The organism is Oceanospirillum sp. (genome assembly GCF_982874595.1).
In genome coordinates this window covers 57,672-114,928 of sequence record NZ_CEYNZH010000010.1, presented here as the reverse complement: position 1 = coordinate 114,928, position 57,257 = coordinate 57,672, and the positions used below count along the sequence as shown (strand labels likewise).

At 50.4% G+C, this 57,257-nt stretch carries 53 protein-coding genes and 1 tRNA gene (2 of these 54 cut by a window edge); 21 read left to right on the top strand and 33 right to left on the bottom strand.

Annotation, left to right across the window (positions count from 1 at the left end; genetic code table 11):
* The 8 genes from pth to AC4GL5_RS06855 all read right to left on the bottom strand — a co-directional run.
* Window positions 1-456, bottom strand: the 5' portion of a protein-coding gene (pth, locus tag AC4GL5_RS06890) for an aminoacyl-tRNA hydrolase (RefSeq protein ID WP_490382056.1). Its footprint begins 135 nt before the window's first position; the window shows 456 of its 591 coding nt (coding positions 1-456); it begins with the start codon at window positions 454-456; its stop codon lies off the left edge, out of view.
* Window positions 457-487: 31 nt separating this feature from the next.
* Complete coding sequence (locus AC4GL5_RS06885; protein WP_490382055.1) at window positions 488-1,111, bottom strand: 50S ribosomal protein L25/general stress protein Ctc; 624 nt, start codon at window positions 1,109-1,111, stop codon at window positions 488-490.
* Window positions 1,112-1,223: 112 nt separating this feature from the next.
* Window positions 1,224-2,171, bottom strand: a complete 948-nt coding sequence (locus AC4GL5_RS06880; RefSeq protein WP_490382054.1) for a ribose-phosphate diphosphokinase — start codon at window positions 2,169-2,171, stop codon at window positions 1,224-1,226.
* Window positions 2,172-2,255: 84 nt separating this feature from the next.
* Window positions 2,256-2,330: transfer RNA gene (locus AC4GL5_RS06875), tRNA-Gln, on the bottom strand.
* Window positions 2,331-2,344: 14 nt separating this feature from the next.
* Entirely contained in the window at window positions 2,345-3,208 is an 864-nt protein-coding gene (gene ispE / locus AC4GL5_RS06870) for a 4-(cytidine 5'-diphospho)-2-C-methyl-D-erythritol kinase (protein WP_490382053.1), read from the bottom strand.
* A 140-nt stretch (window positions 3,209-3,348) separates the two neighbouring features.
* Complete coding sequence (lolB, locus tag AC4GL5_RS06865; protein WP_490382052.1) at window positions 3,349-4,029, bottom strand: lipoprotein insertase outer membrane protein LolB; 681 nt, start codon at window positions 4,027-4,029, stop codon at window positions 3,349-3,351.
* Window positions 4,030-4,043: 14 nt separating this feature from the next.
* Window positions 4,044-5,951: a tetratricopeptide repeat protein gene (locus AC4GL5_RS06860; RefSeq protein ID WP_490382051.1), complete on the bottom strand. Its 1,908-nt coding sequence runs from the start codon at window positions 5,949-5,951 to the stop codon at window positions 4,044-4,046.
* Between the two features lie 288 nt (window positions 5,952-6,239).
* On the bottom strand, window positions 6,240-9,230 hold the full coding sequence (locus AC4GL5_RS06855; RefSeq protein WP_490382050.1) for a transporter substrate-binding domain-containing protein: 2,991 nt from the start codon (window positions 9,228-9,230) through the stop codon (window positions 6,240-6,242).
* 333 nt (window positions 9,231-9,563) lie between these two features.
* Here AC4GL5_RS06855 and hemA point away from each other — a divergent pair, with 333 nt between their 5' ends.
* From hemA to AC4GL5_RS06830, 5 genes are all read left to right on the top strand, one after another.
* Complete coding sequence (gene hemA / locus AC4GL5_RS06850) at window positions 9,564-10,826, top strand: glutamyl-tRNA reductase (protein ID WP_490382049.1); 1,263 nt, start codon at window positions 9,564-9,566, stop codon at window positions 10,824-10,826.
* 126 nt (window positions 10,827-10,952) lie between these two features.
* A complete protein-coding gene (gene prfA, locus AC4GL5_RS06845; RefSeq protein WP_490382048.1) occupies window positions 10,953-12,038 on the top strand; it encodes a peptide chain release factor 1 in 1,086 nt (361 codons plus the stop codon).
* 4 nt (window positions 12,039-12,042) lie between these two features.
* The gene (prmC, locus tag AC4GL5_RS06840; RefSeq protein WP_490382047.1) at window positions 12,043-12,918 is read left to right on the top strand and encodes a peptide chain release factor N(5)-glutamine methyltransferase; all 876 of its coding nucleotides are present in this window, start codon (window positions 12,043-12,045) and stop codon (window positions 12,916-12,918) included.
* 562 nt (window positions 12,919-13,480) lie between these two features.
* Complete coding sequence (locus AC4GL5_RS06835; RefSeq protein WP_490382046.1) at window positions 13,481-13,993, top strand: Lrp/AsnC ligand binding domain-containing protein; 513 nt, start codon at window positions 13,481-13,483, stop codon at window positions 13,991-13,993.
* A 145-nt stretch (window positions 13,994-14,138) separates the two neighbouring features.
* The gene (locus AC4GL5_RS06830; protein ID WP_490382045.1) at window positions 14,139-14,882 is read left to right on the top strand and encodes a HesA/MoeB/ThiF family protein; all 744 of its coding nucleotides are present in this window, start codon (window positions 14,139-14,141) and stop codon (window positions 14,880-14,882) included.
* A 54-nt stretch (window positions 14,883-14,936) separates the two neighbouring features.
* On the opposite strand, the gene ehuR is transcribed toward AC4GL5_RS06830, so the two are convergent.
* Window positions 14,937-16,322: a MocR-like ectoine utilization transcription factor EhuR gene (gene ehuR, locus AC4GL5_RS06825; protein WP_490382044.1), complete on the bottom strand. Its 1,386-nt coding sequence runs from the start codon at window positions 16,320-16,322 to the stop codon at window positions 14,937-14,939.
* A 223-nt stretch (window positions 16,323-16,545) separates the two neighbouring features.
* On the opposite strand from ehuR, the gene AC4GL5_RS06820 reads away from it, so the two are divergent.
* Together AC4GL5_RS06820 and AC4GL5_RS06815 are read left to right on the top strand one after the other, a co-directional pair.
* Complete coding sequence (locus AC4GL5_RS06820) at window positions 16,546-17,169, top strand: LysE family translocator (RefSeq protein WP_490382043.1); 624 nt, start codon at window positions 16,546-16,548, stop codon at window positions 17,167-17,169.
* 38 nt (window positions 17,170-17,207) lie between these two features.
* Window positions 17,208-17,900, top strand: a complete 693-nt coding sequence (locus tag AC4GL5_RS06815; RefSeq protein ID WP_490382062.1) for an aspartate/glutamate racemase family protein — start codon at window positions 17,208-17,210, stop codon at window positions 17,898-17,900.
* A 90-nt stretch (window positions 17,901-17,990) separates the two neighbouring features.
* On the opposite strand, the gene AC4GL5_RS06810 is transcribed toward AC4GL5_RS06815, so the two are convergent.
* From AC4GL5_RS06810 to gatC, 11 genes are all read right to left on the bottom strand, one after another.
* Window positions 17,991-18,674, bottom strand: a complete 684-nt coding sequence (locus AC4GL5_RS06810; RefSeq protein ID WP_490382042.1) for a DNA-3-methyladenine glycosylase I — start codon at window positions 18,672-18,674, stop codon at window positions 17,991-17,993.
* A gap of 99 nt (window positions 18,675-18,773) precedes the next feature.
* Window positions 18,774-20,123 carry an RsmB/NOP family class I SAM-dependent RNA methyltransferase gene (locus AC4GL5_RS06805; protein WP_490382041.1) on the bottom strand — a complete coding sequence of 450 codons (1,350 nt, stop codon included), beginning with the start codon at window positions 20,121-20,123 and terminating at the stop codon, window positions 18,774-18,776.
* Between the two features lie 168 nt (window positions 20,124-20,291).
* Window positions 20,292-21,464: a MerR family transcriptional regulator gene (locus tag AC4GL5_RS06800; protein WP_490382040.1), complete on the bottom strand. Its 1,173-nt coding sequence runs from the start codon at window positions 21,462-21,464 to the stop codon at window positions 20,292-20,294.
* Window positions 21,465-21,596: 132 nt separating this feature from the next.
* On the bottom strand, window positions 21,597-22,289 hold the full coding sequence (locus AC4GL5_RS06795; RefSeq protein WP_490382039.1) for a DUF47 domain-containing protein: 693 nt from the start codon (window positions 22,287-22,289) through the stop codon (window positions 21,597-21,599).
* A gap of 18 nt (window positions 22,290-22,307) precedes the next feature.
* Window positions 22,308-23,348, bottom strand: coding sequence for an inorganic phosphate transporter (locus AC4GL5_RS06790; protein WP_490382038.1), 1,041 nt, complete (start codon window positions 23,346-23,348; stop codon window positions 22,308-22,310).
* Between the two features lie 262 nt (window positions 23,349-23,610).
* Window positions 23,611-24,612: a glycine betaine/L-proline ABC transporter substrate-binding protein ProX gene (gene proX / locus AC4GL5_RS06785; protein ID WP_490382037.1), complete on the bottom strand. Its 1,002-nt coding sequence runs from the start codon at window positions 24,610-24,612 to the stop codon at window positions 23,611-23,613.
* Between the two features lie 123 nt (window positions 24,613-24,735).
* Window positions 24,736-25,824 carry a glycine betaine/L-proline ABC transporter permease ProW gene (gene proW / locus AC4GL5_RS06780; RefSeq protein ID WP_490382036.1) on the bottom strand — a complete coding sequence of 363 codons (1,089 nt, stop codon included), beginning with the start codon at window positions 25,822-25,824 and terminating at the stop codon, window positions 24,736-24,738.
* A gap of 46 nt (window positions 25,825-25,870) precedes the next feature.
* Window positions 25,871-27,061 (bottom strand): glycine betaine/L-proline ABC transporter ATP-binding protein ProV, encoded by a 1,191-nt coding sequence (gene proV / locus AC4GL5_RS06775; protein ID WP_490382035.1) that lies wholly within the window; start codon window positions 27,059-27,061, stop codon window positions 25,871-25,873.
* A gap of 374 nt (window positions 27,062-27,435) precedes the next feature.
* Window positions 27,436-28,896: an Asp-tRNA(Asn)/Glu-tRNA(Gln) amidotransferase subunit GatB gene (gatB, locus tag AC4GL5_RS06770; RefSeq protein ID WP_490382034.1), complete on the bottom strand. Its 1,461-nt coding sequence runs from the start codon at window positions 28,894-28,896 to the stop codon at window positions 27,436-27,438.
* 79 nt (window positions 28,897-28,975) lie between these two features.
* Window positions 28,976-30,430 carry an Asp-tRNA(Asn)/Glu-tRNA(Gln) amidotransferase subunit GatA gene (gatA, locus tag AC4GL5_RS06765; protein WP_490382033.1) on the bottom strand — a complete coding sequence of 485 codons (1,455 nt, stop codon included), beginning with the start codon at window positions 30,428-30,430 and terminating at the stop codon, window positions 28,976-28,978.
* Window positions 30,431-30,601: 171 nt separating this feature from the next.
* Window positions 30,602-30,889: an Asp-tRNA(Asn)/Glu-tRNA(Gln) amidotransferase subunit GatC gene (gatC, locus tag AC4GL5_RS06760; RefSeq protein ID WP_490382032.1), complete on the bottom strand. Its 288-nt coding sequence runs from the start codon at window positions 30,887-30,889 to the stop codon at window positions 30,602-30,604.
* A gap of 259 nt (window positions 30,890-31,148) precedes the next feature.
* Between gatC and AC4GL5_RS06755 the strand changes: the two genes are divergently transcribed.
* The 7 genes from AC4GL5_RS06755 (at window position 31,149) to tldD (ending at window position 41,435) form a co-directional block, all read left to right on the top strand.
* Window positions 31,149-32,189: a rod shape-determining protein gene (locus AC4GL5_RS06755; RefSeq protein ID WP_490382031.1), complete on the top strand. Its 1,041-nt coding sequence runs from the start codon at window positions 31,149-31,151 to the stop codon at window positions 32,187-32,189.
* Between the two features lie 184 nt (window positions 32,190-32,373).
* Window positions 32,374-33,255, top strand: a complete 882-nt coding sequence (gene mreC / locus AC4GL5_RS06750; RefSeq protein WP_490382030.1) for a rod shape-determining protein MreC — start codon at window positions 32,374-32,376, stop codon at window positions 33,253-33,255.
* Window positions 33,256-33,257: 2 nt separating this feature from the next.
* Window positions 33,258-33,722 carry a rod shape-determining protein MreD gene (gene mreD / locus AC4GL5_RS06745; RefSeq protein ID WP_490382029.1) on the top strand — a complete coding sequence of 155 codons (465 nt, stop codon included), beginning with the start codon at window positions 33,258-33,260 and terminating at the stop codon, window positions 33,720-33,722.
* 51 nt (window positions 33,723-33,773) lie between these two features.
* Window positions 33,774-34,373: a Maf family protein gene (locus tag AC4GL5_RS06740; RefSeq protein ID WP_490382028.1), complete on the top strand. Its 600-nt coding sequence runs from the start codon at window positions 33,774-33,776 to the stop codon at window positions 34,371-34,373.
* Between the two features lie 49 nt (window positions 34,374-34,422).
* Complete coding sequence (gene rng, locus AC4GL5_RS06735) at window positions 34,423-35,898, top strand: ribonuclease G (protein ID WP_490382027.1); 1,476 nt, start codon at window positions 34,423-34,425, stop codon at window positions 35,896-35,898.
* Between the two features lie 135 nt (window positions 35,899-36,033).
* Window positions 36,034-39,981 (top strand): YhdP family protein, encoded by a 3,948-nt coding sequence (locus tag AC4GL5_RS06730; RefSeq protein WP_490382026.1) that lies wholly within the window; start codon window positions 36,034-36,036, stop codon window positions 39,979-39,981.
* 20 nt (window positions 39,982-40,001) lie between these two features.
* Window positions 40,002-41,435: a metalloprotease TldD gene (gene tldD, locus AC4GL5_RS06725; RefSeq protein WP_490382025.1), complete on the top strand. Its 1,434-nt coding sequence runs from the start codon at window positions 40,002-40,004 to the stop codon at window positions 41,433-41,435.
* 69 nt (window positions 41,436-41,504) lie between these two features.
* On the opposite strand, the gene yjgA is transcribed toward tldD, so the two are convergent.
* Window positions 41,505-42,020, bottom strand: a complete 516-nt coding sequence (yjgA, locus tag AC4GL5_RS06720; RefSeq protein ID WP_490382024.1) for a ribosome biogenesis factor YjgA — start codon at window positions 42,018-42,020, stop codon at window positions 41,505-41,507.
* Window positions 42,021-42,155: 135 nt separating this feature from the next.
* Here yjgA and pmbA point away from each other — a divergent pair, with 135 nt between their 5' ends.
* Window positions 42,156-43,526 (top strand): metalloprotease PmbA, encoded by a 1,371-nt coding sequence (gene pmbA, locus AC4GL5_RS06715; protein ID WP_490382023.1) that lies wholly within the window; start codon window positions 42,156-42,158, stop codon window positions 43,524-43,526.
* Window positions 43,527-43,638: 112 nt separating this feature from the next.
* On the opposite strand, the gene mgtE is transcribed toward pmbA, so the two are convergent.
* From mgtE to AC4GL5_RS06655, 12 genes are all read right to left on the bottom strand, one after another.
* On the bottom strand, window positions 43,639-44,994 hold the full coding sequence (mgtE, locus tag AC4GL5_RS06710) for a magnesium transporter (protein ID WP_490382022.1): 1,356 nt from the start codon (window positions 44,992-44,994) through the stop codon (window positions 43,639-43,641).
* Between the two features lie 149 nt (window positions 44,995-45,143).
* A complete protein-coding gene (locus tag AC4GL5_RS06705; protein WP_490382021.1) occupies window positions 45,144-45,428 on the bottom strand; it encodes an HPr family phosphocarrier protein in 285 nt (94 codons plus the stop codon).
* Between the two features lie 9 nt (window positions 45,429-45,437).
* Complete coding sequence (gene rapZ, locus AC4GL5_RS06700) at window positions 45,438-46,301, bottom strand: RNase adapter RapZ (protein WP_490382020.1); 864 nt, start codon at window positions 46,299-46,301, stop codon at window positions 45,438-45,440.
* Window positions 46,302-46,509: 208 nt separating this feature from the next.
* Window positions 46,510-46,959, bottom strand: coding sequence for a PTS IIA-like nitrogen regulatory protein PtsN (gene ptsN, locus AC4GL5_RS06695; RefSeq protein WP_490382019.1), 450 nt, complete (start codon window positions 46,957-46,959; stop codon window positions 46,510-46,512).
* A 22-nt stretch (window positions 46,960-46,981) separates the two neighbouring features.
* Window positions 46,982-47,290, bottom strand: a complete 309-nt coding sequence (gene hpf / locus AC4GL5_RS06690; protein ID WP_086481276.1) for a ribosome hibernation promoting factor — start codon at window positions 47,288-47,290, stop codon at window positions 46,982-46,984.
* A gap of 84 nt (window positions 47,291-47,374) precedes the next feature.
* Complete coding sequence (locus tag AC4GL5_RS06685; protein WP_490382018.1) at window positions 47,375-48,919, bottom strand: RNA polymerase factor sigma-54; 1,545 nt, start codon at window positions 48,917-48,919, stop codon at window positions 47,375-47,377.
* A gap of 25 nt (window positions 48,920-48,944) precedes the next feature.
* The gene (gene lptB / locus AC4GL5_RS06680) at window positions 48,945-49,670 is read right to left on the bottom strand and encodes an LPS export ABC transporter ATP-binding protein (protein WP_490382017.1); all 726 of its coding nucleotides are present in this window, start codon (window positions 49,668-49,670) and stop codon (window positions 48,945-48,947) included.
* Window positions 49,667-50,239, bottom strand: coding sequence for a lipopolysaccharide transport periplasmic protein LptA (lptA, locus tag AC4GL5_RS06675; protein WP_490382016.1), 573 nt, complete (start codon window positions 50,237-50,239; stop codon window positions 49,667-49,669). The genes lptB and lptA overlap by 4 nt, the downstream gene beginning before the upstream one ends.
* 4 nt (window positions 50,240-50,243) lie before the next feature.
* On the bottom strand, window positions 50,244-50,936 hold the full coding sequence (gene lptC, locus AC4GL5_RS06670) for an LPS export ABC transporter periplasmic protein LptC (protein ID WP_490382015.1): 693 nt from the start codon (window positions 50,934-50,936) through the stop codon (window positions 50,244-50,246).
* A gap of 3 nt (window positions 50,937-50,939) precedes the next feature.
* Window positions 50,940-51,479, bottom strand: coding sequence for a KdsC family phosphatase (locus tag AC4GL5_RS06665; RefSeq protein ID WP_490382014.1), 540 nt, complete (start codon window positions 51,477-51,479; stop codon window positions 50,940-50,942).
* Between the two features lie 79 nt (window positions 51,480-51,558).
* Window positions 51,559-52,524 carry a KpsF/GutQ family sugar-phosphate isomerase gene (locus AC4GL5_RS06660; RefSeq protein WP_490382013.1) on the bottom strand — a complete coding sequence of 322 codons (966 nt, stop codon included), beginning with the start codon at window positions 52,522-52,524 and terminating at the stop codon, window positions 51,559-51,561.
* Between the two features lie 11 nt (window positions 52,525-52,535).
* Window positions 52,536-53,495 (bottom strand): calcium/sodium antiporter, encoded by a 960-nt coding sequence (locus AC4GL5_RS06655; RefSeq protein WP_490382012.1) that lies wholly within the window; start codon window positions 53,493-53,495, stop codon window positions 52,536-52,538.
* A gap of 238 nt (window positions 53,496-53,733) precedes the next feature.
* Here AC4GL5_RS06655 and AC4GL5_RS06650 point away from each other — a divergent pair, with 238 nt between their 5' ends.
* The 6 genes from AC4GL5_RS06650 to AC4GL5_RS06625 form a co-directional block, all read left to right on the top strand.
* The gene (locus tag AC4GL5_RS06650; RefSeq protein ID WP_490382011.1) at window positions 53,734-54,558 is read left to right on the top strand and encodes an ATP-binding cassette domain-containing protein; all 825 of its coding nucleotides are present in this window, start codon (window positions 53,734-53,736) and stop codon (window positions 54,556-54,558) included.
* Entirely contained in the window at window positions 54,558-55,340 is a 783-nt protein-coding gene (gene mlaE, locus AC4GL5_RS06645) for a lipid asymmetry maintenance ABC transporter permease subunit MlaE (RefSeq protein WP_490382010.1), read from the top strand. The genes AC4GL5_RS06650 and mlaE overlap by 1 nt, the downstream gene beginning before the upstream one ends.
* Window position 55,341: 1 nt before the next feature.
* Window positions 55,342-55,806 carry an outer membrane lipid asymmetry maintenance protein MlaD gene (gene mlaD, locus AC4GL5_RS06640; protein ID WP_490382009.1) on the top strand — a complete coding sequence of 155 codons (465 nt, stop codon included), beginning with the start codon at window positions 55,342-55,344 and terminating at the stop codon, window positions 55,804-55,806.
* Between the two features lie 76 nt (window positions 55,807-55,882).
* Entirely contained in the window at window positions 55,883-56,548 is a 666-nt protein-coding gene (locus AC4GL5_RS06635) for an MlaC/ttg2D family ABC transporter substrate-binding protein (protein ID WP_490382008.1), read from the top strand.
* Window positions 56,549-56,553: 5 nt separating this feature from the next.
* The gene (locus AC4GL5_RS06630) at window positions 56,554-56,874 is read left to right on the top strand and encodes an STAS domain-containing protein (RefSeq protein ID WP_490382007.1); all 321 of its coding nucleotides are present in this window, start codon (window positions 56,554-56,556) and stop codon (window positions 56,872-56,874) included.
* 143 nt (window positions 56,875-57,017) lie between these two features.
* A protein-coding gene (locus tag AC4GL5_RS06625) for a BolA family protein (protein ID WP_490382006.1) crosses the window boundary here: on the top strand, window positions 57,018-57,257 show its 5' portion. Its footprint extends 18 nt past the window's final position; only the first 240 of its 258 coding nucleotides appear in the window; the start codon lies at window positions 57,018-57,020; its stop codon lies beyond the right edge, outside the window.

The following is a 57,257-nucleotide window of genomic DNA, read 5'->3' as shown; positions in this document are numbered from 1 at the left end:
CACATATCCGGTAACCTTATCGCTACTGCCCGGATGGCCGATTCCAAGCCGTAAACGGTTGAAACCTTTTTCGTTGCCAAGTTTGCTGATGATATCCCTGAGGCCGTTATGGCCACCATGACCTCCACCCTGTTTAAAGCGTGCTGTTCCCGGGGGGATATCCAGCTCGTCATGTGCAACCAAAATCGCAGCAGGGGGGATTTTGAAGAAACCGGCGACTGCAATCGTGGACTGACCGCTACGGTTCATAAACGTGGAGGGAATCAACAGATGAAGGTCTTGACCCTCAAATCGGGCCTTGGCATAGAGCCCGTGATACTTCTTTTCGGGACGCAGGCTAACACCGCAGTGTTTCGCCAGCGCCTCGACAAACCAGGCTCCGGCATTGTGACGGGTCTGCTCATACTCTGCTCCGGGGTTGCCCAGACCAACGATTAGCTGAATACCTTCACTCATACCGAAACCTCGCTCAGAAAGTCAGCGGGGATTACTCCTCGCCAGCTTCCTCTGCTTCTTCTGCGGCAGCGCCTTTAGGAGCGTTAACCGTTACAACAGCTGCATCGTGATCTGCACCTTTAGTCAGTTCAACGATTTCAGCACCTGCCGGCAGTTTCAGGTCAGACAGGTGGATAGTCTGGCCTTTTTCTACTTTAGTCATGTCTACGTTGATAGCAGTAGGCAGCTGGCTAGGCAGTGCACGTACTTCAACCTCAGCTTTCTGGTGCTGGATCACGCCACCCTGAGTTTTAACACCTTTACACTCACCTTCGTTCAGGAAGTGGACAGGAACGTGAACAGTCACTTTGCAAGACTCATCAACGCGCTGGAAGTCAGCGTGCAGGATAATTTCTTTGAACGGGTGACGTTGCAGGTCTTTCAGGATAACTTGCTCGTTATCAGCACCTTCAATGTTCAGGTCCAGAATGTGCGTGAAGAAAGCTTCGTTTTCCAGCTTTTTGAACAGCTCGCGCTGCTCTACTGTAATTGCGACAGGCTCTTTACCCAGACCGTAAACGATCGCAGGAGTAGTGCCTTCCAGACGACGCAGGCGGCGGCTCGCACCTTTCCCCTTGTCGCTGCGAACTACAGCATTCAATACGAAATCAGACATGATTATTTCCTCAGTTTATATAAAGTAAGTGCAGGTTCCCGCGACCAGAAACCTGCAACATTTTTCAAACAGTTTGCCTGTTTTGAAAATCGTTCAGCGACGATGCCGGGTTTTAACCGCGAAACATTGCGCTGATGGATTCCTCATTGCTGACACGGCGAACCGCTTCAGCCAGCAGACCGGAAAGCGTCAGTTGGCGGATCTTGCCGCACTTCTTAGCTGCATCGGTCAGAGGAATGGTGTCTGTGATGATCAGTTCATCCAGAACAGAATTACGAACATTGTCGATGGCCGGGCCGGACAGAACCGGGTGAGTTGCGTAGGCAACAACACGTTTGGCACCATGGGCTTTCAGGGCATCAGCCGCTTTGCACAGCGTGCCAGCAGTATCTACCATGTCATCAACCAGTACGCAGGTACGATCCTGAACGTCGCCGATGATATGCATCACCTGAGCTTCGTTAGCCTGTGGGCGGCGTTTGTCGATGATCGCCAGGTCAGCATCGTTCAGCTGCTTGGCAATTGCACGGGCACGAACAACGCCACCAACATCAGGAGATACCACAACCAGATCTTCGTAGTTCTGGCGTTCGATATCGTCCAGCAGAATCGGTGAACCGTACACGTTATCAACAGGAACATCAAAGAAGCCCTGGATCTGGTCAGCATGCAGGTCAACAGTCAGTACGCGGTCAACACCAACGGCTACGATCATGTCAGCAACAACTTTAGCGCTGATGGGTACGCGGGATGAGCGAACACGACGATCCTGACGCGCATAACCATAATAAGGGATCACAGCGGTGATACGCTGTGCCGATGCACGACGCAGTGCATCAACCATCAGGATCAGTTCCATCAGGTTATCGTTAGTAGGTACACAAGTGGACTGGATAACAAAAACGTCTTTACCACGAACGTTTTCATTAATTTCAACAGCCATCTCGCCGTCACTGAATTGACCAACCGTGGCATCGCCCAGACGAATGTCTAAACAATCAACAACTTTGCTGGCTAACTGGGGGTTTGCATTCCCCGTGAACACCATTAATTTTGACACGTGTAACTACCTTTGGATTCAGTCTGACGGGAGTAAATGCGGGCCGGGTGTGCAGTCCTATGACTGTCATACCAGAAACAGAAATGGCTGGGGTACCAGGATTCGAACCTGGGGATGCTGGAATCAGAATCCAGTGCCTTACCGCTTGGCGATACCCCAACTATATACCGATATTAATTGGCCAGTGCTCTGTATAATGGGGACTTGTTTATACCCCTAGTAACAAAACCCTGCCAATGGTCCGGTAATGACTGAATAACCGCTTGAGCAGTTGCTTCATTATCAAAACCTGCAAAAACGCAGGCACCGGTTCCGGTCATCTGTGATTTGCCAAACTGACCGAGCCAATCCAGTGCCTCAGCAACTTCGTTGTAAGCTGCTTTGACGATCGGTTCGCAGTCGTTATGGCCGCCCTGATCAAGTGCGCGCGTAATTGTCATGATTTCGGTATCTCTTGTCAATTCGGGATGACAAAAAATTTCCTGAGTGGAGATATGGCAATTTGGGCAGATAACCACGTAATAGAGTTCTTTCGGCTCAATAGGTGTCAGTTTTTCGCCAACTCCTTCCGCCCATGCGGCATTTCCTCTGATAAATACGGGGACATCAGCGCCTAACGATAGCCCGATATCGGCCAGTTCATCTGTTGTGCAGCCAAGCTGCCAGACTTCATTCAGGCCAACCAAAGCTGTTGCTGCATCGGAGCTGCCGCCGCCTAGGCCGCCTCCCATAGGAATCTTCTTATCCAGGCGGATCTGAATATCAGCCAGGGGTTTGGTTATTCCTTTCTTACGGCAAAATGAGATCAGTTGGCGAGCGGCTTTGACGATCAGGTTGTTCTCATTGGAAACACCTGGGATCTGTGGGGTCAGCTCGATAGCAGGGCTCTGAGAACTTTTATCAGCGGCTGTAAATGTCAGCTGATCGCAGAAATTTAGAAACTGAAACTGAGTCTGCAACAGGTGATAGCCATCCTCGCGACGACCAACGATATGAAGCATAAGGTTCAGTTTTGCAGGTGCAGGCAGAGTCAGCATTGTTCAGATAACCGCTTTTGAGTGGTGTTATTAAGACTGGAAATTCAGAGGCAGGAGTATACCGAATATTGATCAGCCTTAAAGCGGGTGTTGTTTAACTAAAACAGGTGTTAAGTGAAACCCGCTTTAAAGATGTAAGTCTATTGCAATAATGAAAGCTGATGCTTCGGCAGTGACCATTGGTTAATGATAAAGGTGAGAGCAAGATCGCCTTTGCTAACTTTGATTCTCCCGGGCAGTTTGGGAGCATCAGTGGTGGCGTTGCTGACCGAACGATAGCGGTCATAAGAGATATCCCAGCCATCCTGTTGCAGCCGGGCAACCTGTTGTTCATTGTTCAGCTCAGACAAATAATCTGAACCCGGGGCCGGTAGGGTTCGAACCCAATAGAAAAGGCTGCTCAAAGGAAGATCCCAGCCAAAGTGGTTGTACAGCAGGCTTTCCGGTGAACGATCTGAAAAACGTCCTTCATCCGGAATAGTCAGTACCACCTGATAAGGGGTGCCCTCAAGAATAGCGCCGGTCTGGCCAAAGGGACCGCTTAAGGTGAGATTGTAGCTATCACCGGACTGCTGCCATTGGATATTGGCACTGTCTGAACTGTCTGACGTTTTCAGGCGAATTTTGCCGGCAATCTGCCAGTGGGTCAGTTGAGAGAGGTTTCGGGTATGTTCATCCATAAAAGGGGATGAGGCCTGTTCCAGCTTCTCTGTGGTAGTGCAGCCGTTAAGAGCAAGTAGCAGCACCATCGCAAGCGAGACTAAAAGTCCCGGCTTTGACGGTGAACTGGGATTAACAGGGTTTATTATAACGCGCTTCATATGGCTAACTCGGATTAGTCGGTACCGGTATTGGCAGGGTCAGACTGTTGAGGTGTGTTTGCGGTGTCGCTGTCCAGGTTATCTTCTTCAGGGGTTCTGTTTTCTGTGTTCTTGTCTTTGGCCTCCTGAGCAGCTGCTTCAGCTGCCAGCCTTGGAAAGCGTTGTTCAATATCCTGCAACTGCTGATTGTCCGGAAACAGTTGTTGCGCTTCCAGCAGCAGTGCGACCGCTTCTTCCTGGTGCTGAGATTGCCAGTAAACCTCAATCAGATGGCTGGCAACTTCCGGATCCTGTAATTGGTTATAAGCCTGCTGAAGGAAGAGAATCGCTTCATTGAGTTGGCCCAGTTTAAAGTAAACCCATCCTAAGCTATCTGTAATGGCCGGGTCACCGGGCTTGAGGGCTGCGGCTTTACGGATCAGCAGTAGCGCTTCAGAATAGCGATCAGTGTATTCGGTCAGGGTGTAACCCAGAGTGTTTAGTACCATCGCATTGTTGGGTTCGCTGTCCAGAATGTCTCTCAGGTCGCGCTCCATTGCTTCAATATCCTGCTGCTCCAGCGAGATCATGGCTCGACTGTAGAGTAGCTCGTAGTCCGGTCCTTCCGAGGTGATCGCTTCTGTCATCAGGAGATGGGCTTCTTCCGTGCGATCCAGAGACTGCAGCAGTTCACTTTCCAGTAAATAGAGCCGGACACGGTACTCCGGCAATGTCAGGCGAAGCGTTGCCAGATGCGCACGGGCTTCATCAATATCACCATTAGCGATCAGCAGTCGTGCAGCCCGGGCCTGAGCCTGCAAAAAATCTTTGCCTCCTTTGACCATACGATAATGATCGATGGCGTTAAGGGTGTTCTCTTCCTGCTCTTCAAGGTGGCCGAGATAGTAGTGAGCGGCATCCTGCTCTAACCCTTTTTCAAGGAGTTTGTTCAGTTCCTGTCGGGCCTGATCCGGCAGGCCGTTTTCCATCAGAATAAGAGCCAGGGATAGCGTCAGCTGACCATTTTCAGGATGGTTGTCCGCCATATTGGCAAAGACTTTCTGTGCCTGATCTATATCACCGTCTTTTACCAGTGTTCGGGCCAGAGCAAGCTGCAGGCGCAGATTATCCGGTTGTTTGCGGATCGCCTGCTTAAGTACCTTAATGCCCGCCTGTGGGCCATCGACTGTGATCCGAAGATCGGCCTTCAGGAGAAGGCTGCGGACATTCAGCGGTGATATCGCCAGAGACGTTTCGATCGCTTCCGTGGCTTCCTGATACAGGCCAGAGAAATAAAGCAGTTGGGCTGTTGCTGTCAGTAAGTCCGGATTGTCCGGGTGTTCGCTGCGCAAGCCATTCAGGGCGATCAGAAGTTCATTGCGGGTGTATTCATCGGCCTGGGCGCTTTGGACCGCCAGATAGCTGAAGTGAGTTTCTTCGCCCATCGCTAAAAGATCGCTCTGAAAATCAAAGGCTTCCAGATAGTCACCCTGTTGGATTAAGAGAGTGCTGCTGATACGGCGGGATTCAACATTGTTCGGATCAGTTTCGCTCCAGATAGCGGCTGCTTCCAGAGTTGTTTGATTATCGCCTGCATATTGGGCGATATAAGTTGTCCGGCGAGCCAGCTCCGGATTTTGCAGGCGTGAGGCCTGTTCTATGTAGAGCTGCAGGGCGAAACCCACCTGATTGCGTTGCCCGGCAATTTCAGCGGCTAACAGCTCGCGAACGGCTTCGCCATCCAGACCTTTAACCTGTGGCTGCCCGAATTGGCTTTCACGGGTGCTTAAGGTGCTTTGCATCTGCGGACGCTGATAATCGCTGTTGAAGGCGGTTTCGTCACCTTGCTTCGCCGGTTGGCAGCCGGATAGCCCGATCAGGGACAGCAAGATGCTGATCCGAATCAGGCGGGAAGAGGAAAGAAATACTGGCTTGCCTAGCATGGTGTCACCCTGAAACCGGTCAATAGGAGTGTGGCCGGGCCCATATAAAAGCCGGACTTTGCCGATATGCTAACGACAATCAAAAAGCTGACCACAATAAAAATCACCATAGAAAATTATGGCACAGGTAAAGGCTGACCCTGGCAACGGCATGAATCTAAACACTTTCCCTGATTGTTTTACATCATCGGACAGAGCTTAACCTGTTGCTATCACAGAAAAAACCGTCTTTTTTAATCAGTTTGTTTTTAACTGTTGCCGGGCCTCTTAAGGGTCTTAAGTTGTCTGTTAACGTTCCCTGAGGCTATTGTCGTAGACCACAAGCTGATTACGCCCCTTCTCTTTGGCCTGATAGAGGCTCCGGTCTGCGCATTTTAACCAGGTGTCCAGCGGTTCGTTCGAGGATGCCTGCTGTATGACGGCACCGATACTCACCGACAGTTTTACCAACAGCGTCTGGTGCCTGATAGGCGTCTCGGCAACTTTGGACCGAAGAGCTTCCAGGCGAGCTGCCAAAAACTCAGTACTTTCTCCTGAGGTCAGAATAATAAACTCTTCGCCACCAAAGCGAATCAGGTGATCTTCCGGTCGATTAAAGTGGGTTTTCATTTGATCAGACAGAGCCCGCAGGCAGATATCTCCCATGTCGTGACCGTAGCTGTCGTTGATCTGCTTAAAGTGATCGGCATCCAGCAGTGCAAGTGCAAGAATCTGATTATTGTTACGGCACGCTTCGACATAGGGGGCAAAGGTCTGGTTGAGGTAATTTCTGTTGCCCAACTCTGTCAGCTGATCGGTGACACTCAGGTGGGCCAGTTGTTCATTCGCTTTTGTGAGCTGCTGGTTCAGACTGTCCAGCTTTCGGTTCCAGAAAAACAGAGCCAGAAATAACAGACTGAAACCGGCGGCCAGCTGCCATAGGGTGGTGTAATCGGTTTTCTGTTCCAGTCGGATTGCCAGCCAGTTGTTCTCGATGCGATCCAACTCTTTTGGCGTCAGGCTATCCAGTAGCTTATTCATCAGCTCAAGTAGCTGGGGAAACTGACTGTTAACAGCAATGGAGAAGTTGCTGTCCATTGGCAGACGGCCCAGCACCCGGATATCGCCAAAGCTCTCCTGTTGTAAAAGGTGACTGGTCTCTGCCAGACCGCCGATAAAGCCGTAGAGCCTGTGTTCTCTGACCTGCTGAATACCGCTCAGAGAATTGTTGACCAGCTTTAACTGTAGTTGTGGATAACGCTGCTCCAGCATGCCTCTCAGATTATTATCCCGGCTGATACCAATCGGTTTGTCGCTTAGGTCATTGATGCTGTTGATAAAAGGGCTGTCCAGGTTGCCTAAAATGACATTGGCGGCGTTGTACCAACTGTCTGAAAATAGCAGATTAGGCTGCAGATCCTGACTGGGGACTATCATAGGAATCAGAGCGCAGTGTCCGTTCTCAAGTGCTTTCAGGCTCTCTTCCCAGCTATCTGTCGGATAATGTTTGAAACTCAGCCGATCTAACTTCTGCTGAAGCACGGTCAGCAGACTGGCGGACATCCCTTCGTGATGCCCCTCCCAGCTCTGACTTTCCAGAGGATAGTGATCCGGGTGGATGCAATAGGTGATTGTGGAATCCCAGTTGTTAAGCAGCTCCTGTTCTTTCTTTGTCAGAGGGATGCGCGAGCTGTTATCGGAGGTTGTTTTTGCACCCAGCCAGCGATTCTCGATGGCTCTTTTTTCAGTCTGTGACAGATTGTTCATTGCCAGGTCGAGAATTTCCCGCAGGGGTTGAAGCTCTGGCTGTAGTCCAAGCCTGAGGTCTTCGCCCGCGAGTCCCGGAAGCTGTAGTTCTCCGGCGATCCAGATGTCAGTCATTCCCAGTTCTCTGATCCAATGGTTGCCATTGGGCAGGGCTGTCAGGACGATATCAACCTGATTCTCTGCCAGCGCTTTAAACATGGTGGACTGCTCGGTGTAGCCGATGACCTGATCAGGGAAAAGTCTGCGAACAATACCTTCATAGAAGACACCACGGGTTAAAGCGATGCGCTTGCCGGAAAGGTCTGATGCCTTATTCAGGCGAAAGTTAGCGTCGCGGGTAAACGCAACATTGGGAATTCGGTGATAGGGTTGGGTAAAGCGAGTGAAAGACCGACGTTCCGGCAGGTCAGATATATTGGCGATCAGATCCAGCTCACCCTTTTCAAACAGATCTAACAGATTGCTCCACTGATCGACCACGGGAACAAACTCAACCCCGGCCATCTCCTGAAGGCGATAGAGAATATCAACACTCAGCCCCTGAACCTTGCCATTTTCTGAAAAGCTGAAGGGCGCGTAATCCCGCATGAAACCGACTCTGAGAGGTGGCAGGCGGCTCAGGTATGCGCTCTGTTTTTGGCTGAGTTGCAGGCTTTCCTGATGAAGTGGAAGCTGTCCGTCGTACAGCATCCAGCGCTGGTTCAGTTCCTGAAGCCAGTCGGCTGGCAATGACTGCAGCCCGGCTTGCAGCTTTTGAAAAAGCTCGGGTCTGTCTTTGAGCGTCCCCAACCTGAAATCTTCTATCTCCATGCCCTTCAGTGGCGCCAGTGCATTCGTTTCCAGCTGAAAAAAGCCGTCTCTGCGGGCCATATACTTGAGGGTGATTTCCGGGCCGATAATCGTATCGACCCAGCCGAAGGCAAGGGCCTGAACCAGATTGGGCAGCAGATCATATTCGATGACATCGATGCCTTGTTCTTTCAGGTAATCGCGATAATAAATATCGCGCATAACGCCTACCCGGTAGGGCCTGAGCTGCGCAAGTTTTTTAATTTCCGGCAGAGGTTGAGCGTTGTTCTGCATAACGACCGTCTGACGGAGATGGTAGGGGGGCGTGAACAGAATTTTTTCTGCCCGGTCTTCCCGCCAGGATATTTCATCGATGATATCCAGTTCACCTCTCAGGAAGGCAGCGTAGATATCAGGCCAGCTGCCAACACGGTAATCAAAGCGAATATTGAGGGTTTCACTGAGTTTATTCAGTACATCAATAGAGAAGCCCCGGGCGACGCGGCCTTCGCTGCTGGAATAGGGTTCGTTATCTGCGACAACACCTACGGTAAAGCTTTGAGGAGGAAGGCTCTGACCTGAAGTTGCTGGCGTATTGGCAGAGGCCGGAAAGAGGGTTGTCAGGAATAAAAAACAGGTGGCCAGCACGATGTAAAAACTGGCTTTTGAGTGTTTTGCCCTAGGCAATTTTTTTGAACAAATGACGGTTCCCGGACTGGTCATCGTTTTAGTGCTGGCGAGCATAGTATCCCCGTTGAAACGGCAGATCAGACTCCTGATTTGCTGCCCTGCATGGTGGTTTCGGATTAAAGGTGTTTCTGCGTGCTGGCGCAGGCTGCCATTATGATGGTCTTAACCATCCAGAATATACTCCTTAAGATGGCTTTTGTGGGGAAGATTTATAGTGTAATAAGAGGTGTCTAATAGACAAGTAAAGTTTGATAAAAAACAACCTTTACATGATCTGAATGATGCAAAAAGACTTTACCTTCCATAGGGTTGGAGTGCCACCTTCAACTCTGTTGTGCTATTATCCCCAGCCTCAAAAATGCCGGAACCGTGACAGAATCGTTATCTATGAACCTGCTTGCCTTTGGAATCAATCATAAAACTGCCCCCGTGGAGATCCGCGAACGGGTAGCTTTTACCCCTGAACAACTGAATGGGGCGTTCCAGCAATTAAAGCAGCATCCGCAGATCAGTGAAGTTACTGTGGTATCTACCTGCAATCGTACTGAGCTGTATTGCGTGGTTGATGCCGGGCAGGAAGGGCAGCAAACCAAGCCTGTGCTGGAATGGATGAGTCAGTTCCATGATCTGGATCTGTCTGATTTGGCCCGTTACAGCTACGAATATGTGGATGAAGATGCTGCACGTCACCTGATGCGGGTCTCCTGCGGTCTGGATTCTATGGTTCTGGGTGAACCACAGATTCTGGGGCAGATTAAAGATGCCTACCTGAGCGCTCAGGATAACGGACTGGTGGGACGTGAGCTGAATCAGTTATTTCAGCAATCGTTTGCCGTAGCTAAGCAGGTGCGTACTCAAACGGCTATTGGTGAAAACCCGGTTTCTGTCGCATACGCAGCGGTCAGCATGGCGCAGCATATTTTCTCGGACCTGAGTAAGAGCCGTGCGCTTCTGATTGGAGCCGGTGAAACTATCGAGTTGGTCGCCCGACATTTGCGAAATGCAGGGGTCAGCAACATGGTTGTTGCTAACCGTACCCTGAGCCGTGCCCAGGCGTTGGCAGAAGAATTCAACGGTGAAGCCGTTGTGCTGAGTGAGATCCCTCATCAGCTTGAAAAATCCGATATTGTTATCGCATCTACCGCCAGCCAGTTGCCTATTCTGGGCAAAGGCGCTGTCGAACGCGCCCTTAAAGTCCGTAAGCACAAACCGATTTTTATGGTGGATATCGCCGTTCCCCGTGATATCGAACCTCAGGTTGGCGAGTTGGATGACGTTTATCTGTACAGTGTTGATGACCTGAAAGAGGTTATCGAAGAGAACATGCGCAGTCGTCAGGAAGCGGCTGAGCAGGCTGAGCAACTGGTGCTGAGCGGTGTTGGCAGCTTTATGCAGGCGCGTCGTGAGCGGGGTGCCGGTCAGCTGATCGGAACGTTGCGCCAACAGGTTGAAAGCGTGCGTACCAGCGAGCTGGAAAAAGCCCTTCAACAGTTGCAGAAAGGTCATGACCCGGAAGAAGTGCTCAGACGTTTCTCACAGTCTCTGACCAATAAAGTATTACATGAGCCTATGGTGCAGCTGCGTCAGGCTTCAGCCGATAACCGTCATGACCTGCTGAACAGCGCCCGTACCCTTTTCGCCCTGGATTAGCGACGCTTAATCCCTCTTTTCTGTTACAGGCCGCTGCGCCATTTCTGGGGCAGTCTGCCTTATAATTCCGACGAATAATAATCCGAGTTCCACGCCTTCATTTAAGGCTCAGCCGGGAAGATAAAAATGAAACCATCCATTCACGCCAAACTGGATCTGCTGAAAGATCGTTTTGAAGAGCTTCAGGCTCTGTTAAGCGATGCTGAAGTGATCTCCGATCAGAAGAAATTCCGCAGCTATTCCCAGGAATACTCCGAGCTTGAAAGTGTTGTTGAAACCTTTAATCAGTATGAGCAGGTAAAAAGTGACATGGCGGAAGCCGAGCTGATGCTGGAGGACGGCGATGCTGATCTTCGGGAGATGGCCCGTGAAGAGATCGAAGCAGGAAAAGACGAGTTAGAACGTCTGGAACTTGAACTGCAGAAGCTCCTGTTACCAAAAGATCCGAATGACGAGCGTAACGTTTTTCTGGAAATTCGTGCCGGAACCGGTGGTGATGAAGCGGCTATTTTTGCCGGAGACCTGTTCCGTATGTATTCCCGCTTTGCCGAGAAGAAACGCTGGAAGGTAGAAGTGATCAGCGCTAACGAAGGCGAACACGGCGGTTATAAAGAGATCATCACCCGTATTTCGGGGGATCGTGTTTATTCCCAGCTCAAGTTCGAATCCGGTGCCCACCGTGTACAGCGTGTCCCTGCGACTGAATCTCAGGGCCGTATCCACACCTCTGCCTGTACGGTTGCCGTGATGGCGGAAGCGGATGAAGTCGGCACCATCGATATCAATCCGGGTGATCTGAAGATCGACACCTTCCGTGCCTCCGGTGCCGGTGGTCAGCACGTTAATACCACTGATTCTGCAATCCGTATTACCCACCTGCCGACCGGTACTGTGGTTGAGTGTCAGGATGAGCGCTCTCAGCACAAAAACAAGGCCAAAGCGATGTCGCTACTGGCATCCCGAATTCAGCAATCGGCGGATGATAAAGCGGCCAAAGAACAGTCTGATGCCCGTCGTAGTCTGGTGGGTAGCGGTGACCGTTCTGAGCGTATCCGTACCTATAACTATCCACAGGGGCGGGTTACCGATCACCGTATCAATCTCACTCTGTACAAGCTGGATGAGATTATGGAAGGTGGTGCCCTGTCTGAAGTGGTTGATCCTCTGGTGTCTGAACATCAGGCCGATCAGTTAGCTGCGCTGAGCGACTGATCTGATGAGCCAAGCGTTCGACCCCTCCGTTTTGCCTGATGTGCAGACCGCCCTGAATTGGGCGGTCAGTCAACTGACGGCCAGCGATACTGCACGACTCGATAGTGAGTGTCTGCTGGCGGAGTGTGTCGGACAGAACCGAACCTGGTTGTTTACTTGGTCGGACAAGCTGCTGACAGAAGAGCAGTGGCAGCGTTTTCAGGCTTTGACAGCCGAGCGGGCTGCCGGTCAGCCGGTAGCTTATCTGCTGGGGTATCGTGAGTTCTGGGGGCTGAGCTTAAAAGTCAGCCCGGATACGCTGATTCCCCGTCCGGATACCGAAGATCTGGTGGCTAAGGTGCTGGAACTGATGCCCCAGTCAGAAGCCAAAATAGCCGATCTGGGGACGGGCACTGGGGCTATCGCGCTGGCGCTGGCGTCAGAAAAGCCGGGTTGGCAGATCACCGCCTGTGATTTTAACCCCGGTGCTGTGGCGCTGGCGGAAGAGAACCGTAAAACACTGGGCTTTAATCAGGTCACCGTGCTGCAGTCGGATTGGTGTCAGGCGCTTGAGGCGGATGCTATCGCTAACGGTGGCTTTGACCTGATCGCCAGTAACCCGCCCTATATCGAAGATGATGATCCGCATCTGTCTCAGGGTGACGTGAGTTTTGAACCGTTAAGCGCGCTGACGTCGGGTGCTGACGGCTTGGATGATATCCGTGTGATTACGCAGCAGGCGAAAACCTGCCTCAAATCCGGCGGTTGGCTGATTTTTGAGCACGGCTACAATCAGGGTGAGGCTGTGCGGGATATTCTGACGACTGCGGGCTATCTGAATGCCCAAACCGGTCAGGATATGGCAGGTGTTGACCGGATCAGTTTTGCGCGTTTGCCTTAGTTTTTTATTCTTTTTTTATCCTCTATTTTTCCTTACTTGGTTCCGGCAAGCCCTTCTTCTCCTCTTTGTGAATCCCTCTTTACGGCGGGTTGCTTTCTGGCTTTTGTGTTCAGGTCGTCATGCTTGGTTAGTCGCGTGAGTTGGTCATAAAACGTGCTTTCAGTTCCCATGTATCTTTTTATTTGCCTTGGAAAATACAGTTTATTTTGCTGAAGGGCGTCAAAGACTGTTTTTAACGGAGGCGGTTAACCTGTGTCCTTAGAGTGAAAATGATCGCAGGGGTGGCTCTTGCTCTATAGCAACAGAAAAAACGACTTTCAGAAAGATTTACTGCTCGTTGGCTTTTTGGCTGCTTTAATCTGGCCTAAATCGCTAAAACGTACAGTTTTTTTAAGAAAAAAATCAAACTGAGCCTTTGCACTAGGGATAAAGTCTAATTCAATAAATCAGTCCAGCCCTTGAACTTTGCTACCGCTTGGCGATAAGCTCTTGTCAGCAATAATTGCTGGAAGACAGATAATAACTAGCAAAACCTTCTGATTATTGAGACGTTATTTCCCCTATGAAAGCTTCTAAACCTCGCGCACTTGACCGCATCGACCTGAAAATTCTTGCCTGCCTGCAGGATAATGCCCGTATCTCCTATGTGGATTTGGCTAATCAGGTTGGCCTTTCAACCACACCTTGTCTGGAGCGTGTGAAACGCTTGGAGCGAAACGGGGTTATCAAGGGATACAAAGCCCACCTGAATCCTAAGTATCTGCGGGCTAATCTGCTGGTTTTTGTCGAGATCAGTCTGGAAACTCAATCCTCTGCGGTATTCGATGAGTTCCGTCGTGCGGTTTCCAAACAGCCACAGATTCAGGAATGCCATCTGGTTTCCGGCCAGTTTGATTACATCCTGAAATGCCGTATTCCTGAAATGTCTGCTTATCGTCAGCTGCTGGAAGATGTGGTGCTGACGCTGCCGGGCGTGAAAGAGTCCAAGAGCTACGTGGTGATGGAAGAGGTGAAAGAAGACACCTCGATCTACGTGCCGGACCTGAATGAATTTGATGAGCATCAGCTGACCTAGTTAGAAAATACCAGCTGACCTGATAGTCAGTTTTTTCATAGACAGGTTAAAATACCTGATAGGGCTTTTGGCATCTGCCGAAGCCCTATTTTTTTATCCTTTATCCTTTATCTTTTACCTTGCCATCTGAAGAGAACATCACACCATGCAGGATCAGCAGTTATTACGCTACAGCCGTCAGATTATGTTGCCGGAGGTTGAGATCACCGGACAGCAGGCCTTACTGGATGCCCGCGTATTGATCATCGGCATGGGCGGGCTGGGATCACCTGCCGCGCTTTATTGTGCCGCCGCCGGTATCGGTACGTTGGCGATCAGCGATTTTGATGAGGTGGACCTGTCCAACCTGCAGCGTCAGATCGTGCATCGTCAAAGCACTATCGGGCAGCCGAAAGTGGACTCCGCCCGGCAAACACTGAATGAGCTGAATCCGGAATGCGAGATTGTCACCCTGCCCGAAAAGCTGGAAGGGGATGCCCTGCGGGAGCAGATACGTCTGGCAGATGTGGTGCTGGATTGCAGTGATCGCTTCTCCACCCGTTTTGCGATTAATGCTGCCTGCGTTGCCGAGAAAACACCTTTGGTATCCGGTGCTGCGATTCAGTTTGGTGGCCAGCTGGCGGTGTTTGATCCCCGCCAGCCGGAGAACCCCTGCTACCGCTGTCTTTATGACGACAGTGATGATGAAGCGATGCGTTGCGCCGAAAATGGCGTGATCTCACCGCTGGTCGGCGTGATCGGCACCATGCAGGCATTGGAGGCCGTTAAGCTGATCTCCGGTGCCGGTAAGACCGCAACCGGTCGTCTCCTGATCTTTGATGCCCTGAATACTCAGTGGCGCAGCATGAATCTGAGTAAAGATCCGGCCTGCCCGGTGTGTCATGGCTGACACACCTTTCTGACCCCCCTTTCTGGCACACAAGAAGGGGCGCTCTCTTAGGCCTTAAAAAACCGATAGCGAAGGTTCCGGGTCCTGACGTAACAGTTCGGACAGGATTTTTAGTCCCCGTTCCAGATGGTTTTGTGACCAGGCACTGCTGGAGGAGAGACGGATCGCCTGCGGTGCCCGGTATTGAGCCACGATAAAGTTATTCTCACCAATCACCTTTACCCCCAACTGCTCCGCTTGCTGGATAAACTCATTGCTGCGCCAGGGAGCTGGTAACTCCAGCCAGGCGTGCAGGCTGTGGGGGTTAATTCGGCAGGCATATTCCCCGAGATACTGATGGATCAGCTGGTTACGCTGACCCAGTTCCTGTTTCTGCTCTTTCAGCAGCTGCTCTGCAAGCCCGCTATTGATCCAGCGGGTACAGATCTCAGCCAGAAGCGGACTGGTCATCCAGTTCGAGGCGCGCAGCGCATTAGAGATCTGTGTGCGAATCTCGTCAGGTGCCACAATCCAACCCACACGGATACCGGCGGCTAGGGTTTTAGAGGCGCTGTTGATATACACCACTCTATCCGGTGCGATTTCGGCTAGTGGTGGCGGTGCATTTTCCAGCAGGTTGGCATTAACGGAATCTTCAATAATCCAAACATGGTAGCGGCGGGCAATCTCTGCCAAGGCTTCCCGGCGTGCTTCCGACATAATGGCATTGGTGGGGTTCTGCAGTGATGGTGTGCAATAAAGCACCCGAGGAGAAAACTGCTTGCAGGCGTCTTCAAAGGCTGAGGGGATCACGCCTTCTTCATCCATTGCCACCGGCTGCGGCCTCAGTCCCAACTGATGAGTGACTGCCATAAAGCCCGGATAGGTGATCGCTTCTGACAGAATCATATCGCCTGAACGGGTCAGTGCCATCAGGGTCAGTAAAATGGCGTTCTGCCCGCCACCTGTAATCACCAGTTGATCGGCATGGGTGTGCAGTCCGGTCAAACTCAGCCATTTTGCCGCGGCTTCACGGTGTTCCTGCATACCAACATCTGGCTGGTATCCCAGAATCCGATTCATCTGTGCAGGATCTGCGGCCAGCTCCGTCAATGATTGGCTCAGGACATCAGCCCTGTCTTTTGCAATCGGCAGGTTTAGCTGCAGGTCGACACAATCTGGCTCTGACTCCCCCCGAATCATAAAACGATCGCCCTGTGCCTGGGGGGTCGAGATAAAGGAGCCTCGTCCTACCCGTGCAGTGACCAGTCCCCGGCGTTCTGCCTCGGCATAAGCTCTTGTGATGGTGCCGACGGTTACGCCCAGCTGATCAGCAAGCGCTCTGTGGGTCGGCAGGCGATCACCATCGCTCAGAGAGCCAAGTTCAATAGATTCAGCCATCGCATCAGCAATGGCGATATAACGGGGGCCGGAAAAGCGGTCCAGTTCAGGAGTCCACATGATGTTGGTTGTCTCTGGCTAAGCGGTTATTGTAATGGTGACAATAAAGGGTTTGATTCGATTGTGCTGCTCAATTTATAGTGACAATCGAGTCGGTACAAGGGGTTTTAACAGGAGTTTATGCCATGAATTGTATCGCGACAATAACCACTTTGGGGTGTATCGAGAGGGGTGGCCTCTTGGGCATTCGGATTTCTACACTGGCATATATTGAGGATCGACTATGGAGTCGCAGGAACTCTTATTCACGCTGGAAGGTTTTTATCTTCCGGTTGCTCTGTTTGTACTGAGTACAGCAGGAACGCCCGGACCTAATAATATTATTCTGACCGCGACAGGAGCACAGTTTGGTTACTGGAAGGCTTTGCCTGTGGTCTATGGCATTATTTTTGGAACCGCCAGTCAGATTATTATGATTGCCGCGGGGCTGGGGGTTCTCTTCCAGCAGTGGCCGTTGCTGCATACGGCATTGAAATTAGTTGGTGGTGCTTATCTGATCTGGCTGGCGTGGAAGATACTACGAAGTCCTGCCCAGGAGATATCCGGAGAAGATAAGCAGGAGCCCGTTGGTTTTATTCAGATGGCGTTATTTCAGTATCTGAATCCAAAGGCTTGGGTAATGAACCTATCGATGGTGTCGGCTTTCTCTGTCGTAGGTGATGCTTACTGGCAGTCGATTGCGCTCATTATTATGGTGGCCTTCACAGTAATGAACCTGACGCAGAATGCCTGGGCAGGTTTTGGCAGTGCCATTGGTCGCTTGCTGACCTCTGACCAGATTCGGGTTCGCTTTAATATGGTTATGGCGACCTTAACCGCGCTGTCGGTCTATTTCGTTCTGCGATAGTGATCTGAATTGGCAGCATTTAAAGAGAGGGGGTGATGATGAAGACAATAGGTTTACTGGGTGGTATGAGTTGGGAATCGACAGCCAGTTATTATCAGGCGTTAAATCAGAGAGTTAAGTCTGAGCTGGGTGGTTTGCACTCAGCCAGGATCTGTCTGTACAGCGTGGACTTTGCTGAAATTGAATCACTGCAGCATCAGGGGCAATGGCAGAAAACCGCTGAGATATTGACGGATGCGGCACAAAAGGTGGAAGCAGGTGGAGCAGATTTCCTGCTGATTTGTACCAACACCATGCATAAAGTGGCGAACGAGATTGAGGCAGGGATCGCTATTCCGATTCTGCATATTGCGGATGCAACGGCTGAAGCCCTGCTGGCTGACGGGTGTAACAAGGTCGGCCTGTTGGGAACCGGTTTTACGATGCGGGAAGATTTTTATAAACAGCGGTTGCAGGATAAGTTCGGTATTGAGGTATTGGTGCCGGAGGAAGCGGAGCAGCAACAGATCCATAATATTATTTATGAAGAGCTGTGTCGGGGAGAGATCAGGGAAGATTCCCGTCAGGTTTATCTGGATGTGATTGACCGATTGGAGCAACAGGGAGCGCAGGCGGTGATTCTGGGTTGTACGGAAATTGCTTTGCTGGTGCAGCAGGAGCATACCCAAGTGTCTCTGTATGATACGACTGCTCTGCATGCCGCCAAAGCGATTGAATGGGCATTAGCCTGATCTGTCTCTGAGTGGCCGTTTAAGCGGATGAGGTAAAAAAGGTGACAATCTTTAATTGTCACCCTTTTTTGATACTGTCTGTACCGCTAATCAGAGGTAGTTCTCACCCACACCCATCGCAATAGTACGGCTGATGACGGCAAAGGAGCGGCCCGATTCCTGTCGCCACTGGTTGAATGCATCCTGAGCTTCCTGCATCGCTTTCTTACTGGTCGGGCTGGTGGCGCTGACAATCTTGTGAGCTTTCAGATAAGCCCAGACATCGTTCGAGAAGATAAAGGTATCCACACCCAGCTGGCGCAATGCGTAAGGCCCGGTGTTGCCCCCCAGTCGCTTGCCGTGTTTTTTCAGGTATTGCCAAAGGCCGACGATATCCTCTTCCGGCCAGTTGGCGATAAAGTTCGCAAAGCTTTTATGCTCAAACTGCAGGTCATAGATCATCTGAGCGTTGTGCTTGATGGTCATCACCTTGGTCAGATTGCGGATTATCTTCGGGTCTTTGGCTTTCTGTTCCCACTGTTCATCGCTGAGCAGCAGCAGGGTATCCGGTTCAAAATTGAAAAAGTGTTCTTCAAAGTCCGGCCACTTCTGTTCCACCACACGCCAGACGAACCCGGACTGAAAGATGGATTTGGAAAACTGTGCCAGATAACGGCTGTCATCCAGAGTCGCAAGTTGTTCGCGGCTCAGGGTGTCCGGCAGTAATGCTTCCAGTGCGGCTTCACCGCCTTTGCGTTCAGCAGCTCTCTGGTAGATCTGGTCAAAGCGTTCCATATCCGTTCCTTTACATCTGACTCAGGTGTCGGGCTTTTCAGCGTTTTGTTTCGGTGGCTTTACGGTTTCAGGGCATCACCGGATCAAACCTGCGGACACTTAAGCGGTGCGTTTCAGACGCGCCATATAAAAGCCATCGCTGTTCATCATGGAAGGGTGAATCGTTTTCTCTTCCAGCAGCTCAAATGCCCCACTGCAGTTTTGCACGAAATGGGCGATCTGATCCTGATTTTCCTGAGGCAGGATACTGCAGGTGGCATAAACCACTTCGCCACCGACCTTCGCCATTTTGCTGTAACGCTGGAGAATATCCTGCTGGGTCGCACAAAGTTGCTCCAGATCGTCAAACAGCGGATTCCACTTGGCTTCCGGGTTGCGGCGCAGAACACCAAGGCCTGAGCAGGGAACATCCAGCAGAACACGGTCTGCACTGGCGCGCAGACGTTTGATCTGGGTGGAGGATTCAATCAGGCGGGTCTCCAGATTGTTCACACCGGTGCGCTTGGCGCGCTTACGCAGCTGATCCAGCTTGCGTTGCTCCACATCCATGGCGATGATGCGGCCTTTATTCTGCATCAGTGCGGCAATATGCAGGGTTTTGCCACCTGTGCCGGCACAGGCGTCTACCGTCAGCATGCCGGGTTTGGGATTCAGCATATGGGCAATCATCTGTGAGCCCAGATCCTGCTGTTCAAACCAGCCATCATGGAAGGCTTTGCTGCGGAAGAGAGGAACATCTCCGCGAATAATCAGGGCATCCGGTTGTTTATCCACAGGCTCGCTGGGAATCTGCTCTGTTCTCAATTGCTGTTGGAGTTGTTCCCGGCTTCCTTTGAGCTGGTTAACCCGGATATAGCGCAGTGGTGCCTGAGCCAGAAACTCGCGTTCTTGGGGCCAGCGCTGACCCAGTTGTTGCTGAGCAATCTTATCCAGCCATTCCGGGCAGCCATCTTTCAGCAGAGGCCATTGATTCGCTTCAGTGATACGTCGCTTATCGATACTAAAGCCTGTTTTACTGCCTTTACCTTGCTGGCGCGGAGCCCGTCCCTGTTCAGTTAACCAGGCCAATAGCAGTCGTTCCGGTGCTTTAGTATCAGAGGCATCTTCCAGTTCAGCAATAAACAGGTAGAAGTTCAGACGGCGCAGAATATCACCAGTGGCATTGACGATACGCCCCTGCTCAATCGGAGTCATCTCATTTCGGGAGAAATGGAAAGCATAACTACGATCCAGTGCTTTTTGGTTATGCAGCACATCGGTCAGCAGGGCCGTGACAACGTTATTGAAAGAAGATGGGGCGATGCTGTTTGCACGACCGCGGGAGCCTCCACCCTGTTGCGGACGGCCCGTGCTGCTACGGCCTTTATGAATACGACCCGAGGCAGAGGGGCGGCCTGCATTTTTTTGGGAGTTTCGTTTTGGAGATCGTGACGGCTTTTTAGCAGGCATGTGGATAACTCATTCAGGCGAAGGCTTCAGAACAGACAAAAGCACAAAGAAAACAGGGCAGGCATCATAAGTATTTGATCGCCTGCCCGCAATGGTTTTACTGGAGCCCCTTTTTGAATTTAATCCAGACTAGGCTTGGAATAGCTTACCGGAAAGAGGCTTCAGCGGTCAGTTCTTCTGCAGCACAAACATCTGATAACCAAACTCACCCAGATGCTCTTCGTAAATACGGATCTCCCTTTGGATATCAGCAATTGCTGATGAGTCGGCCATATCGGGCAGTAGTTCCTGAACACGCTGTTTGAGGGGCTGGTAGTAATTATGCCAGGCCTCAGGACTCAGGCTGAAGTGATCCTGCAAGACAAAACCCGATTGTTCAATTTGCTGCAGGCGTCGGTTCAGTGGCTGCATATCCGGATATTCCTGCTGCCAGAAGGTAACGGCTTCCGGGCTGGGGTTTTCCGTAAACCAGACCAGATCGCTGATAACGAGATAGCCTCCGATCTGTAAAAGGGGTTGCCACTGCTGCAGGGCTTTTTCCACTCCCATGATGTAGGCAGAGCCTTCGGCCCAGAGAAGGTCAAATCTTTCTGGCGCAAAGGGCAGATCCGTCATGCTGGCGCAGAGCGTGCTGACCTGAGCGGAAAGACCTTCCTGCATGATGCGTTGTTCCAGTTGCTTAAGGGCATCTGGCTCATTGTCTGTAGCGATCACCTGAGCATCCGTCTGGGCGGCGATCTGGCTACTGGCATAGCCTTTTCCACATCCGATATCCAGTACGTGTTTCGGAGTAAATGGGAGCCGATCCAGAGCTTCTCTCCGATCGCTGTCAGAACCGGGGCCCCAATAATCCAGAGACTGAAAAACGGCCATAAAGTCGGCCATGTAGCTGTCGTGTGTGTTCATATCTTTGGATAACCACCTTAGATGCAGGGCCTGTTTTTCATTAAAGCCCTGTTGTTTTAACCAGTCCATATGAGCATCGGGGGCAAGTTGGTCGGTCATCTGATGCCAGGAGCGCATCGATGTCTGACCTAAAAGTGCAGCCAAAAGCTGACGCGCCTGCTGTTTTTTCTGAATCTCCTGATCCAGCGCTTCAAGGCGATCAGAGAGCTGCTGCCGGTCTATTTTTGAATCCAGGAATGCGTGACATTCGTTGAGGGTTAACCCGCCTGCCTGAAGTTGTTTCAGCAGAAACAGGCGTTGCAGATGGCTGTCGCTGTAATAACGATAGCCATTGTCACTGCGCTTACCGCTAATGAGCCCTTTCTTTTCATAATAGAGCAGAGTAGAACGCGAAATGCCTGCCGCTTTTGCCAGTTCAGAAATCCGATACTTCAATGGACACCTCTTTCTCATCAAAGCGAACGATAAACTGTGAAGCTGTAGACAGGTCAACAGGTCAACAGGTCAACAGGTCAACAGGTCAATGAGGCAGATATTGTTGGTGAGCCAGATCCGTCTTGGTAATGATCAGACCAGCTTGACCATAATATCGTGCAACACATTGGCAGCGGCGTGCAGTTTGCGGGAGCCATCCATCAGGTGGTGGTAGATTTCCCGTTTTTTCAGCATCTCTGTGGTGACGTCCCCCTGAAACAGCTCCGCCAGGCTATGCCGGTAAAAGCGCTCAATCTTGCGATGAGAGTGTCGTGCGTTGTGGGCCGCTTCTTCTGCTGCTGATGGGTAGACGGCGAGTGCTTCAAAGCCGCGTTGAAGTGCTTCTGAACCCTGCAGCAGCTCAGAGCAGATCGCCTGCATATGGGTATCCGGTGCTACATCCAGATCCAGCAGTTCATTAATTGTGCTTTTGCAGTGGGTGATGATCCAGTCCAGGGCTTCAATAGAGCGGTAGATGTCTTCCCGGTCGATTGGTGTTGAGAAGGCGCGGTTAAGCTGGTGTAGATTGCGGATTTTCAGTGAGTCTGCGGCATGTTCATCCTCCGACAGGATATTCGCAGTTTGCGTGTCGCACTGGCGCATATACAGGTCCAGATTGCGCAGTGTCTCTGTCACCATGGCGCTTTGTTCTGCCAGCAGGCTAAAGAAGTCTGCCGGTGTTGGAATCATCCGGTTGATCAGTCGCTGCAGTAACCCCGGTTTTTTAGCTTTGGGGTGGCTTTGCTGGGGTTGAGAAAGATCGTAGGGGATCTGTTTGTCTGTCATGGTCTTTCTGTATCCGTATCAGGCGCTTAGGCCAGTGAGTTTTAATAATCCGTAAGCCAGCATGGCTACCACTGCAGAACCAGGAATGGTCAGTAACCAGGTTATCGCAATTTCTTTCGCTTTTTTCCATCGAACGGCATGTGGGCGCTCACTGGCTCCAATTCCCATAATTGATGAGGAAACCACATGGGTTGTGGAGACGGGGGCGCCGATCAGAGAAGCCAGAAAGACGACGCCACCGGAAGTGATCTGAGAGTTCAGGGCATGTAGTGGCCGGATCTTATAGATGGAGAATGCCAGTGTCCGCACGATTTTCCAGCCGCCCATAACGGTTCCTAAAGTAATTGCTGTGGCACATATAGCAATCACCCAGAAGGGAACTTCAAAGGTGTCAATCTGCCCGCTCAGCAGCAGACATAGAGTCAGAATACCCATGCTTTTTTGCGCGTCGTTGGCACCGTGAGCGAAAGAAAGTCCTGCAGTAGAGAGCCATTGGGCGGCTCTGAGTTCGCGGTTGATCAGGGGGCTGGCTGAGCGCAGCAGGATCAGTGATACCCGGTGCAAAATATAACCAAACCAGAAGCCTGCCAGTGGAGAAAGAAAGAGAGCCAGTAGCACCTTGGTGACACCCGTCACATGACCTTCGCTTAGTTGGCTGAACCCCCAGGCGACATGATCAGGTCCGACAGCGACAACAACAACGCCCGCTAAACCGCCCACTAAGGCGTGGGAGGATGAGGAAGGAAGACCACGCCACCAGGTAATAAAATTCCAGGACGTTGCCGCAAAGAGACCGCAAATAACGACTGTCAGTGAGAGTGATTCCGGAAGGTCATCAAGGGTAACGAATTTGCCTATGGTGTTGGCTACGGCAGTGCCACCCAGCACGGGGCCAAGGAAGGTAAAACTACCAACAATTAAAACGGATTGAACTGGCGTCATCGCCCTGCTTGCGATAACGGATGCCACCATATTGGAAGCGTCGTGAAAGCCATTGGTAAAGTCAAACAGCACAACGATAACAACAGCAAAAGTAATAAAAAACCAAACATTTTCCATGGCTTAGCCTGTTTTATAAGCAAAGGTTTATAAGCAGTTGCCAGTTTAACCAAGGGATTCGATACCTGCACTTAAAACAGGGATTTGTTTTCTTTGTCAGGTTCTTAGCGTTCGGGGTAGGGGGGTTAAAACAGACCATAAGATGCTGATGGTCTAGATGTGGCTGTAAAAAAGAAACCCTCATCCGGAGATGAGGGTTAACAGCAGAGCTATAAAGGTGGAGGTCTTTATGCCCTGCAACTGGTGAGTAATCTGAAAGATTTTATTTAGCGGCCTTTTTCGCTACTTTGATCCACTGGTCGAATTTTTTCTGATTCGCCTGAATCCACTGATCTGCGTGGCGTTCGATATCTTTAACAGAATCCTGACCGTTGCTGATCATCATGTTTTCAGCGCTAACCGCGTTGATCGGCAGCTTGATGATCTGGAACAGTTTTGCCGCAGCCGGGTTGGCTTCTGCCCACTCTTTGTTGGCAACGATGCGCTCAGAGTTGATATCAAAGCCATAGTTTTTACCGTTTGGCAGCTCGGTGTCTGTGCCATTAGGATTGGCAGAGTAAGGCACTTCCAGCCAGACAACATCTTTACCTGGAACCAGCTTGCCGGATACCCAGTAAGGGGTCCATGTGTAGTACAGCACGGGTTCGCCATCGTTAAAGCGTGCGATGGTGTCAGAAATAATCGCGGCGTACTGGCCTTGCTTGTGGGTAATTGAGTCGCGCAGTTTAAACTCGGTCAGATGATGCTCAATGACACCTTCGCAACCCCAGCCCGCCTGACAACCGGTCAGATCCGCTTTGCCATCGCCGTCAGTATCAAACAGCTTAGCCAGTTTAGGATCTTTCAGATCGGTAATCTTGGTAATACCGTATTTGTCAGCCGTTTTCTTATCGATCAGGTAGCCCTGGGCGGCGCCACTGATATAGGTGCCCTTGCGGTAGAATTTGTCGTCACCACCAGCGTTCTCATACATACCGTTGTGCAGCGGGAACCAGTTAACCGCCATGTAAGTGATATCACCGTTTGAGATCGCGGTGTAGGCAGCGCTATAGTCGACTTCTTTAATCGGCTGAATATCGTAGCCCAGTTTTTCCAGTGCCTTATTAACGACAACAGTCTGGAATTTTTCTTCAGCAATCGGGCTATGAACCGCCTGAACTTTAATACCTTCACCTGGCAGGTGGCCATCGGCCAGTACTGCACCGCTGGTAATTGTGGTGCTGAGTGCCAGTGCCGTCATCAGGCTTTTCTTCATTGGTTTCATGCGTGCATCTCCATTTTTGCTTTTCTTATTTATCGGTATCTTGGTTTAAGCTCGGCCACTGAAATAAAGGTGGCAGCTTTGGCCTGTGGGTACACAGGCCGGAAATTTTTGCACTTATGGTGCTTACGAGCGGCCCATCACCCGACGGGCGATGCCTACAGGTCCCACTTCGTACCAGTGGCGTGCGCCACGGCTACGGGCATCCTGCCCCAAAGCCTGAGTCATACGATCCAGAATAATGGCCAGAATCACAATGCCGACACCGCCAACAGTAGCCAGGCCTATGTCCAGTCGGCCGATACCTCGAAGCACCATCAGACCTAAACCTCCTACGGAGATCATGGAGGCGATTACCACCATCGACAGACAAAGCATCAGGGTCTGGTTCACACCAGCCATAATGGTGGGCATCGCCAGTGGCAGTTGTACTTTAAACAGCATCTGCCGAGGGTTTGCACCGAACGAGTTAGCAGCTTCAATCAGGTCACCGGGGACCTGTCGAATACCCAGGTTGGTCAGACGGATGATCGGAGGCATGGCAAAGATGATGGTCACGACGACCCCAGGGACGTTACCGATACCAAACAGCATTACGATGGGCACCAGGTAAACGAAGGCTGGTGTGGTCTGCATCGCATCCAGGGTCGGACGAAGAATATGGTTCACCTTTTCACTTCGTGCCATCACAATGCCGAGAGGCAGGCCCAGCAGGGCACAGAAGAATACAGATGTGATGACCAGCGATAGGGTCGTCATCGCTTCGCCCCAGGCCCCGATGCCACCCAGTATGATCAGGCTGATGACGGTACCGATGGCAAGACGTTTATTGGCCAGCTGCCAGGCGAGCAGGCCAAAAATAGCGATCATCAGAAGGGGATGAGCGGCATTAAGCAGGGTATCGATAGAGGTCAGTGTCGCGTCGATAGGTGCTTTAATAGCGGTGAAGAAAGGGCGGAAATTACCGACGACCCATTCCAGTGCATTCTCGACCCAATCTTCAAGGGGGATCCACGACTGCGCAAAAGGGTCGGCCAGGGTGATCTGATCTTCGACAACAGCAGCAACGTCTTCGTTAAGCCAGGCTTCGCTACCGGTTACTTCATCTGAAGATCGTTCGGCATTACCCCAGGGATTGTCAGCCGGTTCCGGGCTGGCGAACGGATTGTCTGTGGCCTGAGCTTCAGCTGTGGAGGGATTGTTTTCAGTGCTCATAATGATATTTCCCGATGCTCATTCTTATAACTCACGATGCCCATTTTTATATCTCTCTATCCAGTGTTTCCAGCAGACGACCTTTGCTGATGTTGCCCAGATATTTGTTATCGCTATCCACAACAGGGACGGCGTAGCCGGTTTTTGCAACCAGGCCAATCAGGTCGCTGATAGAGGTTTCAGCGGGAACGGGTTCGGGTTCTGTCAGCAATGCCTGATCCAGTTTCAGGTCGGTGTTGATGACCGCTTTCAGTGAATCAACAGAAACCACACCGATAAACCGGCCCAGTTTGTCGATGACATAGCCATAATCACGATCATTGTCCTGTAGTAGTTTCAGACCCGTGCGCAGACCCTCACTGCTGTCTTTGCGCACAATGGTGACCTGTGTTTTACGGGCGATATCTTTGGCGCTGAAGACGTTAGAGACATCCACACCCTTGAAGAAGGAGCGAACATAATCATTGGCCGGGTTGTGCAGAATCTCATCGGGTGTGCCGACCTGAACGACTTCCCCGCCCTGCATAATGGCGATGCGATCACCGATTCGCATCGCTTCATCCAGATCGTGAGAGATAAAGACGATGGTGCGCTGGTGCTCAGCCTGAAGCTTGAGCAGTTCATCCTGCATCTCGGTACGGATCAGAGGATCCAGTGCGGAGAAGGCTTCATCCATCAGCATCACGTCGGGGTTATTGGCCAGTGCGCGGGCAAGACCGACACGCTGCTGCATACCACCGGAGAGTTCGTCGGGGTAGGAGTCTGCATGGGCAGACAGGCCGACCTGATCCAGGGCATCACGGGCTTTTTTATGGCGGGTTTCTACCGATTCGCCGGCCAGCTCGAGACCAAATGCGGCATTATCCAGTACGCTCATATGAGGCATCAGGGCAAAGGACTGGAAAACCATGCTAATTTTTTGGCGACGCACTTCCCGAAGCTGGTCGTCATTCATCGCTGCAATATCTTCACCGTCGATCAGGACATGGCCACGGGTGGGCTCGATCAGGCGGTTAAGTAAGCGAACCATAGTGGATTTTCCTGAACCGGAAAGACCCATAATGACAAAGATTTCACCTTCATTGATTGAGAAGCTGGCATCTTTTACACCGACTGTCTGGCCGGTTTGGGCAAAGATATCGTCTTTATTGACGCCTTGGTCCAGTAGGGAGAGAGCTTTGGCAGGGTTTTCACCAAAGATTTTATAGAGGTTTTTGACTTCTAATTTTACCGACATAGATCTTTGTAAGATTCCTGAGTCGAGGACAACCTTTATTAGAGCACTAATCAAAAAAACACCTAGCGCGTTTTTTATGCTTTGAGGTCATCATTTTGTTTATAGTTATATTGAATGCTTTTTACCATACAAGGTTTCTACAAAATGGTAAATGGTTGTTTTATTTCTTGTTTTCTACGATTTTGTCACCATTTTGGTGCACTTTTATTTTGAATGATATTTTTATGCGGGGATATTGGGGCTTTTTGGATAGGGTTTATAAAGGTTTGTGGCCGATGGGTTTTGAGTGTTTGGTTAAATGTTCAGGCGAAAAAAAGCCCCGATACACAAAGTGTTCGGGGCCTGAGGGGTAAAGGCTTACTGGAGTACAAAGGTTAGCCCAGCTTCTCCTTCAGCAATTTATTAACCATCTGCGGGTTGGCGGTGCCTTTTGAGGCCTTCATCACCTGGCCCACAAAGAAGCCGACCATTTTGCCACGTTTATCTTCCGGAGCTGCCTGATACTGCTCAACCTGCTGCGGATTGTTAGCGAGAACTTCATCGACGACTGCTGCGATAGCACCGGTATCGGTTACCTGTTTCAGGCCTTTGGCTTCGATGATCTCGTCAGCGGAGCGGCCTTCGCCAGCCCACAGTGCCGCGAATACCTGCTTGGCGGCTTTACCGTTGATGGTGTCATCCATCACGCGCTTCACAAGGTCGCCCAGTTGCGTTGATGAAACCGGACTTTGCTCGATTTCCAGGCTCTCTTTGTTCAGCTGACCGGCCAGCTCGCCCATCACCCAGTTAGCAGCCAGTTTGGCGTCGCCGCAGCGGTCTTTAACCTGCTCGAAGTACTCAGCCATCGGGCGGGTTGCTGACAGAACACCGGCATCGTAAGAAGACAGACCCAGCTCATCAATAAAGCGCTGTTTCTTCTGCTTTGGCAGCTCCGGCATTTCAGAGCGGATATGCTCGATATAGGCTTCGTCCAGCTCTACCGGCAGAAGATCGGGGCATGGGAAGTAGCGGTAATCGTTCGCTTCTTCCTTGCTGCGCATGGAGCGTGTTTCGTTCTTGTCCGCATCGTACAGGCGGGTTTCCTGAATAACACGGCCACCATCTTCGATCAGTTCGATCTGGCGCTCAATCTCATGGTTGATCGCTTTTTCGATGAACTTGAAGGAGTTGATGTTCTTGATCTCGGCGCGGGTGCCGTACTCTTCCTGACCTTTAGGGCGGACAGAGACGTTAGCATCGCAGCGCATAGAGCCTTCAGCCATGTTGCCGTCTGAAATACCCAGATAGGTCACAATGCTGTGAATCGCTTTGATGTAAGCGATCGCTTCTTTGGCGGAACGAATGTCCGGCTCAGATACGATCTCCAGCAGAGGTGTACCGGCGCGGTTCAGGTCGATACCTGTCATGCCACGGCCATTCTCGTCGGTATAGGTCTCGTGCAGAGATTTACCGGCGTCCTCTTCCAGGTGTGCGTGGTGAATACGTACCTGACGGATTTTGCCCTCTTCAGGCTCCACTTCGATGATGCCTTTGCCTACGATCGGCAGGTCGTTCTGAGTGGTCTGATAGCCTTTGGGCAGATCGGGGTAGAAGTAGTTTTTACGTTCAAAAACGGACTTCATACCGATCTCGGCTTCAACGCCCAGACCAAATTTAACGGCCATCTCGACGGCACTTTCGTTCAGTACCGGCAGAATGCCCGGCAGGCCCAGATCAATGGCGCATGCCTGAGTGTTAGGCTCCGCGCCGAAAGCGATGCCGGCACCGGAGAAAATCTTAGACTGGGTGGCGAGCTGAACGTGAATCTCAAGCCCGATGACTGCTTCCCATTCCATAATGCTTTTACCTCTGTATACAGGTCTGAATACGGTTCGCTGTGAATGTGATGTTGTTGCTTGTTTTCAGCGTGTTACATCACTGACCAGCACTGGGTGCCAGTTGGTGCCAGTTGGTTGCTGTCTGGAACTGATGCGCTGCATTCAGTAGTTGGGACTCTTTAAAGTGTCCCGCCAGAATTTGCAGGCCAACCGGGCGACCGTTGACCAGACCTGCAGGTACAGAGATACCCGGCAGACCGGCAAGGTTAACAGCCAGCGTGTAGATATCTTCCATGTACATCTGTACCGGATCGTCGGTGTTGCTGCCCAGGTCGAAAGCCGGTGTCGGAGTCGTTGGCCCCATAATCAGATCGACTTCATTGAAGGCGTTCAGGAAATCCTGCTGAATCAGACGACGGATGCGCTGAGCCTTGCGGTAGTAGGCATCGTAGTAACCTTCGGACAGCGCGTAAGTGCCGACAAGAATACGGCGCTGAACTTCTTTACCGAAACCTTCACCACGGGAACGCTTGTACAGGTCTTCCAGATTTTCCGGGTTTTCGCAGCGGTAACCGTAACGAACACCGTCAAAACGGGACAGGTTCGAGGAGGCTTCTGCCGGAGCGATGATGTAGTAAGACGGAATTGCCAGCATGGTGTTTGGCAGGCTGATCTCCTGAACGGTCGCGCCCAGCTTTTCAAACTCTTTAACCGACGCCATGATGGCATCAGACATCTCAGCGGACAGTTCTTTACCGAAGTACTCTTTTGGCAGACCGATACGCAGGCCGCTTAATGGCTGGTTCAGGTCGGCGGTGTAATCCGGAACAGCTTTTTTCAGAGAAGTGGAGTCTTTCGGGTCGAAACCGGCCATCTCATTCAGCAGCAGCGCACAGTCTTCAGCGGTGCGTGCCATCGGGCCGCCCTGATCAAGACTGGATGCGTAAGCGATCATGCCCCAGCGGGAAACACGGCCATAAGTTGGCTTAAGGCCGGTGATACCGCAGAACGCCGCAGGCTGGCGAATAGAGCCACCGGTATCTGTACCGGTTGCACCAGGAGCCAGACGTGCAGCAACAGCGGCCGCTGAACCACCGGAAGAACCGCCGGGAACGGCATTGGTGTCCCATGGGTTTTTAACGGCACCGTAGAAACTGTTCTCGTTGGAAGAACCCATGGCAAATTCATCCATGTTGGTCTTACCCAGAGAAACCATGCCAGCGCTATTAAACTTGTCCACTACGGTCGCATCGTAAGGTGCAACAAAGTTGGACAGCATCTTGGAGGCGCAGGTAGTCAGCACGCCGTTGGTGCAGAAGATATCTTTATGGGCTACGGGTACACCGGTCAGGGCTTTGGCGTTACCGGCTGCGCGGGTAGCGTCTGCCGCTTCTGCCTGAGCCAGTGCCTGTTCAGGTGTTACGGTGATAAAGCTGTTGTACTGGCTGTCCAGAGCATCGATACGCCCCAGAAAATGTTGGGTCAGTTCGACGCTGGAAAATTCACCGTCGGCAAGACCTTTGGCAAGTTCAGCGATAGTCTTGTTATGCATGGGGGATTAAATCCTTTGCTACGGTTTTCTATACCGCTCTCATGCTGGCCGCTGGCTTAAAGCTGATCTGATCAGGTCGATCAGAGGACGCGTTAAGCGGGGCTTCACAGAGAAAGAGTCATGTTCATCAGTTGCCGGATGAGGATATCTGCATCACTCAGCCGCACCGGATCATTCAATAACTTTAGGTACCAGGAACAGGCCGGCTTCTTTGGCTGGCGCATTCTGCTGGAAATGATCGCGTTGGTTGCTCTCAGTCACTTCATCGTGACGCAGGCGCTGAGTGGCATCCAGCGGGTGAGCCAACGGGTCGGTACCTTCGATATCGACCGATTGCATCTGGTTAACCAGTTCTAAGATGCTGGTCAGATCACGGGTATATTCCGGGATATCGTTTTCTTCGATTTTGAGTCGCGCCAGGTGCGCTACTTTTTCAACATCGGATCTTTCTAGAGCCATGATGTTTCTTCCTGCCCTGATTGAACCAGTAATCAGTAAAGCACCTTGTTCTAGCCCAAGCCGTTATTTATCCATAGTGTCAAAACAAACAGTAGATGGACAGAAGCGCTAGCTGATTTTGATTGGGTTAAATAACTAAATAGGCGCGTAATTTAACATATTTCCGTCCCGCTGACACATTTGTATCTTGCCGTAGGGAGCTGCGGTTGATAGAGTTCTGCCAGCACAGGCTAAATTGGATTTAGGTGAAAAAAATCACATGTTTAAACGACTCAGAGGACTGTTTTCGAGCGATTTGTCCATCGACTTGGGTACAGCAAACACTTTGATCTATGTTCGCGGTCGCGGCGTAGTTCTGGATGAGCCATCTGTTGTGGCTATCCGTCATCATGGAAATCAGCGTACTGTTGCAGCTGTAGGCTTGGATGCCAAACGCATGTTGGGTCGTACACCCGGTAATATCACCGCCATCCGCCCAATGAAAGATGGTGTTATTGCAGACTTTCATGTCACTGAGAAGATGCTGCAGCACTTTATTAATAAAGTGCACGAGAATAGCTTTCTGACTCCAAGTCCTCGTGTTCTGGTTTGTGTGCCTTGTATGTCAACACAGGTTGAACGCCGTGCGATTCGTGAATCGGCGATGGGTGCAGGTGCCCGTGAAGTATTTCTGATTGAGGAGCCTATGGCCGCGGCAATCGGTGCCGGTCTTCCTGTTGAGGAAGCGAATGGTTCTATGGTGGTTGATATCGGTGGTGGTACCACTGAGATTGCCATTATCTCTCTGAACGGTGTGGTATACGCACAGTCTGTTCGTGTGGGCGGCGACCGTTTTGACGAGGCGATCGTATCTTATGTGCGTCGTCACTATGGTAGCCTGATCGGTGAAGCGACTGCGGAACGCATCAAAGAAGAGATCGGTTGTGCTTATCCGGGCAGTGAGCTGCGTGAGATCGATGTCCGTGGCCGTAATCTGGCTGAAGGTATTCCACGCAGCTTTACTCTGAACTCGAATGAAGTGCTGGAAGCTTTGCAGGAGCCTTTGTCTTCAATTGTTCAGGCTGTTAAAAGTGCCTTAGAGCAGTCTCCACCGGAACTGGCGTCGGATATTGCTGAACGCGGTCTTGTACTGACCGGTGGTGGTGCTCTGCTGCGTGATATCGACAAGCTGATTGCTGAAGAAACCGGCCTGCCGGTGATTATTGCTGAAGAGCCTCTGACCTGTGTGGCTCGTGGTGGTGGTCGTGCATTAGAAATGATTGATCAGCACACGTTTGACCTGCTCTCAACAGAAGGTTAAACGCTGGCAAGTGACCTAAATCACAGCTGAAGAGAATGGCGGTTTGAATACCGCCATTTTTTTGTTTACTCTTCCTGAAATTTAATTCCCACCCTTACCATCGAACCGGTGCTTCTCGGCCGATCGGTGCTGGAACAGACAGCTTTGGACAAGTAACAGGCTTAAGGAGGCTGCGATTAACCCTTTGTTTGTTAAGGGCCCTTCATTAGGGCTGCGATTATTGGCTTGTCTGGCCATTTCCCTGGCGCTGATGTTTTCTGATTATCGCTATCAGCATATGGATCAGGTACGTTCGGTGTTGACCGTTGCCGTTACTCCTTTGCAATGGGCTGTAGACCTTCCCAGCAGGCTCTGGTCTTGGGGGGCGTCAACCTTCTCTGACCGGAATGCTTTGTTGGAAGAGAATGCCCTACTTAAAGAGCAGGCCTTGCAGCTATCCAGCAAAAACCAGCGAATGGCTTATCTGATTGCTGAAAACTTAAGATTACGGGAGCTGCTGAATGCTCAGAAACCCAATAAAGATGACTTCCTTCTTGGTGAGGTGATTGGCCTTGATGCAGATGCCTTTACCCATCAGGTACTGGTTAACAGAGGCCGTAATGACGGGGTTTATGAAGGCCAGGCTGTTGTCGATGCTTTGGGGCTGATGGGGCAGGTCGTGTCGGTTAGTACGTATACCAGTCGGGTTCTTTTGGCTGCGGATACAGCCCATGCTGTACCTGTTCTGATTAATCGAAACGGTTTTCGGGTTATTGCCATTGGTTCCGGCAGTATTGATGAGCTGACGCTGAGTCATGTTCCTGATACAGCGGATATCAAGGAGGGCGACTTGCTGGTTACTTCCGGGCTTGCGGGGCGTTTTCCAAAAGGCTATCCCGTTGCTGAGGTTAGCCGGGTCAGACACGAGCCGGGTAAACCTTTTGCTTCAGTATTCGCAAGGCCATTGGCGCAACTTGAACGCAGCCGATATGTTTTGATGTTAAACCCACACAATGTCGCTGAAGATGTTGTATCCGAAGAGAAAGCTCAGTCACCGGGTGTGGGTAACAGTGAGGTGCAGAAGTAACTATGGGTATTATTATTTTCACCTTTGTATTTGCCCTTCTGTTAGCAGCGATGCCTCTGCCTGACGCTTTTCTTTGGGTGCAGCCCGAGTGGGCGACTATGGTTCTGATCTATTGGTGCATCGCTTTACCTCATCGTGTCGGTGTGATGGCTGGTTTTTTTCTGGGGCTGTGCATGGATCTCCTTGATGGCTCTCTGTTGGGACAGAATGCATTGGCGATGTCAGTTATCGCCTATATCTCGCTTTTGCTCTTCCAGAGGATGCGTAATTATGGGGCTCTTCAGCAGGCCTTAATGGTTGGCCTCTTAATCAGTATCAGTCTTCTGATTTTCCAGTGGATCCAGAATCTGACCAGCGTTGCTGCAGATACCTTGGCATTTCTCTTGCCGGCGATCACCAGTATGGTGCTTTGGCCCTGGTTTTTTATTGGTATGCGAACCATACGCCGACGTTTTCAGATTCATTGATGCTTCGGATGACCCGGTTGACATATTTTAGTTAAAAGAAAAGTCTGACTGATGCAAAAAAACGATACTTCTTACGATCTTTGTCTGGCCTCGGCATCTCCGCGACGGGAAGCACTTCTGAAGCAAATTGGTTTAAGCTGCCTTAAATATCCGGTTGATCTGGATGAAGGTGTGTTGCCTGGTGAGTCTGCACCATCCTATGTGATGCGTTTGGCTGAGCAAAAAGCTTTAGCGGGCCAGAAGCGCTCAGGTACCGAGCTACCTGTTTTGGGTTCTGATACATCAGTGGTCTTTGACGGAAAGATCTTGGGAAAACCCCGTGATCGTCGGCAGGCTGTTGATATGCTAATGCAGTTATCCGGCAAGACTCATCAGGTGATGACCGGTGTTGCCGTTTGTCAGGGCAGGCATGTTCAGTCGATTATCAGTGTAACCGATGTGTCTTTCCGGGCCTTGAGTGAGGCGGAGTGCCATGCATACTGTGATACCGGTGAGCCTTTCGATAAGGCAGGAGGTTACGGTATTCAGGGCTTGGCGGCTGTATTTGTCCGCTCGGTATCCGGCAGTTACAGCAATGTTGTCGGCCTGCCTCTGTTTGAGACTGCAGATCTGTTGAAACAATTTGGTATCCGGGTACTCGAATCTTCATAACAGCGCCATCGTTTCGGGCACGGATCAATTTATCGCAGGGGGAGAGGCGATGAGTGAAGAGATTTTAATTAATATCACACCGATGGAAACCCGGGTTGCAGTGGTTGAAAACGGTGTGCTGCAGGAAGTTTATATCGAGCGAACCCGCCGCCGAGGTATTGTCGGTAATATCTATAAAGGGAAAGTCGTTCGGGTTTTGCCGGGAATGCAGGCAGCATTTGTGGATATCGGTTTGGAACGTGCTGCATTTATTCATGCTGCTGATGTTGTTCCTGCAAACCGCCCCAATGGCACTGAAGTCGAGAGTATCAGCGTACTCCTGCATGAAGGCCAATCTCTTATTGTGCAGGTTACTAAGGAGCCAATCGGCACCAAAGGCGCTCGCCTGACCACTCATCTGTCGATTCCTTCCCGTTATCTTGTTTATATGCCTCATACGCCCCATACCGGTGTTTCACAGCGTATTGAAGATGAAGCCGAACGGGAACGTTTACGGAATATTGTTGAAAGCGCGACCCCGGATGAAGATAAAGCCGGTGGTGAAAAGCAGGGTGGCTTTATTATCCGTACCGCAGCAGAAGGCTTTGGCGAAGATGAAATTCTGGCTGACACGCATTTTCTGTACCGACTGTGGCGCGCTGTAGAGCGTCGTTGTAAGGACGCAAAAAATAAAAGCGTTATCTACGAAGACTTACCACTTTTTATGCGCACGATGCGGGACTTTGTTCGTCCGGAAATTGAGAAAATCCGTATCGATTCCCGGGAGAATTTCACTAAACTGAAAGAGTTTGTTCAGGAGTTTGTACCCAGCCTTGAAAATAAGGTGGAGTATTACCCAGGTGAACGTCCTATCTTTGACCTTTACGGGGTTGAGGATGAGATCCAGAAAGCGCTGGGTCGAAAAGTTCAGCTGAAATCCGGTGGCTATCTGGTGATCGACCAGACCGAAGCGATGACGACCATTGATGTGAATACGGGAGCATTTGTTGGTCATCGTAATCTCGAAGAAACCATCTTTAAGACCAATCTTGAGGCGGCCACGGCTATCGTTCGTCAGCTTCGTTTGCGTAACTTAGGCGGCATTATTATTCTGGACTTCATCGATATGGAAGATCCGGAGCATCAGCGCCAAGTGTTGCGCCTGCTTGAAAAGAACCTGGAACGGGATCATGCCAAAACTAAACTGACCGGTGTTACTGAGCTGGGATTGGTGCAGATGACCCGTAAGCGTACCCGGGAAAGCCTGGAACAGGTGATGTGTGAACCCTGCCCGACCTGCGAAGCCCGAGGCACTTTAAAGACACCGGAAACCGTTTGCTATGAGATATTCCGTGAGATTCTGCGGGAAGAGCGTGCCTATGGTTCAGACACCTATTTGGTGCTGGCTTCTCAGCCTGTTGTGGATCGTTTGCTTGATGAAGAGTCCGCCAGTGTTGCTGATCTTGAGCTCTTTATTAATAAAACCATTAAGTTTCAGGTAGAAACCCTCTATAGTCAGGAACAGTTCGATATTGTTCTGCTCTAATTTGTAACACTGCCGATGAGAGGCCGTGGTGCAATCTGCCCGGATCTCAGGCGTAAGTTTCAGATTGATCTGTTTCAGAGTGACGTGTGTGTTTCTATTTTCTGCTTTAACTGACAGCCGGATGCGGTTTTATTAATGTCTTTACCCCGGCATATCTTTAACCACAGTATTATCTGGTTGGTACTTCCTATTGTGGTCGTATTGGCGATGTACGTCAGTATCGGCCGCTACTTCTTTCCGTTGCTGGAAAACTATCGTGATGATCTGGTGTTGTGGGCCAATGATCAGTTAGCGATCAATCTAAAGATCGATCAGCTTGATGGCCAGTGGAATGATTTTGACCCCTATATACGCCTGGACCAGATCGAAGTCTACGCCCCTCAGGCAGAGCCCGGAGAGGGCGTTAAGCCGGCGATAGAAGTGCGAAACTTCAGTCTTGAGCTGGATAGTTTCAGCTCATTCCGTTATCAGTTTCCTGTTATCCGGCAAGCCTCTATTCAGGGGGTAACTCTGCGTCTTACTCAAGGTGATGATTCCTCCTGGTCTTTGAATGGCTGGGGCCTGTCGGGTGCGGCAGCCGATGAAAACAATCAGGCTGCTGATGCTACGCGCCGAGGGCGACAAACGATCCGTGAAGATGTTGCTCCTATTGCCCGGTTACTTCAGTTTCTTCTCCGGCAGCAGCATCTGAAGATGGAGCATGTCTGGCTGGACCTGACTGATCGCTATGGTCGGGAGTACAGGGCATACAGTCGTCGTCTGGAAGTCTATGAGGTGGATGGTCGTCAGCGCCTGCAAGGGCAGTTGCAGTTAGACCCCAGTTCACCGCAGCAGGTCGCTTTTATTATGGAAGTCAGTGGTGATCCTTTTGATAAGGAATCCCTGACGGTGGATTTTTATCTGCAGGCGGATTCTCAATCACTGAGCTCCTGGTTGGAGAAAGTGGCCCATGTATTACCTTTTGAATTGCCTGAGTTAAGTGGTGGTATTGAACTCTGGGGGAGCTGGAAGGAGGGGCGCTTACAAAGCTTAAAGGGTGATCTCAAAGATGCCTCGCTTAAACTGACCTTACCTGATCAGCCGGAAGTCCGGGTTTCAGATCTTAACTCAACCCTTTTCTGGCAGCAGGATCAAGGGGGCTGGGAGCTGATTGCTGATCAACTGGCATTCAGTCTTCAGGAGCGTACGTTTTCGCTTGAGCAGGTAACCGCAGAGGCCTCGCAAAATAACTGGCAGGTACAGGTATCTAATCTGGAGCTGAGTAAACTCAGCGATACCTTGCTTGAATGGCCAGGGCTGCCCGATATGGCTCGAGATGCTCTGGTTCGGTTGAAGCCAAAGGGAGTGCTTCGCAATACCACGGTGACCCAGTCTGAAGATAAGGAATTTCTTCTGCAGACTCAGCTTGATTCTGTCGATGTGGATGCCTTCTACGGTGCTCCTGTGCTGCGTAATGTTAATGGTTATGTCGAGAGTAGTGCCGAGGCCGGCTTTATCCGCTTCCATTCTGATGAGTTCTTTATGGGATACCCGGAGCTTTATAGTGGTGGCTGGTGGTTTGATAACGCTTTGGGCGAAGTGCACTGGGTGATTGGCGATGCCCTCAGAGTTTATGGTATCGATTTACAGCTTAAACAGGGTGACAGTGATGTTGCCGGTGAGTTTGATCTTCACAGTCGGCCTGGCGAAGACGATTACTTTTATCTTAACGTGGGTCTAACCGCCGCTGAAGAAGCATTTGGCCTGCAGCTGGTACCGGATCGGGTTGTTGCTGAATCACTAAACGACTGGTTAAACAGCAGCATCAAACAGGCCCATGTGTCTCAAGGCGGTTTTGTTTTTGACGGTACTCTGAATCTTGGAGCGCAATCGCCCCCCCGCGAGATTGCCAGCCTGCTTCTGTTAGATGTGAAAGACAGTACGTTGAAGTTTCTTCCTGACTGGCCTCAGGCTGAAGCTGTAGACGCTCAGGTTCGTTTGGATGGTACGGACCTGGATGTTGCTCTTAACTCCGGACGCTATCTCTCTAATGAGGGGATTAAGGGGGAGGTGACGCTGCGTGACGATGGAATCGGTAATGTCGTTGGACTGAATCTTTCAGGCTCTGTTTTTCCTGAATGGGGCTGGCAGATTTTTACGGAAACCCCACTGGAAGATTTAGTGCCTGAATCTTTGCATGATTGGCAATTATCCGGAAAGCCATTATTGGTTGAAACTGATCTCCGTTTTCCGGTTGATGGCCGTAAAGGCAAAGGGCAGGTTTCTGTTTTGACCGATGCCAATCAGCTTTTGATTCCTGAGCTGTCGTCTCCGCTGAAACACATTCAGGCCAAGGTTATTTACGATACTGAAAAAGGCCTGTTAGTTGATAAAGGACAGGCAGAATTTCTCGGAGGAGAAGCTGATTTTGCAGTCCGAACTGATATAACCCGCGGGGCTGTGATTGTTTCCGGTTCCGGTGTTGCAGAAACCACCGATATTAACCGTTGGCAGCCAATGCCTTTTTCTTCCTGGGTTACAGGTCAGCTCAATTATGAATTCAGCGTTGATCTGGACCGGATAAGCCGGTTGCATTTACGCTCTGATTTGGATGGGGTTTCAGTCAGTCTTCCTTATCCCGTGGGTAAAGCCGCTGATACCAAGAAGCCCCTGATGGTAGAAATGAGCTTTGCCCCCTCGGCTAACCGCTTCTCGGTTGCTTATGATTCGCGTCAATCTGAAGGTTTTCTGTTGAGCCACGGGATCTGGGGGGGAGATGCTAAGGATTATGGTGTTGGCGTTTGGTATAGCAATGCCACCGTGAACGCGAAAGCTCTGCCAGAGCCCACTGGCAGGACGGACCTGTACATTGACGAATCGGTGTTTGATCTTGAGCCTTGGGTGGCCTTCGCGGAGCAGGAATATGCTCGTCAGGCATTAACCGCTTCTGTGAGTAGTTCCGCGACGACTTCAGGGCAGGCCAGTACCGCCAATAAGGCTTCTGATAGCTCCAGTATACGGCTCCATGTGGCAACAGATGCTCTGGTGTATAAAGAGTTTCAGCTTGATGACCTGACAATTGATGCAGAATCTTCTGGTGGCGGTGGGCAGTTAAGTGTCGTAAGCCAACAACTTGAAGGAGTGGTTTCGCTTTCCTCCGAGTTGCTGAGTTTCGATATGAAGCGGATCTTTCTAAAGGCGGCCCCGTCAGGGGCGCGTGCAACTGCACCACTTGGTAAAAAAGAGCGCAACGAAATTTTTGAGCAGATATTCACGCCTGCTTGGCCGGATTTTGATGTGAGTGTTGATGATTTTTCGATACGGGGTATCCGTGGGCAGAAACTGGATGCGAGCTATCGGTCAAGTGAGTCATCTCGGCAGGTGAATCTTAAGAACTTATCCCAGGGTACTGTCGATTTCTCAGGAACTTTGGATTGGCTCGTGGATGATGTGGACGATAACGTTAAGGCTCAGACATCGGTCATTCTTAACATCGGTGGTCAGAATCTTGCGGATGTTCAAAAAGCTTTCGATATTCCTGTTGCGGTAACAAGTAGTCGATCGGACTCTTCAATTCGGGTGAATTGGCAAGGGATGCCCCATGATGTTCGATCTGAGACGCTGAGTGGGCAGGTGAATATTGATCTTGAAAAAGGTTCTTTTGAGCAAGTGCAATCGGTACCCGCTTTAAAACTGCTCTCGCTTTTGAATTTTGAATCGCTGGTCAGACGACTACAGCTGGATTTTTCTGACCTGTCTGGCAAAGGGTTGTCCTACGATAAAGTAACCGGCAGGGTAGAGCTGAAAGATGGGGTTGGTCAGATTAAAGAGCCAATCCGTGTCTCAGGAACATCAACCAAGTTTGAAATGACAGGCGAATTGGATTTCGTCGATGAAAAGTTTGATCAGGAGATGGTGGTAACCTTGCCCGTGGGTGAGACCTTACCCTTTGCCGCTATTTTAGCCGGCGCCCCTCAGGTAGGTGGGACCATCTACATCATTCAGAAGGTGTTTGGTAATCTGTTTGATAAGTTCACACAGGCGACCTATACGATTCAGGGTGATTGGGATAAACCTCAAATTGAGTTGAAGCGGGTCTTCTGATCTGCTCTGAGAGAGAATATATGATTGAACAGGTTTCCCGGGAGTTACTGCTTCCCGGTCAGGTAGATCTAAGTCAGCTGGATCATTTTCTGGCAGAGGCTATGGGCCCCGGTATCGACTTTGCAGATCTCTACTTTCAGCAGTCGATGAGTGAGAGCTGGGTTCTGGAAGAGGGCATTGTAAAAGATGCGGGATACAGTGCTGACCGCGGGGTTGGTGTCCGATCAATCTCCGGTGAGAAAACAGGCTTCTCTTACAGTGGCGATATTAGTGCTCTGGCGATTTCACAGGCAGCAGAAGCCGCGCGAAGTATTGTTCGTCAGGGTAAATCCGGAAAAGTGGAAGCCTTGGACAGGGTCGCTTTTAAGCCTCTATATGCTCAGGATAATCCGATCCTGGCGCTGAGCTCAGAAGAGAAGCTGGCAATTCTTCAGCAGGCAGACACAATTGCCCGAGAGACTGACTCAAGAGTTAAAGAAGTGACCGCCTCATTATCTGCTAATTTTGAGCAGGTACTCGTGGTAGCCAGTGATGGCACCCTGGCAGCAGATATACGTCCTTTGGTTCGGGTTAATGTCAGTGTCATTGCTGAGCAGAACGGCCGCAGAGAGCGTGGCTCAGCAGGTGCTGGTGGCCGCTATAGTCTTAAGGCACTGATGGATAAATCGCTGGCTGAATCTGTGGCAAAAGAAGCGGTTCGTCAGGCGTTGGTCAATCTGGAGGCCGTAGATGCCCCCGCAGGCAATATGCCGGTGGTTCTTGGGGCCGGGTGGCCCGGTGTTCTGCTGCATGAAGCTGTGGGCCACGGCCTGGAAGGTGATTTCAACCGTAAGGGGTCTTCTGCATTCTCCGGTCGGATCGGCGAGCAGGTCGCTTCCTCGCTCTGCACCATTGTTGATGACGGCACTCTGGCAGATCGACGGGGCTCTCTCTCTGTTGATGACGAAGGAACACCAACGCAAAACACGACATTAATCGAAAATGGTCGTCTTGTAGGCTACATGCAGGACAAGATGAATGCCCGCTTGATGAATCAGTCGGTAACGGGTAATGGTCGTCGTGAGTCATTTGCGCATCTGCCTATGCCCCGTATGACCAACACTTATATGTTGCCTGGTGAGCATAACCCTGAAGAGCTGATCGCCAGTGTGAAAAAAGGGGTTTACGCCGTTAACTTTGGCGGAGGTCAGGTTGATATTACGTCCGGTAAATTTGTCTTTTCAGCCAGTGAGGCTTATCTGATTGAAAACGGTAAGGTGACGGCTCCCATTAAAGGAGCAACTCTGATCGGTAATGGTCCGGAAACGATGCAGAAAGTTTCTATGGTGGGCAATGATCTGAAACTGGATGATGGTGTGGGTGTGTGCGGTAAAGATGGCCAGAGTGTCCCTGTGGGAGTTGGTCAGCCGTCTTTGAAGATTGATGAATTAACGGTTGGTGGTACCGGTCAGTGAGAGACTGGCAAGAGGGTTTGAAGTCAGCAGGCCATGGGCCTGCTGAGGTTCGGTCGTGTCAATGGCGACTCAAAGTCCGTAAATATCCCGCAGACTGCGGAAAATCTTACGGGCAGCGGCAGGTGGTTTACCATTCTTCAGCTCTTTCTGAGCGGTACGGATCAGCTGGCGCATCATTTGACGATCTGTATCCGGTTTCTCTGCGATTAGCGCATTCAGCGCATCGTCGCCCTCTGCAATCAGACGGTCACGCCAATGTTCCAGCATATGGAACTGACGATTGTAAGCCTCGCTTGTGGTATCAAACAGGGCGATTTTTTCAGCAATTGCTTCGGTATCTTCGCGCCGCATTATTTTACCCACGTACTGCAGGTGGCGGCGTTGGGCCTCGTGGGAGCGGATACGGCGAGACTCATCAATGGCTGCAAGCATCTCATCGGAAAGAGGGAGTTGTTTTATCTGCTCTGCATTCAGAGACAGAATTTTCGCACCCATCTCCTGCAGCGCTTTCATCTCCCTTTTTATCTGGGTTTTGCTGGGGCCTTCTTCGAACTCTTCGTAGCCTTCTTGGATCTCGTCAGTCATCTTCTTCACTTGTGCAGTTGTTACTTGCGGCAAGTTTAACACAGAACCCCTTTAAGGCCGATGCGGGTTCCGCATCCGTATCTGGCTCATGAGTAATTTGAATTTTTTATCTAACGAATCACAGGAGTATCTGCAATGAATCAGGTGCCATCCTCACAATCCAAGGCAGCACTCAGTGAGCAGATGCAGGCTTGGAAAGAACAGTTGCCCCGTTGTGCTGAACAGGTCCTTGGCCTGGCCCAGCAGAAAGGAGCCACCAGTGCTGAGCTTTCGATAGGAGCCAGCCGGGGACTATCCGTGAACGCTCGTATGGGGGAAGTGGAAACCGTCGAGTTTAATCAGGATCAGAGTCTGTCCCTGACGCTCTATAAAGGTCAGAGAAAAGGGCATGTTTCCGTAACTGACCTGACTGATAATGCTCTGGAACAGGCCGTTGAGATGGCGCTGGCTTTTGCTGAGCATACTGCAGAAGATCCTTTTGCGGGATTGGCGTCAGCTGAGTTGATGGCTACGTCCTGGCAGGATCCTGAGCTCTATTACCCTAAGCCTTTCGATGTTGACCAGTTGGTTGATCTGTCTCTGGCCTGCGAGTCGGTTGGCAGACAAGATAGCAGGATTACGAACTCTGATGGTGCGGGTTTCCATGCCGGTGAGCGTACTACGCTGTATGCCAATAGCCATGGCTTCCAGGGGCAATTATGGGGGACAAATTACTCCGCCAGTTGTGTTCTGATTGCTGGTGAAGGCGATCAGATGCAGCGTGATTACTGGTACGACAGTCAGCGCCAGTGGGATCTTTTAAGTGCTCCTGAGGTGATTGGTCAAAAGGCTGCTGAACGGACCCTGATGCGACTTAATCCGCAGAAGATCTCAACCCGTAAGGTTCCCGTACTGTTTGCTGCTGAGATCGCGTCGGGTTTGCTGGGCCATCTTATGGGAGCAATAAGCGGTGGTAGTCTGTACCGCAATGCGTCTTTCCTGAAAGATCGGCTGGGCGAGCAGCTGTTCCCTGAATTCGTTTCGGTCTTTGAACAACCTCATCTGAAAGGTGGGGTTGCCAGTGCACCTTACGATCAGGAAGGTGTTGCAACCCGGGATAATGTTTTTGTTGCTGATGGTGTTCTGCAGCAGTATATGCTGGGATCATACTCTGCCCGTAAGCTGGGGCTGGAAACCACAGCAAATGCTGGTGGAGCCCGCAACCTCAGAATCTCCTCTACCGGTGAAAGTTATGAACAGATGCTCAATAAGCTGGGTACCGGTCTTTTAGTGACGGAACTGATGGGGCAGGGGGTCAATATGGTCACGGGCGATTATTCCCGGGGAGCTGCAGGTTTTTGGGTCGAGAATGGAGTGATTCAATACCCGGTCCATGAGATCACTATCGCGGGGAATTTGCAGGATATGTTCAGCAATATCGTTGCAGTCGGCTCCGATGTTGATACCCGGGGCAATACTCAGACCGGTTCGGTTCTGATTGAACAGATGTCGGTAGCGGGTGCCTAGTCTAATAAGGGTTGTTAAATCCTTTGCCCGCTGAATCCTCGTTATTAACAGAAAGGCCGGATAGCTAGCTATCCGGCCTTTCTGTTTTGGACGCCAAGTCCGGCGAAGCTGTTTACAGGTAAAAGACTGTTGCCAATCCCAGAAAGGCCATGAAACCAATCACATCGGTCACTGTGGTAAGCAGAACGCTACCGGCCAACGCCGGATCGATTTTCATCCATTTCAATGCCAATGGCAAAGCAGCCCCGGCAAGTACGGCGACCAGGAGGTTGATAATAATCGCAGAGCCGATAATGAAGCCCAGGGTCAGGTCATCAAACCAGAGAATAGCGACACCTGCGACAACCAGAGCCCAGATGGTGCCGTTAATCAGGCCGACAATAAACTCTCGGTTAAGCAGCCAAGGGGTATTACTGGAGGATATGTGCCCAAGTGCCATACCGCGAATAACAACGGTGAGTGTTTGGCTTCCGGCAATACCTCCCATGCTGGCGACGATCGGCATTAAGACGGCTAGTGCGACAACTTTCTCGATGGTGGCATCAAAAAGTCCGATAACAGCTGAAGCCAGAAATGCAGTGAGCAGGTTAATTCCTAGCCATACAGCCCGGCGTTTGGCAGTGATCATAATCGGGGAGAAGGTATCTTCGTCTTCATCCAGACCGGCCATGCTCATCAGGGAGTGGTCGGCATCTTCCCGGATAACGTCAACCACGTCATCAATGGTAATACGACCCAATAGTGTGCCTTCATCATCAACAACCGGAGCGGAAATAAGGTCAAATTTCTCAAACAGGTTGGCAACATCGCTATCGTGCATGTCAGCAGGAATCACGATGGTATCGGTGTCCATCACTTCACGAACGGTAATGGAGGGGTCGGCTACCAGAAGGCGGATAATAGGCAAGGTGCCGATAAAATGATCACCCCGGCTTACCACGAGAACCGAGTCGGTTGAATCCGGCAGGGATTCGTGGCGACGAAGATAACGCATGACAACGTCAAGGCTGATGTCAGGACGGACCGTGATGGTATCCGTATTCATCAGGCCACCAGCGGTATCCTCCGGGTAGGAGAGTACAGCTTCAACCCGATGCCGATCCTGAGCATCCATTGAAACGAGTACTTCCTGAATCAGCGTGTCCGGCAGTTGCTGCAGAAGGTCGGCAATATCATCCGTATCCAGGCCTTCGGTTGCTGTCAGGAACTCTTCCGGATTCATCCGTTTCAGATAGATCGCCTGAATATCATCCACAAGATGCTGAAGAACATCACCCTGAAACTCAGGTTCGATCAGATTCCAGAGGACATCTCGTTCTTTCGGAGGGGATGATTCAAGCAGGTGCGCGACATCCTGAGCCGGTAAACCACGGTTCAGCATTCGGCGTACTTGCGCAAATGAGCCTGAGTCCATCGCGTTGGTCAGACGTTCAAGCATTGGAGGAATATCCTGATTTTCGCTGGCCATAGGTTACCGTGTCGATGAAAGAGTTCGCGTTAAGAAAGATGATTGGGTTAAAACGTTTTCCGGTTTGATACCTGATTGGCTAATCCTTTGATATTAACTGTATTTTTATAGTCGGCCAAATTTCAGCAGATTTAAGCAAGCGATTAGGATCAGGCTTCGTCACCAAAACCATTTTCAAACAGCTCAAAAACAGCCTTTCTGACTTCTTCCACCAGTGCTTCATCAGCGTCTACCTGGACAGAGAACTCCGTGCCTTGAGGCGAACTCATCATCATCAGAGCCATCATATTTCTGCAGTCCGCAGAGCGTCCTGATTCTTTGTGGTGGAGCTGGATTCTGGCAGCATCAAAGTCTGTCGCCAGCTGAAGTAGCTTGGAGGCTGGCCGCAGATGGAAGCCTTTGCTATTACTTACCGTTACTGTGAACTCAGGCATAGCTTTATCCTAGTCTTTGTTTGCCAGACTAAGGTCCCGATGTCTGACCAGAGTTTGAGGGTGCTGATGCTTAAACTTGTCGGTCAGCTGTTCCGCAACGAATACTGACCTGTGCTGTCCACCAGTACAACCGATTCCTACGGTAATATAGCTGCGGCTACTGGCGATAATGCTGGGGAGCCACTTTTCAAGAAAGCCGGCGACATCCGATACCATGGCCCGGACGCTGAAATCCTGTTCCAGAAAATCAATAACGGGCTGATCGAGTCCGGTATAGACCCTAAGATGTGTTTCCCAGTATGGGTTAGGCAGGCAGCGGACATCAAAGATAAAGTCACAGTCTTTTGGTATCCCGCGCTTAAAACCGAAGGACTGAAACTGTATGGCGACATTGGTTTTGGATTCAGAGTTTTCCAGCTGCTGAGTGATGATCTCACGAAGGTCATAGATACTCAGGTTACTGGTATCGACTCTGAGGTCTGCTTGTTCAGCGATCTGCTCAAGAAGATTGCCTTCTTTTATGAGCGCTTCGGCAAGAGATACTTTTTCAGAGGACAAAGGATGCTTGCGCCGGGTGGCATTGAAACGGTCAATCAGGGTGCCATCATCCGAATCCAAGTAGATGATACGTGCATCATAGCCCTGAGATTTCAGCTTTTCGAAGTGAGGCTGAACACCGGATGGGTCGGTGACGATATTGCGGGCATCAATGCTGACTGCAACCAGATTATTGGAGCCAGGAAGATTATCCGGAAGCTGGCTGAGTAAGCCGATGGGAAGGTTATCAATGGCAAAGTAGCCCAGATCTTCGAGCACATGGAGTGCAATACTTTTACCGGAACCGGATCGTCCACTAATAATAACCAGTTTCATCTCACATCCCTTTTACGCGTGGTTCAGTCAATTCTTGTTAATGCTTTTCTGAATGGGCTGCAGTTTATCAACCGTTTAAGTGTAAACGGATCAGGCCCGAATAAGAGGTTAGCGAAAGATAAGGTCATCGGTATTACAAAAGATACAGAAGACCTTATCAGTATGCTATTTGTGCCCGGATGGATTACTTCGGTAGCAGATAAAGGCTTTAGCTCTGAGTCCAGAGTTCGTACAGCCCCTCGGAACCCACCGCTTCGCGAAGCTGTCGACAGAAATCGGGGTCAGAGAATTTCTCTGCCAGACCGGATAACAACTGAAGATGGTCGTCGGTTGCCTCCTCTGGAACCAGCAGAATAAACAAAAGATCAACAGGTCGTCCATCGATAGAGTCGAAGTCAACCTTATCTTTCAGGCGAATAAAGGTTCCTATACTTTCCGAGCAGTTTTTAACCCTGCAATGTGGAATGGCAATGCCTTCACCAACACCAGTACTTCCCAGTCGTTCCCGTGCAATGAGGCTATCGAAAACCTCGGTGCTTTCAAGAGTGGGAATCTGCTGAGAGATAAACTTGCTGAAGAACTCTAGGAGACGCTTTTTGCTGCCTCCGGGAACCCCGTCAAGGGTTCTCGGAGGAGTCAGAACTGAATTGAGTAACATGGATATCAGTTATGCTCAATAATTAGCGGGCTGCCGCACCCTGTTTACGGGCTTGGGCCTTTTCTTTGTGTTTGATCAGCTGGCGATCGATTTTATCCGTCAGCATATCAATAGATGCATACATATCTTCAGCTTCTGCGGTGGCATGCAGATCTGCGCCGGCTACGTGCAGAGTTGCTTCAGCAATCTGACGCTCTTTTTCCAGCTTGAGAACAACCTGTACGTTAGTGATGTTATCAACGTGACGCTCAAGACGCTCAAACTTGGTAGAAACGTACTCTTGCAGAGCTTCAGTTAATTCCAGGTGTTGACCGGTAATATTCAATTGCATAAATAGCTCCTTATTATTCGCGGTCTTGCAATTTTGATTGTATCGTTTTTCAGGTATTTGCAAAGCGTTTTTTCTAAATTGATTTTAAATCAATTTCTTACGTTCGTTCGACGGGGGGATATTCATCGCTTCGCGGTACTTGGCGACGGTCCGTCTGGCGACCTTAATTCCCTGCTCAGCCAACATATTGGCCAACTTACTGTCGCTGAAAGGTTTCCTCGGTGGTTCATCGGCAATCATTTTCTTAATCATAGCCCGAATTGCGGTCGAGGATGCTTCACCACCTGCGGTAGTACCGACATGACTGGAGAAAAAGTACTTAAGTTCAAAAATACCCCGGGGGGTATGGATATATTTCTGCGTCGTTACCCGGGAGATGGTGGATTCATGCATGCCGATGGCATCTGCAATGTCATGCAGGACCAGTGGTTTCATGCCTTCTTCACCAATTTCAAGAAATGCCTGCTGGCGCTTCACAATCTCAATGCCAACCTTGAGTAATGTCTCGTTGCGGCTATGAAGACTCTTCAGGAACCAGCGTGCTTCCTGAAGCTGGTTTTTCATAAAGGTGTTATCCCGGCTGTTGTCGGCCCGCTTGATCAGACCAGAATAAGCACCATGAATACGAATTTTGGGGGCTATATCCGGGTTCAGGTCGACTTTCCAGTGATCCTCTTCACGGGTAACAAAAAGATCCGGTGCAATGTACTCAGCATGTTCTGTCGAAATAGAAGACCCAGGTTTAGGGTTCAGGCTACGGATCAGCTCAATGATATCCTGAAGCTCAGGTTCTTTAACTCTCAGACGACGCATAAGCTGTGCGAAATCACGACTACCCAGAAGGTCGAGATGCAGGGTGATCAGTTTACGGGTTTTTTCCAGCAGGAAGGCGTTAGCATCCAGAGGCTCCAGCTGAACGAGCAGGCACTCCTGCAGGTCTTTAACGGCACAACCAATCGGATCAAGGTGCTGAATATATCCCTGAACGGCCTGAACGTCCTCTATCTCAAGCTCGTATTCTTTATTCTGGAACTCAGGTCGGCTTTGCAGGCCTTCATAGATCTCTTCGATCGGGGACGAGAGGTAGCCATCAGGATCAATACTGTCGATGATCGCTTCTGCGATCAGCCGATCGCATTCCGGCAGGCCTGACAGGTTTAATTGCCAGAGCAGATGGTCCTGCAGCGTTTCTGTGATGATGCCGCGCTGCTCAAGATAGGAACCGTCATCATCACTTGGGGCTGATGATTGAGTATAGAGGCTTTCCTGATAGACATCATCCCAGCCACTGTCCACTGGTAGGTCTTCAGGGATCGAATCCTGCCAGCTGTCTTCCGCTGTTGCGGTATAGTTTTCCAGCTCAGCATCCTGACTTTCATTACTGCTGGCAGATTCACTTTCGGATTTGCTCTGGTCCTCTTTGTTGCTCTCGGAATCTGAGTTTGCTTCAGTGGCATCATTTGCTGAATTAAACTCGTCTTCAAGCTCCAGCATAGGATTAGATTCAAGGGCTTCCTGAATCTCCTGCTGTAAATCGAGAGTCGATAGCTGCAACAGGCGTATCGCCTGCTGCAGTTGAGGTGTCATGGTCAGACTCTGACCAATTTTAAGCTGTAAGGCCGGTTTCATAGATTACGGCTTATTCCCAAAGTGGTTATAACTTGAACTCATGGCCGAGATAGACATCCCGTACCTGCTGGTTGTCCATGATGTTGGCGGCATCGCCTTCAGCGATAATCTGCCCTGCACTGACGATATAGGCTTTTTCACAGATATCCAAGGTTTCCCGGACATTGTGATCCGTGATCAGTACTCCGATATTTCGCGCTTTCAGCTGGCGAATGATCGACTTAATTTCGTTCACTGAAATAGGGTCAACCCCGGCAAAAGGCTCATCAAGCAGAATAAAAGAGGGCTCAGTCGCCAGTGCTCGGGCAATTTCAACACGGCGGCGTTCACCACCGGAAAGACTCATACCCAGGCTTTTCCTGATGTGTGTAATGCTGAACTCATTTAACAGGCGTTCGAGGTGTTCTTTACGCTCTTTTTTACTGAGCTCTTTGCGGGTCTCAAGAATGCCCAGAATATTGTCTTCAACCGATAGCTTGCGGAAAATAGAGGCTTCCTGTGGCAGGTAGCCCACACCTTTCTGAGCTCTGCCGTGCATTGGCAGCGGTGTAATATCTTCGTCATCCAGAGTCACGTAGCCCGCATCAGAGCGAACCAATCCGACGATCATGTAGAAGGATGTTGTTTTTCCGGCACCATTCGGTCCCAACAGACCTACAACCTGTCCCTGATTGACCTCAAGACTGATATCTTTAACAACCTGTCGTTTTTTGTAGGTTTTGGCAAGGTGTCCCGCCTTTAGGGTTTTCATTTCTGCTCCTTACCATTGTTCGGGAACAAAATGATTTTTACCCGGCCATCATCGGACGGAGCATCCTTATTATTGTCTTGCCCCCAGGCCTGAATGCGCTTGGTTTGCAGATGGTAGCGAATACGCTCACCGCTGAATTGGTCCTTGCCGTTTTCAAGTTCAGCCTGCCGGGTCAGTTCAACCTCCTGAAGAGCAGCTTGGTAGACGATAGACATTGCATAGGCATGTACAACGGGATCTTCAGGTTTGGGTTGTTGTTGCAGGTGAACCCGGTTGTCTTTGCCCTCGGCAATGATTTTGTCTATTTCACCGTCAGCCTTACGATAGACGGTGACTTTGTGGGCGTCCACTTTAAGACTGCCCTGTTCAATCTCGACATTACCGGTATAGATAGCAATTCCCTGATCCGGAGTAAACTCGGCACTGTTGGCAAGTACGCTGATCGGTTGATCGGTATCGCTTTCAAGGGCCTGTGCTGGTTGAGATAACAGGAAGCCTGACAGTAGAGCCGTTACACAAAAAAGACCGAATTTCCGCAAACCCAACAGCATAGTGATACTCATTGGCATTATCTTATTCCTGCTTTAGTGAAGCTGCGTCATCAGACTCTTGCTGACCACCTTTTGGGGCATTCAGTTGCGGCGCTTGCAAAGGCTCTGTACGAGTCTGATAGCGTCCCTGAACCTGGCTCTTTAGTTCAATTCTGTTGGTGGTCATATCTGCAAAAAGGCCGACTGAGCGAGTATCCCCTTCAGGGATGCTGATAAGTACAGGTTGCTCTGTCGAAACCTGATCTTTGTCCAAATCAATGTTCAATTGCTCAGTAGTTAGTTTGAGCCGGACATCCGGTTTACCTGAGTCGCTGACGTCATTTTTTATCATCTGCCAGACTATAACATTTTGATTTAATTGGAAATGACTGCCGTCACCTTCAACCAGGCCGCTGTTCGCAACCGCCAGCCATTGAGGTAAACCATCAGGGGTATAAGTGGTGATCTGAGGTTTGTCCAGAGCGGTTAATTCGGTGTCCGGATAATGCAGCAGGCGTTCCGATTTCAGTGAACGGTTTAGGTTGCCATTGATATCATATTCCAGAAAGTGGCTGTTGACGGTGTAGTAGTCAGGCTCGGACTGGCTGTCGGGTATATCGGAAAAAAGGTCAAAGGACTGCGGGCGCTGAACATCCAGAAAGTGCACCGCAAGACCTAATATCCCCAGACCTATAAGGCTAATAAAGCGCTTTTTAAGTCGGCTTCCAAACAACATGATTTAGCAGCCCAAAAGGTAGTGGTCTATGGCATCCTGCAAGGTGCCCTGGGCTTGCATAATAAAGTCGCAGACCTCCCTTACCGCTCCCTCGCCACCTTTTCGGTTCGTGCACATATCTGCATATTGCATCATATATTCAGGTGCATTAGGGACTGTAATGCCCAAGCCAGCAGTTCTAATCGCCGATAGGTCGGGCAGATCATCACCACAGTAGGCGATTTGTGACCAGGATAGTTGCTTGCTTTCCTGAATACTCTTCAGGGCAACTAACTTGTCTTCGCGGCCCTGAAACAGTGTTTTTATGCCCAGAGCCTGAGCGCGCTGTTCAACCATCTTGGAGCGTCGGCCCGTGATAATGGCAACTTCTACACCGCTCGCCTGAAGCATTTTGATGCCATGGCCATCGAGACTATTAAACGCCTTACTCTCGCTGCCATCGGCATGAAAGTACAGGCTGCCATCCGTGAGCACACCATCCACGTCCAGAGCCAGCAGGCGGACAGAACGGGCTTTGTCTTTTGGTGTGTCGGTATAAGACATAAAAAAACTCCAGAATTTGACTTTAATCCCGCTTGATCGGGGAAAAGTAATGGCTTTTAGCCTGAGAATACTTAAGCAGTTAAATGACCCCTGCACGAAGCAGATCATGCATATTGAGCGCTCCAACAGGGTGATTACTTTGGTTGGTCACCAACAAGGCATTAATCTTCTTCTGTTGCATCACTTCAACGGCTTCTGCAGCAAGCTGATCGGCTGAAACGGTGATCGGCGCTGACGTCATTACATCATCTACCAAAACCGTACGGATATCTAAACCTTGGTCTAGCGTTCGGCGAAGATCACCATCGGTATAGATCCCCAAAAGTGTTCCTGTTGCAGAGACAATCCCTGCCATTCCGAGGCCTTTTTGAGTGATTTCCAGTAGTACGGCCTTCAAGGCTGTACCCGAATTTACCAACGGCAGACGGTCGCCAGAGTGCATGATATCAGAGACTTTAAGCAACAAGCGGCGACCAAGGCTACCGCCCGGATGGGAAAAGGCAAAGTCTTCAGCACTGAAGCCGCGGGCTTCGAGAAGTGCAATGGCCAGCGCATCACCGATAACCAGGGCGGCCGTTGTACTGGAGGTTGGTGCCAGATCGAGAGGGCAGGCCTCCTGTTGAATATCGATCAGCAGGTGGGCATCAGAGAATTTCGCCAGAGTGGAGCTTTTGGAACCCGTAATACTGATCAGTGGAATTGCCTGTCGTTTCAGTAGTGGCAGTAGGGTCGTAACCTCGGAAGTTTCTCCGGAGTTAGAGAGTGCGATAACGACATCACCACGGGTGATCATTCCCAGATCTCCGTGACTGGCTTCTCCGGGGTGAACAAAAAAAGCCGGTGTGCCTGTGGAGGCTAGTGTTGCCGCAATTTTATTACCGATATGACCGGATTTCCCCATGCCGGTGACAACCACTCGCCCTTTGCAATTCAGCATGAGTTCACAACCTCGGCTGAAATTTTCATCCAGATGGGCTGCTTGGGCGGTTACCGCTTCTGCTTCCAGTTTGATCGTGCGCTTGGCGGAGGCAAGATAATCGCGCATTGATGACTCCATCAGACAGTGGCCAGATAAATGAAATAGAGATAGCTAATGTAAATCAGGCCAAGAAGGCCACCCTCGATACGGTTGAGCTTGCCTTTCTTGCGCATAATGATGATAAGGGCGGCTACTAGGAAGGTCAGGCTCGTCATTGTGAGATAATCACGACTCATCACCTCCGGTTCAATGACTACGGTGGCGAAAAAGCCCGGTACGGGGAGTACGGCCAGCAGGTTAAAGATATTTGAACCTACGACGTTACCCAGAGCAATCTCATGGTGGCGTTTTAAAGCACTTGCTACGCTGGCAGCCAATTCCGGCAAGCTGGTACCGATGGCGACAATCGTCAGTCCGATGATGACGTCGCTGATGCCAAAAGATGTTGCGATATTAACCGCACCCCAAACCAACATACGGGAGCTTCCGATCAGAATGGCAAGGCCCAGAAGCAGCCAGAAAATCGCTTTGCCCTGTGGCATATCAGGAATCTCTTCTTCCTGATCGGCCATGGCTTCTGAGTCCCCTTTGAAGAGCCAAAGCAGACTGATTACAAGAGCTGTAACAAGAATCAGGGAGTCGGTCATACTGATCTGACCGTCCAGCATAATAGCGCCAGCCAGCAAGGTGATTCCCAGTAGCAAAGGGATCTCTTTGCGCATCAGTTTCATATTGATTGGCAAAGGAGCGATCAGGGCGGTAACGCCCAGAACCAGGCCAATATTAGCAATGTTGGAGCCCAATGCATTACCCACCGCCAGCCCGGGATTTCCGCCGATTGCGGCAATCGCTGAAACGAGAATTTCAGGGGCCGATGTCCCGATAGAGACAATAGTCATTCCGATAAGCATGGGAGACATACCAAAATTGCGGGCAGTGGCTGCCGCACCGGCAATAAAACGATCAGCACTCCAGACCAGCAGGCCTAAGCCAATGATCAGAGCAGCAATAGAAAAAGGAATAGTATCGGGAATCATAAGGCCTGTTTAAATCTGTTGAAGGTCGGGTGGCAATTAAAGAAGTTACAGAGAGTGAATGCAAGTCTGAAAATGTGAATTTACCGTATATGACATTGTTTGATGAGGAGCTACTGGAATCGACAAAGCGATCAATTAGTCTTGGCTGATTAATATGAAAGCTGTATTTTTGCTTCCTCTACGGTAAAGTTCCAGCCTTCTTAGGATCGAATAATTTGCACAGGGTTCCCTCTACATTATGACTGATGCCGATAACCTGGTTGAAATCAAATCTATGGCCTTCTTTCGGGAGAAGCGTGCGATTTTTTCCGACCTGAGCCTGCGTATTCCCAAGGGTAAAATTACGGCCATTATGGGTCCCAGTGGGACGGGAAAAACGACACTGTTACGCCTGATTGGTGGGCAGTTGAAGCCTGATCAGGGAGATGTTGCTGTTGATGGGTTGTCGGTTCCCAGATTGAGTCGTAAACAGCTTTTTGAGCTGAGGCAACGCATGGGTATGTTGTTTCAGAGTGGCGCACTGTTTTCAGAACTGAATGTCTTCGAAAATGTTGCCTTTCCTCTTCGGGTCCATACCAAACTGCCGGAAGATATGATTCGTGATCTGGTCCTGATTAAGCTTGAATCCGTCGGATTGCGTGGTGCCCGTGATCTGATGCCTTCTGAGCTCTCTGGTGGGATGGGCCGTCGGGTTGCACTGGCCAGAGCGATTGCGCTTGATCCTGAGCTGATGATGTACGATGAACCTTTTGTTGGTCAGGACCCTATCACTCTGGGCGTTCTGGTTAAACTGATTCGCCAACTGAATGATGCCCTTAATATGACCACAGTGCTGGTATCTCATGATATTGATGAGTGTCTGAGTATTGCAGACCATGTGTGTGTTCTTAGCGGTGGAAAAGTTTTGGTGCAGGGGACTCCGGAGCAGATTCTTCAGAGTGATGAAGCAGAGGTGAAGCAGTTTATTCAGGGCTTGCCGGATGGCCCGGTTCCCTTTCGTTATCCGGCAAATGACTTTGCAGAAGATATTCTTTTTGCCGGAAAAGATGGAGTTGCAGGTTAATGTTAGACTGGTTGCAACAGATAGGCGACAGAGTGCTTTCTATCGTCGCAGGTTTGGGCCGCTCAGCGCAGCTTTTGTTTGCTGCTTTAATGGGCTTGGGCTATGTGTTGAAAAATTTCCGGCTTCTGGTTAAGCAGGTTTATGTCACTGGTGTTCTGTCCATTGCTATTATCGGTGTCTCCGGCCTATTTATAGGAATGGTTTTAGGGCTGCAAGGCTACTCTATTCTGGTTGATTTTGGTGCTGAAGATGCTTTGGGGCAGATGGTTGCCCTAACCTTACTACGAGAGTTGAGTCCCGTCGTCGCTGCCCTTCTTTTTGCCGGACGGGCGGGCTCAGCTTTGACCGCTGAAATTGGGCTAATGAAGGCTACTGAGCAGCTTGCCAGCATGGAAATGATAGGTGTTGATCCCGTTAAGCGGGTTATCGCCCCGCGCCTTTATGCCGGTATCATTGCGTTGCCGTTGCTGTGTATTCTGTTCAGTTTGATTGGTGTCTGGGGTGGAATGTTGGTTGGCGTGGAATGGCTTGGGGTTTTTGATGGTTCCTACTGGGGCAATATGCAGGCATCTGTCAGCTTTACCCATGATGTTATGAATGGGGTGATTAAAAGTATCGCTTTTGCCTTTGTGGTGACCTGGATTGCCGTTTTTCAGGGGTATGACCTGGAGCCTACTTCAGAAGGGATCAGTCGCGCGACCACCAAGACAGTTGTGCATGGTTCCCTTGCGGTTTTGGGGCTGGATTTCGTTTTGACAGCGTTAATGTTTGGGGATTTTTAATATGACAACTCGTTGGATCGAGATCACGGTTGGCAGTTTTGTAATTGCCGGAGCATTGGCTTTGTTGTTACTGGCATTTAAAGTGAGCGGGCTGGATCTTAATAGCAATGAAAAAGACAGCTACACCGTTTATGCGCATTTTAATAACATCGGAGGCCTTAAGCCCCGGGCTAAAGTGACTATGGCCGGCGTGACGATCGGTAGGGTCTCCTCCGTTGAGATTGATCCTCAGTGGTACGACGCCAAAGTGACTATGCGTATCGACAACAGTATGCAGGGTAAGTTATCGGCAGATACCACAGCGATGATTCTGACCTCAGGCCTTCTGGGCGAAAATTATATCGGTCTGGTGGTTGGTGCTGAGGAGGATATGCTGTCTGATGGCGGTGAAATCCGGGATACGCAACCGGCATTGGTTCTGGAAGATCTGATTGGTAAGTTCCTTTCCAGCATGGGTAAGGAATAGGCTGACAGGTGCGATAACTGAATTTGGGCTAATTGAGATGAATGGCATAACGTCAATGGAAGCAAAGGTTATCATCATGAGAAAAAAGCGATCGCTTTTTAGTTTGATCACTCTGTTTTTTTTATCATTCAGTTTGTCTCTGCCTGCCTTGTCTGCAGAAGAAACGCCCAAAGAGGTGGTTACCCGAACTGCGAATGAGTTATTGGGTATCATCGAAGAAGCACGGGGTTACTACGATGAGGACCCTCAGCGTTTCTATGACAATGTAGAAGGCATTCTTGAGCCGGCGGTTGATATGCGTCGTTTTGCGGCCGGAGTCATGGCCAAGTATTACCGGGTTGCGACTAATGACCAGCGTCGTCGTTTTCTTGAAGTTTTCAAAGGCAGCATGATCCGCACGTATGCGAAAGGCCTGCTGGCATTCTCAAATGAAGAGATACGGGTTTTGGATCCCAAAGCACCGTCCCGGGATCCTGACCGGGATACTGTGGAGATGGAGGTCATTGCCGTTGATGGCACGGTGTACCCTATCATCTACTCCATGCGTAAAGGGAAAGATAACCAGTGGCGCATTACCAATGTCACGGTTAATGGCATTAACTTAGGCCTGACCTTCCGCAATCAGTTTGACAGTGCGATGCAGGCACACAACCGCGATTTTGATTATGTCATTGAGAACTGGCTCAAAAGTGAGTCTGCGTCGGTGATCGCTGATGATTCTGTTCAAAAATCAGAGGAATAAATAAATTGTCTGCTGATATTACTGCTTCAGAACCAGGAAGGTTACAGGTGCGTGGCGATCTTAATTTCTCCACCATACTGCCGCTTCGCCGCAAAGGTGAGCAATTGATTGTTCAGGGACCTGACGTGATTGAAGTGGATTTTTCTGGGGTGCACGCTTCCGGTAGTGCAGCCGTTTCTCTGATGATGTGCTGGCTCAGGGAAGCTTGTCGCTCAGATAAATCGATACACTTCTCAGGTGTTCCAGACCTGCTTGAACGGATTATTGCGGTTTCTGGCCTTTCCGGCCATCTTTCCTTCGAACGCCCTCATCACTGCTGCGAATAAAACTTAACGAATTGATAAGGGGCAAAAATCGCCTTTTGCCCTTATTTCTAATAATATTGTCCCCTTAGCTTTAGCAAGCGTGTTTTATTACCCGAGTGTGGCTTCTGTTACAGGCAACACTTAACTCAAACGCGGAGACAAAAATGCAAGCCAGCGAATTGCAAAACATTTTAGAAAGCAAACTGACTGATTGCGAAGTAATGGTTCAGGGTGATGATGGTCGTCATTTTGAAATTATTGTTGTTGGTGAGGTGTTTGCCTCTCTGACTGCCGTTAAAAAGCAGCAATATGTATACTCCGGTCTGAATGACCTGATTGCGTCCGGCGACGTTCACGCGGTACAGATTCGCACGTTTACGCCTGATCAATGGAAAGATGCCGCT

Bases quoted from the DNA above. Each gene is read 5' to 3' on its own strand.
- AC4GL5_RS06730 (WP_490382026.1), top strand. From the start codon at position 36,034: ATGTCTTTACCCCGGCATATCTTTAACCACAGTATTATCTGGTTGGTA.
- AC4GL5_RS06755 (WP_490382031.1), top strand. From the start codon at position 31,149: ATGTTTAAACGACTCAGAGGACTGTTTTCGAGCGATTTGTCCATCGAC.
- lolB (WP_490382052.1), bottom strand. From the start codon at position 4,029: ATGAAGCGCGTTATAATAAACCCTGTTAATCCCAGTTCACCGTCAAAG.
- yjgA (WP_490382024.1), bottom strand. From the start codon at position 42,020: ATGACTGACGAGATCCAAGAAGGCTACGAAGAGTTCGAAGAAGGCCCC.
- AC4GL5_RS06795 (WP_490382039.1), bottom strand. From the start codon at position 22,289: ATGACAGACAAACAGATCCCCTACGATCTTTCTCAACCCCAGCAAAGC.
- tldD (WP_490382025.1), top strand. From the start codon at position 40,002: ATGATTGAACAGGTTTCCCGGGAGTTACTGCTTCCCGGTCAGGTAGAT.
- proW (WP_490382036.1), bottom strand. From the start codon at position 25,824: ATGAGCACTGAAAACAATCCCTCCACAGCTGAAGCTCAGGCCACAGAC.
- AC4GL5_RS06665 (WP_490382014.1), bottom strand. From the start codon at position 51,479: ATGTCTTATACCGACACACCAAAAGACAAAGCCCGTTCTGTCCGCCTG.
- AC4GL5_RS06660 (WP_490382013.1), bottom strand. From the start codon at position 52,524: ATGCGCGATTATCTTGCCTCCGCCAAGCGCACGATCAAACTGGAAGCA.
- lptA (WP_490382016.1), bottom strand. From the start codon at position 50,239: ATGCCAATGAGTATCACTATGCTGTTGGGTTTGCGGAAATTCGGTCTT.
- AC4GL5_RS06635 (WP_490382008.1), top strand. From the start codon at position 55,883: ATGAGAAAAAAGCGATCGCTTTTTAGTTTGATCACTCTGTTTTTTTTA.
- mgtE (WP_490382022.1), bottom strand. From the start codon at position 44,994: ATGGCCAGCGAAAATCAGGATATTCCTCCAATGCTTGAACGTCTGACC.
- rapZ (WP_490382020.1), bottom strand. From the start codon at position 46,301: ATGAAACTGGTTATTATTAGTGGACGATCCGGTTCCGGTAAAAGTATT.
- ehuR (WP_490382044.1), bottom strand. From the start codon at position 16,322: ATGTGGACTCCTGAACTGGACCGCTTTTCCGGCCCCCGTTATATCGCC.
- AC4GL5_RS06705 (WP_490382021.1), bottom strand. From the start codon at position 45,428: ATGCCTGAGTTCACAGTAACGGTAAGTAATAGCAAAGGCTTCCATCTG.
- AC4GL5_RS06685 (WP_490382018.1), bottom strand. From the start codon at position 48,919: ATGAAACCGGCCTTACAGCTTAAAATTGGTCAGAGTCTGACCATGACA.
- lptB (WP_490382017.1), bottom strand. From the start codon at position 49,670: ATGAAAACCCTAAAGGCGGGACACCTTGCCAAAACCTACAAAAAACGA.
- AC4GL5_RS06830 (WP_490382045.1), top strand. From the start codon at position 14,139: ATGCAGGATCAGCAGTTATTACGCTACAGCCGTCAGATTATGTTGCCG.
- proV (WP_490382035.1), bottom strand. From the start codon at position 27,061: ATGTCGGTAAAATTAGAAGTCAAAAACCTCTATAAAATCTTTGGTGAA.
- AC4GL5_RS06790 (WP_490382038.1), bottom strand. From the start codon at position 23,348: ATGGAAAATGTTTGGTTTTTTATTACTTTTGCTGTTGTTATCGTTGTG.
- prmC (WP_490382047.1), top strand. From the start codon at position 12,043: ATGAGCCAAGCGTTCGACCCCTCCGTTTTGCCTGATGTGCAGACCGCC.
- proX (WP_490382037.1), bottom strand. From the start codon at position 24,612: ATGAAACCAATGAAGAAAAGCCTGATGACGGCACTGGCACTCAGCACC.
- AC4GL5_RS06855 (WP_490382050.1), bottom strand. From the start codon at position 9,230: ATGCTCGCCAGCACTAAAACGATGACCAGTCCGGGAACCGTCATTTGT.
- AC4GL5_RS06655 (WP_490382012.1), bottom strand. From the start codon at position 53,495: ATGATTCCCGATACTATTCCTTTTTCTATTGCTGCTCTGATCATTGGC.
- gatB (WP_490382034.1), bottom strand. From the start codon at position 28,896: ATGGAATGGGAAGCAGTCATCGGGCTTGAGATTCACGTTCAGCTCGCC.
- hpf (WP_086481276.1), bottom strand. From the start codon at position 47,290: ATGCAATTGAATATTACCGGTCAACACCTGGAATTAACTGAAGCTCTG.
- ispE (WP_490382053.1), bottom strand. From the start codon at position 3,208: ATGCTGACTCTGCCTGCACCTGCAAAACTGAACCTTATGCTTCATATC.
- mlaD (WP_490382009.1), top strand. From the start codon at position 55,342: ATGACAACTCGTTGGATCGAGATCACGGTTGGCAGTTTTGTAATTGCC.
- gatC (WP_490382032.1), bottom strand. From the start codon at position 30,889: ATGGCTCTAGAAAGATCCGATGTTGAAAAAGTAGCGCACCTGGCGCGA.
- AC4GL5_RS06810 (WP_490382042.1), bottom strand. From the start codon at position 18,674: ATGGAACGCTTTGACCAGATCTACCAGAGAGCTGCTGAACGCAAAGGC.
- gatA (WP_490382033.1), bottom strand. From the start codon at position 30,430: ATGCATAACAAGACTATCGCTGAACTTGCCAAAGGTCTTGCCGACGGT.
- rng (WP_490382027.1), top strand. From the start codon at position 34,423: ATGAGTGAAGAGATTTTAATTAATATCACACCGATGGAAACCCGGGTT.
- mlaE (WP_490382010.1), top strand. From the start codon at position 54,558: ATGTTAGACTGGTTGCAACAGATAGGCGACAGAGTGCTTTCTATCGTC.
- prfA (WP_490382048.1), top strand. From the start codon at position 10,953: ATGAAACCATCCATTCACGCCAAACTGGATCTGCTGAAAGATCGTTTT.
- AC4GL5_RS06815 (WP_490382062.1), top strand. From the start codon at position 17,208: ATGAAGACAATAGGTTTACTGGGTGGTATGAGTTGGGAATCGACAGCC.
- AC4GL5_RS06820 (WP_490382043.1), top strand. From the start codon at position 16,546: ATGGAGTCGCAGGAACTCTTATTCACGCTGGAAGGTTTTTATCTTCCG.
- AC4GL5_RS06835 (WP_490382046.1), top strand. From the start codon at position 13,481: ATGAAAGCTTCTAAACCTCGCGCACTTGACCGCATCGACCTGAAAATT.
- AC4GL5_RS06885 (WP_490382055.1), bottom strand. From the start codon at position 1,111: ATGTCTGATTTCGTATTGAATGCTGTAGTTCGCAGCGACAAGGGGAAA.
- ptsN (WP_490382019.1), bottom strand. From the start codon at position 46,959: ATGTTACTCAATTCAGTTCTGACTCCTCCGAGAACCCTTGACGGGGTT.
- AC4GL5_RS06805 (WP_490382041.1), bottom strand. From the start codon at position 20,123: ATGCCTGCTAAAAAGCCGTCACGATCTCCAAAACGAAACTCCCAAAAA.
- lptC (WP_490382015.1), bottom strand. From the start codon at position 50,936: ATGTTGTTTGGAAGCCGACTTAAAAAGCGCTTTATTAGCCTTATAGGT.
- mreD (WP_490382029.1), top strand. From the start codon at position 33,258: ATGGGTATTATTATTTTCACCTTTGTATTTGCCCTTCTGTTAGCAGCG.
- hemA (WP_490382049.1), top strand. From the start codon at position 9,564: ATGAACCTGCTTGCCTTTGGAATCAATCATAAAACTGCCCCCGTGGAG.
- AC4GL5_RS06740 (WP_490382028.1), top strand. From the start codon at position 33,774: ATGCAAAAAAACGATACTTCTTACGATCTTTGTCTGGCCTCGGCATCT.
- pmbA (WP_490382023.1), top strand. From the start codon at position 42,156: ATGAATCAGGTGCCATCCTCACAATCCAAGGCAGCACTCAGTGAGCAG.
- AC4GL5_RS06860 (WP_490382051.1), bottom strand. From the start codon at position 5,951: ATGCTAGGCAAGCCAGTATTTCTTTCCTCTTCCCGCCTGATTCGGATC.
- AC4GL5_RS06650 (WP_490382011.1), top strand. From the start codon at position 53,734: ATGACTGATGCCGATAACCTGGTTGAAATCAAATCTATGGCCTTCTTT.